The sequence below is a fragment of the Sphingomonas aurea genome, from assembly GCF_030678875.1.
In the GTDB taxonomy this organism is placed as follows: Bacteria; Pseudomonadota; Alphaproteobacteria; order Sphingomonadales; family Sphingomonadaceae; genus Sphingomonas; species Sphingomonas aurea.
In genome coordinates this window covers 1-56,337 of record NZ_JAUUDS010000010.1, presented here as the reverse complement: position 1 = coordinate 56,337, position 56,337 = coordinate 1, and the positions used below count along the sequence as shown (strand labels likewise).

Here is a 56,337-nt window from a genome sequence, read left to right as displayed (position 1 = left end):
TGGCCGCCCAAGGGGCTGGAGGTCATCAATGCCTTCGAGCTGCCGCTGCTCAACACGCTGATCCTGCTGACCTCGGGCACCACGGTGACCTGGGCGCACCACGCGCTGATCCACAACCAGCGCGGCGGCGAGAAGACCGGCCTGTGGGGTCTGCTGGGCGTCGGCAACCGCGACGGCGTGCTGAAGGGCCTGTGGCTGACGGTGGTGCTGGGCGCGGTGTTCAGCGCGATCCAGGCGTACGAGTATGCCCATGCGCCCTTCCCGTTCAAGGGCATCAACTATGGCGCGTCGTTCTTCATGGCGACGGGCTTTCACGGTTTCCACGTTCTGGTCGGGACGATCTTCCTGATCGTCTGCCTGGTCCGCGCCTATCGGGGTGAGTTCACGCCGAAGCAGCATTTCGGCTTCGAGGCGGCGGCCTGGTACTGGCACTTCGTCGACGTGGTGTGGCTGTTCCTGTTCGTCACCGTCTATGTCTGGGGCGGCTGGGGCGCGCCGGTCCACGGTGGCTGATCCGGTCGGCGCGGGCGAGCCCGCGCCAGGCGGCAAGGGAGCGCCCGCGGCGGAGACGCCGTCGGGCGCTCCGTCCGTTTCGACACCTGTCCCCACGATCGCGCAGGTCGCGCTGAAGGGCCTGTGCCCCCGCTGCGGCGCGCGGACGCTGTTCGGATCGCTGCTGGGCTTTGCGGACTGGTGCTCCGTGTGCAGGCTCGATTTCGCCCAGTTCAACGTCGGCGATGGGCCGGCGGCCTTTCTCACCCTGATCCTTGGCGCGATCGTCACCGGGCTGGCGGTGTGGCTGGAGCTGGCGGTCGGGCCGCCGCTCTGGGTGCACATGCTGCTGTGGATACCGTTCACCGCTGCGGGCGTGGTCGGCAGCCTGCGCCTTGCCAAGGCGGCGCTGCTCGCGTCGGAGTATCGCAACGCCGCGCGCGAGGGCAAGATCGCGGGGCCGGAGGCGTGAGGCGCCTGCCGCTGATCCCGACCCTGATCGTCGCGCTGGCGGTGGCGGCGATGATCGCGCTCGGCCTGTGGCAGCTGACCGATCGGCTGCCGAAGAAGGAGGCGTTCCTGGCCCAGCTGGCCGACAATCCGGCGCGGCCACCCGTCCCCTTCCCCACCACCCCGGACGACCGGCTGCTGTTCCGGCGCAGCGCCGCGGACTGCGCGCCACCGGTGGCGGTGAAGCTGGCGGGTGCCGGTGCCGCGGGGTTCCGCTCCATCGCGACCTGCGCGGGCGGCACGATCGTCCAGCTCGGCACGACCCGCGATCCCAAGGCGCAAGTGCGCTGGAGCGGGGGGCCGGTCACCGGCTATATCGGCCACGCGCCCGATGGCCGTTCGCTGATCGGATCGCTGTTAGACCATCGCCCGCCGCTGCCGATGCTGGTGGCGATGCCGCCCGCCGCCGGGCTGTCGGCCAACGCGCCGCCCGATATCGGCGCGGTGCCCAACAACCATCTGGCCTATGCCGGGCAGTGGTTCTTCTTCGCGGCGATCGCGACGATCGTCTATGTGCTGGCGGTGCGGCGGCGAGAGCGCTAGGCGGTTCCGCCATGCGCTATCACAGCACCCGCGGGGCAGCCCCCGTCCTCGATTTCCGTGGCGCGACGCTGGCCGGGCTGGCGAGCGACGGCGGCCTCTATGTGCCGGAAAGCTGGCCGACGCTGACCGCCAACCAGATCGCCGACCTGGCCGGCCTCTCCTATGCCGAGACGGCGGTGCGGATCATGCTGCCCTTCGTCGGCGACACGCTGAGCGAGGAGGAGCTTCGCGACCTGTGCGAGCAGGCCTATGGCCGGTTCAGCCATGCCGCCGTCACGCCGCTCGTCCAGCTCGACCATGACCAGTGGCTGCTGGAGCTGTTTCATGGGCCGACGCTGGCGTTCAAGGACGTCGCGCTCCAGCTCCTCGGCCTGCTGTTCGAGAAGTTCCTGACCGGATCGACCCGCCGGCTGACGATCATCGGCGCGACCAGCGGCGACACCGGGTCGGCGGCGATCGACGCGGTGGCGGGGCGTGAGGGGATCGATATCTTCATGCTCCACCCTGCCGGCCGCGTGTCGGACGTGCAGCGGCGCCAGATGACGACGGTGCTCGCCCCCAACGTCCACAACATCGCGATCGAGGGCGATTTCGACCAGGCGCAGGCGCTGGTGAAGACCATGTTCGCGACGCAAGCGTTGGCCGATCGCTTCAGCCTGTCGGCGGTGAATTCGATCAACTGGGCGCGGCTGATGGCGCAGGTGGTCTATTACTTCTACGCCGCGGTGCGGCTCGGCGCGCCGGGTAAGGCGATCGCCTTCTCGGTCCCGACCGGCAATTTCGGCGACGTGTTCGCCGGCTATGTCGCGGCGCGCATGGGACTGCCAGTCGAGCGGCTGGTGGTGGCGACCAACGTCAACGACATCCTGCACCGTGCGCTGTCGTCGGGCGATTACAGCAAGGGCAAGGTCGAGCAGACCGCGACCCCGTCAATGGACATCCAGGTCTCGTCCAATTTCGAGCGGCTGCTGTTCGACCTGGGCGGGCGGGACGGCGCGGCGATGGCGGCGCAGATGCGCGGCTTCGACGCGTCGGGGGCGATGCGGCTGACCAACGCGCAGCAGCAGGGGGCGGCCGGACTGTTCGCCAGCGCGCGCGTGGACGGCAACGATATGGCGCTGGCGATGCGCTGGGCGTGCGAGCATGCCGGCGAGACGATCGACCCGCACACCGCCATCGCGCTGAGCGCTGCCCGCGCGCTGGACACGACCGCGCCGGTGGTGACGCTGGCGACCGCGCATCCGGCGAAGTTCCGCGATGCGGTCGAGCGGGCGACCGGGCTGCGCCCCGGCCTGCCGGCGCGGGTCGGCGACCTGTTCGACCGCGAGGAGCGCTACGTCACCCTGCCCGCGACGCTGGCGGCGGTGGGCGATTACGTGGCGGCACACGCCACCCCATCGGCATGACGCTGGCGACGCTGATCGGGGAGCCCTGGGCGGATTACGGCCTGGTCGATTCGGGGCATGGCCGCAAGCTGGAGCGCTATGGCCGGTTCCGCTTCGTCCGGCCCGAGCCGCAGGCGATGTGGGCGCCGGCCAGCGACGACTGGCGCGCCGATGCCGAGTTCGTGCCGGGATCGGACGAGGACGGTGGCGGTCAGTGGCGCTACGTCGGACAGGTGCCGCGCGACGGCTGGCCGCTGAAGTGGAACGAGGTCAGCTTCACCGCCCAGAACACGCCCTTCCGCCACCTCGGCTTCTTCCCCGACATGGCCCCGGTGTGGGACTGGATGCGCGGGCAGGTCGCCGGCGTCGAGGCGGCGGAGTGCATGAACCTGTTCGGCTATACCGGCGTTGGCACGCTGGCGCTGGCGAGCAAGGGCGTGCGGATGGTGCATGTCGATGCCTCGAAGAAGTCGGTCGAGGCGGCGCGGGGCAATGCGGCGCTGTCCGGCATGGCCGACGCGCCGGTGCGCTGGATCGTCGACGATGCCGCCAAGTTCGTGGCGCGCGAGGTGCGGCGCGGGCGGCGCTATGACGGGATCCTGCTCGACCCACCCAAATATGGCCGCGGGCCGGAGGGCGAGGTGTGGCGGCTGGAAGAGGATCTGCCCGGCCTGATCGCCGACTGCCGTCGCCTGCTCGACGAGCGGTCGCGCTTCCTGTTCCTGACCGTCTATGCGGTGCGCATGTCCGCGCTGGCGATCGGCGAGCTGCTGCGACAGGCCTTTGCCGACCTGCCCGGGACGGTCGAGATGGGCGAACTGGGCGTGCGCGAGGAAGCGCGCGGGTTGGTGCTGCCGACCGCGATCTGGGCGCGGTGGAGCCGCTAGGATTTAGTCCATCCCTGCCCGGAGCGCCGCACCGGCGACGAACGGCGCGCCGGCGACCAGCAGCAGGCTGACCGCGGCGAGCAGCTTCAGCCCCCCTGCCCCGCCGCCGATCGCACCGGCACCGAAGATCAGGAGTGGGATGGCGAGCGGCAGCATGACCAGCCCCGCCACCGCTCCGGCGCCGCGCAGGCCCGCGGTCAGCGCGGCGGTCGCGACCGCCAGCGCGGCGAGGCCGGGGGTGCCGAGCAGCAGCCCGATCTCGACCGCGACCAGCGTCTCGCCCGACAGGCCGAGCAGCCCGGCGGCGATCACCGTCGCCGCCATCAGCGGGGGCGCGAAGGCGAGCCAGTGGGCGACCGTCTTGGCGCCGGTGACCAGCGCCAGCGGCATGCCGCGCACCGCAAGCTGGTCGATCACCCCCGCTTCCAGATCGGGCGCGATCAGCCGCTCGACCGGCAGCAGCGCGGCGAGCAGCGCGGCGGCCCAGATCACCCCGCCGCCGACCCGCGCCAGCAGCGCCGCATCGGGACCGATCGCGAAGGGGAACAGCGTCGCCACGAGCAGGAAGAAGATGACGACCAGCGTCGCCCCGCCCCCCGCATAGAAGCGGCGGACGTCGCGCCGGATCAGCGCGATCATGCTGTCGCCTCCAGCGCCGGCTCCAGCGCGATCGTCCGCGCGCCGGGCAGGTCGAGCGGCAGGTGGGTGGCGATCAGCGCGGCACCGCCGCCAGCGCGGTGCGCCGCGATCATCGCCGCCAGCCGCACCACCGCCGCCGTATCGAGGCCGTTGGCCGGCTCGTCGAGCAGCCAGAGCGGCGCCGGGCTGGCGGCGATGCGGGCGAGGCCGGCGCGGCGGCGCTGGCCGGTTGACAGCAGCCGGACGGGCACGTCGGCCAGTGCGGTCAGGTCGAGCATGGCGAGTGCGGCGGCGATGCGGTCGTGCGTTCCGTCGACCCGTGCCCAGAAGCCGAGCGCGTCGGCGAGGCGACGGTCGGGGTCGAGCGCACTCCGCTCGTCGAGCAGCGCCGCCGGTGCCGCCCGAACGGTGCCGGCCTCCGCCCTCAACAGGCCGGCGACGAGGCGCAGCAGGCTCGACTTGCCGGCGCCATTGGGGCCGGTCACGACGGCCGCCCCGCCAGCCTCCAGCACCAGGTCCAGCGCCTCGAACAGTCGCCGACCACCGCGCAGGCAGGTGACGGTGTCGAGCGTCAGCAGGTTCAACCCGCCGCCTCTTCCAGCGCGTGCATGTCGTCGTCGGACAGGCCGAAATGATGGCCGATCTCGTGGATGGTGACATGGGCGACGAGGTCGTCGAGGCGAACGCCGGTTTCCACCCACTCGTCGAGGATCGCGCGGCGATAGAGGTGGATGCGGTCGGGAAGCGCGCCCGATTCCATCGACGACTTCTCGCCGACCGGGCGGCCCGAATAGATGCCGGTGAGGTCGAGCGGATGGTCGATGCCGAGCGCGGCCAGCGTCTCCTCGTCCGCGACTTCCTCGACGATCAGTACCACGGCGCCGAGATGCGCGGCGAAGGCGGCCGGCAACCGCGCGATCGTGTCGTGCGCGATTGATTCGATCAGGTCGGCGTCGGGCGCCGTGCCGGTGAAGCCTTGCCGATCCATCCCCACCGCCATAGGCGTTGCCGCTCGGCGACGGCAAGCGTCGCGAACCGGAGGGCGATGATGATCGAGGCGCTGAGCGAGACCGAGCGGGCGGACGCACTCGACGGCCTGCCTGAATGGGATCACGACGAGGCGCGCGACGCGATCACCAGGACGATCGTCTTCGCCGACTTCATCGAGGCATTCGGCTTCATGACCCAGGTCGCGCTGATCGCCGAGCGGATGAACCATCATCCGGAATGGGCTAACGTGTACAACCGGGTCGACGTGCTGCTGACGACGCACGACGCGGGCGGATTGTCGTCGCGGGACATCGAAATGGCGCAGGCGATCGACGCGATCGTGGAGGAGTAGGACAGCCCAGCCGTCATCCCGGCGAACGCCGGGACGACGGGTCAGGCGCGATCTACCGCCGCACGTCGTCGGCGCGGTAGCCCTGATACTCGCCGCAATCGTCGGGATTCCTGCGGCAGCGCTTTTCCCACTCGCGGCGCTCCTTGCCCTCGCGAGCCTCCGCCTTGCGCATCTTGCGGCCGTAGTTGCGGTCGGCCTCTTCCTGGCTGGTGGTGGTCCAGTCGACCGCTTTGCCGGCGACCTGGAACGGCGCCTTCACCACCGACGCTGCGGTGCTGAGGCAACCGCCGGCCAGCAGCGGGAGAACAAGGACGATAGGCAGGGTGCGACGCATTACTCTCTCCGCGGAACCGCGCGATCACGGGTTTGTACGCCGATTAGCGGGAAATCGGTGAAGAAACCGTCGATCCCGAGCTTCAGCGCGGCATGGATTTCGCCCGCCACGTCGCCATGCGCGGCGAGATCGTCGCCACGGCGATATGGGGGCGGCAGGAACTGGTTCTCGGCGCGGAAGGTCCAGGGGTGGACGCGCAGGCCGGCCGCATGCGCGTCGCCGACCAGCGTCGCCGTCACCTGCGCCTTGGCCGGGCCGATGCCCCAGGCATAGGTGGCGACCTGCCTCAGCCCCGCCGCGCTGGTCATTGCGGCATAGCTGGCGACGGCCTTGTCGGCGGGACCGCCGGTCGCGTCGACCAGCTGGATCAGGCGCAGTTTCGTCAGCGTCTTCAGATGCTTCAGGTTCGCGACCTCGAACGACTGGATGAACACCGGTGCGTCCGGGGTGGTCCAGCCGGCGGCGTGCAGCTGCCGCACCAGCGGCGCGTCGGTGGGCAGGCCAATCGACGCGAAATAGGTCGGGTGCTTCGTTTCGGGATAGATGCCGACATGCCGGCGTTTGGCGAGTGCGATCACCTCGGCAAGGGTGGGGATCTCGAACCGTCCATCGAACACCACGTTGGCGGGCCGCAGCTGGGGCAACCGCTCGCGGGCACGCAGCGTCTTCAGCTCGGCGAGGGTGAAATCCTCGGTGAACCAGCCGGTCACCGCCTCGCCGTCGATAGTCTTGGTGGTGCGGCGAGCGGCAAACTCCGGATGGGCGGCCACATCGGTGGTGCCGCCGATCTCGTTCTCGTGCCGGGCAACGAGGACGCCGTCTTTAGTGGGCACCAGGTCGGGCTCGATCACGTCGGCGCCCTCGTCGATCGCCAGCTCATAGGCGGCGAGCGTGTGTTCGGGGCGTTCGCCGCTGGCGCCGCGATGGGCGATCACGATCGGGGAGGAGAGTCGGGTCACAAGGCTATCCTGCGCTGGCGCCGCGGCCGATGCCAGCAGGGTGGCGGTGATAACCACTCGCAACGGGAGCCGAGGGTTGGACATGGCGTTCTCCTGCTTAACAGATCTTGGACGAGGCGGCGGCGCGATGAAGTGGACGATCAACGGCAGGTCATACGAGGCGGAGGTCGATGTACGCACCACGCTGCTCGATCTCGCGCGCGAGCATCTGGGTCTGACCGGATCGAAGAAGGGCTGCGATCATGGGCAGTGCGGGGCATGCACGATGTTGGTCGGCGGACGCCGAATCAACGCCTGCCTGTCGCTTGCCGTGATGCATCAGGATGACGAGATCGTGACGATCGAGGGGCTGGGTCAGCCCGGCAACCTGCATCCGCTGCAGGACGCGTTCGTCCGGCACGATGGGTATCAGTGCGGCTATTGCACGCCGGGGCAGATCTGCTCGGCGGTGGGCATGCTCGACGAGGTCAAGAAGGGCTGGCCCAGCCATGTCTCTGCCGACCTGACCGAGGTGGCACTCGACGATGCCGAGATCGGCGAACGGATGAGCGGCAATCTGTGCCGCTGCGCCGCCTATCCCAATATCGTCGATGCGATCCGCGAGGTGGCAGGGGTCGACGACCGGGAGCCGGTGCTGGAAACCGCGCGGGAGATCGGGGCATGAAGCTGTTCACCTATGAACGCGCCGCCAGCGCCGATGCGGCGGTCGCCGAGGGCGCGGCGCCAGGCACGAAGTTCATCGCGGGCGGCACCAACCTGCTCGACCTGATGAAGCTGCAGATCGAGACGCCCGAACGGCTGGTCGATATCAGCCGTCTGCCCCTGAACACGATCGACGAGCGGGAGGATGGCGGGCTGACGATCGGCGCGCTGGTACCGAACAGCGATCTGGCCGCCGACCCCCGCGTCATCGAACGGTACGAGGTGCTGAGCCGCGCGCTGCTGGCGGGCGCGTCGGGGCAGTTGCGCAACAAGGCGTCGACCGGGGGCAATCTGCTCCAGCGGACGCGCTGCTATTATTTCTACGACACCGCCATGCCCTGCAACAAGCGGGCGCCGGGCAGCGGCTGTTCGGCGATCGACGGCTATAATCGCATCCTCGCGGTGCTCGGCACCTCGGACAAGTGCATCGCGACCCACCCGTCGGACATGGCGGTGGCGATGCGCGCGCTGGATGCGACGGTGGTGACGCAGAAGGCGGACGGCGACCGGCGGCGGATCGCGATCGGCGACCTCTATCGCCTGCCCGGCGACACGCCCGAGGTGGAGACGGTGCTGGAGCCGGGCGAGCTGATTACCGCGATCGAGCTGCCCGTGCCGGTCGAAGGCGCACGCCATCTGTATCGCAAGGTGCGCGACCGGGCCTCCTACGCCTTCGCGCTGGTGTCGGTCGCGGGCGTGGTGACGATGGATGGCGACACGGTCGCCTCCGCCGCGCTGGCGTTCGGCGGGCTCGGGCCGATGCCCTGGCGCGACCCGGCGGTGGAGGCGGCGATCGTCGGCAAGCCGGCAAGCGATGCCAGCTTCGCCGCAGCCGCCGACGCGCTGCTGGCGAATGCCAAGGGCTTCGGCAGCAACGATTTCAAAATTCCGCTCGCCCGGCGCACGCTGATCGCGTCGCTGCGTGAACTGACGGGAGTATAAGGCGATGTTCGGTTTCGGCGACAAGACCAACAGCCTGACGATGAACGAGCCGGTGCCCGAGAGCCTGCTCGATACCGGGGCGCAGGGCGTGATCTCTCGCCCGCTCGACCGGGTCGACGGCCCGCTGAAGGTGTCGGGCACGGCAACCTATGCGGCGGAATATGCGGTGCCGGGGCTGGTGCACGGCGTGCTGGTCGGCGCGAAGATCGGGCACGGCAAGGTGCTGGCGATCGACGTCGAGGCGGCAAAGCGCGTGCCCGGCGTGATCGACGTCGTGGTCGATTTCGACACCTTCATCCGTAACGCACAGCAGGGCGGCGAAGAGGGCGCGCCGACGCAAGGCGTCAAGCAGGTCGATTATTTCGGCCAGATCGTCGCGATCGTGCTGGCCGACACCTACGAAGCCGCGCGCGAGGCGGCGCTGAGCCTGCCGGTCGAGTATGAATACAAGGCCGGCACCTACGACTTCGAGGCGCACAAGGACGAGGCGGAGACACCGCCGCGCGGGCTGATCCCGCCACACTACAGCCAGGGCGATCCCGACACGACATATGACGCGGCGCCGGTGAAGCTGGACGTGACCTATGTCACCCCCAGTCAGAACTCGGCGGCGATGGAGCCGCACGCCTCCATTGCGATGTGGGAGGATGACGCGCTGACGCTCTACGGTGCGTACCAGATGCCGACATCCGATGCATCGCAGCTGGCCAAGTCGCTCGGCGTGTCCGTGTCCAAGGTGCGGATCATCAGCCGCTATATTGGCGGCGGGTTCGGGTCGAAGCTGGGTATCGCCCCCGAGAGCGTGGCGGCCGCGGTCGCGGCCAAGCAGCTCGGCCGCCCGGTCAAGGCGGTGATGATGCGCCAGCAGGTGTTCGAGGCGACGCCCCGTCGCTCGAACACCGAGCAGCGTATCCGGCTGGGCTGCGACGCGGACGGGCGGATCGTCTCGTTCGTTCACGACTCGTTGGTCGCGAACCTGCCGGGCGAAAGCTTCTTCGAGCCGGTCGGCATCGGCAGCCACTCGCTATATTGCGGCGAGAACCGGCGGATCAACCACGACATGGTGCGGCTGAACCTGGGTCTGACCGGGTCGATGCGCGCGCCGGGCGAGGCGGTCGGCATGGTCGGCGTGGAATGCGCCATCGACGAGCTGGCCGAGCAGATGGGGATGGACCCGATCGAGCTGCGCCGGATCAACGATCCGCTCAAGGATCCCGAGAAGGACGTCCCCTTCTCGTCGCGGATGCTGACCCGTGCGCTCGACGAGGGAGCCAGGCGGTTCGGCTGGAATCAGCGCAACGCGACGCCGGGCAGCCGGCGCGAGGGCGAGTGGCTGGTCGGGATCGGCGTCGCCGCCGCGACCCGCAACAACCAGTTGCAGAAATCCTCGGCCAAGATCGAGCTGAAGCCGGACGGGACGGCGGTCGTCTCGTCGGCGATGACCGATATCGGCACCGGCAGCTACACGATCATGGCGCAGATCGCGGCCGAGGTGCTGGGTCTGCCGGTCGAGCGGATCGTGATGAAGCTGGGCGACACCAACGATCCCCCGGCCGCCGGATCGGGCGGATCATGGGGTGCGGCATCGGCCGGGTCGGCGGTCTATCTGGCGGCCGAGGCGCTGCGCGAGCAGTTGGCCAAGGCGATGGAGGTCGATCCCGGCGACCTGACGCTGAAGGACGGCGAGGCGATCGGCGGAAATCGCCGTCGCAGCATCGCCGAGCTGGTCGGCGACGGGATGGAGGCAACGGGCGAGATCGTCCCCGGCAAGCAGGAGAAGCAGTTCACCCAGGCCAGCTACGGCGCGCACTTCGCCGAGGTCGGGGTGAACGTCGTCACCGGCGAGGTACGGGTGCGGCGGATGCTGGGCGTGTTCGCAGCGGGACGCGTGCTCAACGCCAAGACGGCGCGGTCGCAGTGCCTGGGCGGCATGACCTTTGGCATCGGCTGCGCGTTGACCGAGGACCTGATCCACGACCCGCGCAACGGCAAGCTGGTGAACCGCGACCTGGCCGAATATCATGTCCCGGTAAATGCCGACGTGCCGCAGCTGGAGGTGCATTTCCTCGACGAGCGCGACATCCACGCCAATCCGATTCATGCCAAGGGGATCGGCGAGCTGGGCATCTCGGGCGCGGCACCGGCGGTGGTGAACGCGATCTACAATGCCTGCGGAGTGCGGGTGCGCAACCTGCCGGTGACGTGCGACAAGCTGCTGGCGGGACTGCCGGCGCTTTGAAAATTCCTCCCCACTCGTGGGGAGGGGGACCAGCGCAGCTGGTGGAGGGGGCGTGCCACGAGCGTTACGCCGGTGGCGAACCCCCTCCACCCCGCCCTGCGGGCGCGGTCCCCCTCCCCATGCCGGGGAGGATTGAGGAAGAAATGCATGGCCGAGAATGACAGCGTGCTGGCGGCGGCACGAGCGTGGCAGGGGGAGCCGATGGCGCTGGCGACCGTGGTGTCGACCTGGGGCTCGGCGCCGCGTCCGCGGGGTAGCCACATGCTGGTCCATGCCGATGGACGGTTCGAGGGATCGGTATCGGGGGGCTGCGTCGAGAGCGATATCCTGCAAACCGCCGCCGAGGTGATTGCCGGCGCGCCGTTCCAGCTGAAGCGCTACGGCGTCGCCGATGCCTCCGCGTGGGAAGTCGGCCTGCCCTGCGGCGGCGAGATCGCGGTAATGGTGCAACCGGTGTCGGCGGAGGGCTTCGATCCCGAGCTGTTCGACCGGATCGCCGCCGCGCGTGACAACGGCGACGCGCTGACCGTCCATACCGACCTGACGACCGGCCACTCCGACCAGCGGGTGCTCGAAACGGGCGAGGTCTTCGTCAATCGCTACGATCCGCCACGGCGGCTGCTGATCGTCGGCGCGGTGCAGATTGCGCAGGCGCTCGCCGGGCTGGCGCGCGAGCTGAAGATCGACACGGTGGTGATCGACCCGCGCGCCCGCTTCCTGACCGAGGAGCGATTCCCCGGCACCACGCTCGACGATCGCTGGCCCGACGAGGCGATCGCCGCGTGGCGACCGGGACCGGCAACAGCGGTCGTCACGCTCAGCCACGACATCAAGATCGACGACCCTGCCCTGATCGCCGCGCTGGCGACCGATGCCGCCTATGTCGGTGCGCTCGGCAGCCGCAAGAGCCACGCGGCGCGGCGCGAGCGACTCGCCGCGGCCGGCGTCGCGCCTGAACGGATCGACCGGATCGACGGTCCGGTCGGCATCGACATCGGCGCGATCGGCCCATCCGAGATCGCGCTGTCGATCGCCGCGGCGATGGTCGGGGCGTTCCATGATCGCCGCTAGGGACTGTGTCCTGATCCTGCTGGCGGCGGGCAGGTCCGCGCGCTTCGGCCCGCAGAACAAGCTAGGGGCGGACCTGCTGGGCCTGCCGGTCGGGTTGCACGTCGTCACCGCGCTGGAAGACATCCCCTTTCGCGCACGGCTGGCGATAAGCGGCGGCGGCGCGCTGGATTTCTCCACCCGCGGCTACACCGTGATCCAGAACGATCAACAGGATCTGGGCATGTCCGAGTCGGTGAAGCTGGGCGTTGCGCGCGCACGAGAAATGGAGGCGGCGGCGGTCCTGATCGTGCTGGCCGACATGCCGCGGGTAACCGCGGCGCACATCGGCCGCCTGCTCGACGCCGCCGACTCAAGCGACGCGGTGGTCGCATCCAGCGACGGTCGGGAGCCCAAGCCGCCGGTGCTGTTCGGACGCGACCGGTTCGACGCCCTCCTGTCGCTGACCGGCGATCGGGGGGCACGCGACCTGATCCGCGCGGGCCACCACGTCGTGACCAGCCCGGCGGAGCTGATCGACATCGACACGCCCGAGGATCTCGAGCGGCTGCGTCGGGCGGTGCATGCAACCGGACGATTTTGTACTTCAGATCCCACCGATCCGGACGATTGGGAAACCTCTCGCTAACCAGTCCGTGCTATGCCCCGCGCCGTGAAGAACCATCGCAACTCCAGCGCGCCGGTCAGAATCGCCCTCGCCCATCTGCTGGCGTTGCGTGAGGGGCAGGACCGTGTGGAGTGGGGGCGCATCCGCGCGGCGCAGCTGTTTGCCGGTCGCCGACTCGCCCTGTTCATGCTCGGCGCCAACCTGATTGCGGTCGCCGCGCTGATCGTGCTGCTGTCGCGCTGGATCGACCTGGTCCGACTGGGCTTCTGGGGTGCCGCCACCGCGATGATCGCGGGAGTTGCGGCCTATCGCCGGCTCCGCTCGCACCGCGGGCAGGACGGTTTCGCCAGCCTCGGCGATATCCGGGTTACCGCCTATGAGGGGCTGGCACTCGCCGCCGCCTGGTCGGCCGTGCCGCTGTGGCTCTGTCATCTGGCGCCGGTCGCCGCGGCACCGGGAACGGGGATCATCCTCGCCCTGCTGATGACCGCCGCCGCCTTCACCATGGCGCCGCTGATCCTCGCCACCCTGGCCTTCGTCGTCGGGCTGGGCGGGACGATCGCGATCGAGCTGGCGATCGACGGCAAGCTGCCGGCGGCCGGCGGGGTCACCGTCTTCTCGCTACTGCTCGCGGCGATATGCATCGGGCGCGCAGGATCGCTGATCGCGCTCCGCGCCGCCGAGATGGCGCTGGAGGAACGCGACGAAACCGTCAGCCTGCTGCTGCGCGAGTTCGAGGAATCGGGCGCCGACTGGCTGTGGGAAACCGATGCGGCGCGGCGGGTGGTCAAGGCCAATCCGCGCTTTGCCGTCGCCTGCGGGCTCGATCCGGTCAGCATCAACGGCATGCCGTTCCTGCAGGTGCTCGCCGGCCCCAGCTGGCAGACCGGCGATTTCGCGCCCGGCCTGCGCCAGCTGTCCGAGAAGCTGAAGTCGCGGCAGAGTTTTCGCGACCTGCGCCTGCCGGTCCACGTACATGGCGAGGAGCGGTGGTGGGAACTCGCCGCCTCGCCCCGGTTCGACGATCGTGGGGGCTTCTCCGGATTTCGCGGCGTCGGCTCCGACGTTACCGAGCAGCGCAGCGCGGCCGACAAGATCAACCGCATGGCCCGCTGCGACACGCTGACCGGGTTACCCAACCGGCTATCGATCAACGAGACGCTGGTGCGCGCGATGGTTGAGGCGGACAAGTGGCGCGGGCGCTGCGCGTTCATGATGATCGACCTGGATCGGTTCAAGGCGGTCAACGACACGCTGGGCCACCAGGTCGGCGACCGCCTGCTCGGCCGCGTGGCCGAGCGGCTGGCGCAGCTGATGGGTGAAAATGCGATGTGCGGGCGGCTGGGCGGCGACGAGTTCGCCGTCGTCGTGCGCGACGCGCAGGACCTGACCCTGGTCGAGCAGCTGGCCCGCCAGATCATCGAGACGCTGTCGCGCCCGTATGAGATGGACCAGCACACGCTGCACATCGGCGCCTCGGTCGGGCTGGCGGTGGGGCCGCGCGACGGCAACACCGCCGAGACGCTGATCCGCTCGGCCGACCTGGCCCTCTACCAGTCGAAGGATGCGGGCGGTGGCGTATTCCATGCCTATGAGCCCCGCCTCCACGCGCAGGCCGAGGAACGGCGCGTGCTGGAACAGGCGCTGCGCAAGGCGCTGGAGAAGGGCGAGCTGCACCTGGCGTACCAGCCGGTCGTCGACGCCGCCTCCGGATCGCTGAAGGGGTTCGAGGCGCTGCTACGCTGGAACAGCGCGGAATTCGGCAACGTCTCCCCGGCCAAGTTCGTGCCGCTGGCCGAAGAGGCACGGCTGATCGGTCCGATCGGCGACTGGGTGCTGCGCACCGCCTGCGACGAGGCGGCGCGCTGGCCGGGTCATATCCGCGTCGCGGTCAACGTCTCGCCCGAGCAGCTGCACAATCCGCATTTCGTGACCACCGTCGCCTCCGCCCTCGCCAATTCGGGGTTGCCGGCGGAGCGGCTGGAGCTGGAAGTCACCGAGAGCGTGTTCATGCACGAAGGGCTGGGCGCGACCAAGGTGCTGGAGCGGGTGCTGGAGCTGGGCGTACGGCTGTCGCTGGACGATTTCGGCACCGGCTACTCGTCGCTCGGCTATCTCTCGCGTACCAAATTCTCGACGATCAAGATCGACCGCAGCTTCGTGCAGGGCGCCGCCAAGGGCATCAGCGAGGCGGTGGCGATCATCCACGCCGTCGTCGCCCTCGCCCGCAGCCTGGGCATGACCACCACCGCCGAGGGGGTGGAAACCGAGGCCGAGCAGCGCATGGTGCAGGAGTTCGGCTGCTCGAAGATCCAGGGCTTCTTCTTCAGTCGCCCGCTGGTGGTCGAGGAAGCCAGGGCGCTCGCAATGCGCGGCGCGCGCGAGGCGGCCTGAGGTCACGCCGCCGGCGCGCGGCGATCATCGCTTCAGCGGATCGTGCCCCCAGTTCATCAGCGAGTAGCGCCAGGGCGAATGTTCCTTGTCGTCCGCCGGGCCGTGCTGGGCCATGTGGCGGTGAACATAGCCGACGACCTTGTGCATGTGCGCATAGTCTTCATCGGTCAGCTCCGCCTTCTTCTTGTGGCGGATGTCGAGGATATGCTCGCCGAAGTCGTGGCCGACGCCGGTGCCGACTTCGCGGCTCTCGTCGGTCTTCAGCCACTTCTCCAGCTCGGCCGGGGTCATGTTGACCGCCTCGCCGAAATCCTTCCACACCTGCTCGCGGTCATCCGTGTCGGCCATGGGCGATCCCTTTCCTGATCGCCCGAGAACGCGTCCGCCTGGCTCAGGGTTGCGCCAGTGTCCCGAGCGCGGCGTTGTACGCGGCGGCGGCACGGATCGAATCGACGAAGAATCCCAGCCACATGGCCGACAGGACGGCGGTGGAGGCGATGAATGCGCGGAATCGCGGGCGGACGCGGCCATGTATGTGCATCCAGCTATGCACGCAGCGCAGGATCACGAAGATCCAAGCGAGCCCCACCTGCGCGACGCCCGCCTGCCGCGTCCCCATCAGCAGCAGCACCAGCACCAGGAACAGCACCGGCGTCTCGAACAGGTTGCGCAGATTGTCACCCGCCAGCGCAACGGGCGCGAAATAGCGATTGGCGGCGGTGCCGTCGGCGAAATCCTCGCGCCGCGGTGGCGTCTTCTTCATATGGTCGAGCCGCTGCACCAGCAGCGTCATCCAGACAGTGAAGATCAGCGCCACGAAGGCGAAGACGGGCCACAAAATGTGCAGCAGGATCATCGTGTCGCCTCTCCATTCGCCCGCGCGCCCAGCACCTGCCGGACGCGCCGGGCCAGCGCCTCGCGGCTATAGGGTTTGGGCAGCAGCGCCAGCCCCGCGTCCAGTCGCCCGCCATGGACGATCCCGTCCTCGGCATAGCCGGAGGTGAACAGTACCGCGAGCCCCGGTCGCCGCTCCTGCGCCGCCCGCGCCATCGCCGCGCTGTCGAGCGGGCCCGGCATGATGACGTCGGTGAACAGCAGGTCGACCGGCCCGGCCGCGTCCAGTACCGCCAGCGCCTGGACCGCGTCGGGTGCGGTCAGGACGGTGTAGCCCAGGTCGCGGAACATCTCGACGACGGTGACGCGGACCTCGGTATCGTCCTCCACCACCAATACCGTCTCGGTGCCGCCGACCGCTGCCGCGTGGTCGACCGGCAGCTCGGCATCGGCCGCGCCGTGCGCGCGGGGCAGGAACAGGGCGACCGTCGTCCCCTCCCCTTCCGCGGTGCGCAACTCGACATGGCCGCCGGACTGGCGGACGAAACCATAGACCATCGACAGGCCCAGGCCGCTGCCCTTCCCCTCGCGCTTGGTCGAGAAAAAGGGCTCGAACACCCGCTCGGCGATCGCCGGGGGCATGCCGGTGCCGGTATCGCCCACCGCCAGCCGGACATAGTCGCCGGCCGCGACGTCACCCTGCGCGGGCAAGGCGACGTTCCCGATCTCGATCGTCAGCCGCCCCATGCCCTCCATCGCGTCGCGGGCATTGATCGCGAGGTTGAGCAGCGCATTCTCGATCCGGGCGGGATCGATGAAGATGTTCCAGAGGTCCGGCGCCACCGCCCGGTCGATCACCACCCCCTCACCCACCGCACGGCGCAGCAGCTCATCCATGCCGTCGAGCAGCCGCGCGAGGTTGACGATCCGCGGTTCCAGCGCCTGGCGCCGACCGAAGGCGAGCAGCTGCGCGGCGAGCTTCGCCCCGCGTTCGACGCCGGCCATGGCGTTGGCGACGCGGCGGGCGACACGGGGCTGATCGGCGACGTCGCGGTCGACCAGTTGGAGGTTGCCGGAGACGATCTGGAGCAGATTGTTGAAATCATGCGCGACGCCGCCGGTCAGCTGGCCGATCATCTCCATCTTCTGCGCCTGGATCAGGGCCGCCTCGGCCTGGCGCCGCTCGGCGATCTCGGCGGCGATGCGCGCCTCTAGTGTCTCGTTCAGCTGGCGCAGCTGCTCCTCGGCATGGCGGCGCTGGGCGATCTGGCGGGTGAGCGCCGTCGCCTGCTCGCGCAGCGCCTCCTCGGCGGCGCGCTGTTCGGTGATGTCGGTGTGGACGCCGACCCAGCCGTCCAGCGTCCCGTCGCGACTGCGGGTCGGCACCGCACGGATCAGGAAGACGCGCCACTGCCCGTCGAAGCGCCGCACCCGATGCTCGAACATGAACGGTGCCGACGTCTCGACCGACTTGCGCCACGCCGCGACCGTCGGCTCGACATCGGCGGGATGGATCGCACGAGTCCAGCCATAGCCGGAATATTCTGCCGGCCCCTGCCCGGTCAGCGCCGCCCAACCGGGCTGCTCGCCGGTCATCCGTCCCTCGGCATCGTTGGTCCACAGCACGCCGTGCACCGCATCCATCGCGGCGCGGAACCGGTCGTTGCTGGCGTTCAGCGCCTCTTCGCGCCGCACCCGCTTCTCGACCTCGAACGTCAGCGACTGGAAGCCGGCGACGGTGCCGTCCGCCTCGACGCGCGGGACATACTGGACCTCGACGCGGCGCTGGCCGCCGTCGCGGTGGGTGATGACCGCCTCCGCCGACACCCGCTCTCCCGCCAGCGCGCGGCGGACCAGCGGCAGGCGGGCGGCGGCTGCGTCGTCACCGGCGATCTCGCCCCAGCGGCGCCCGATCACCTGATCGGGGCGCAGGCCCAGGAATTCGTGGAAATAGCTGTTGGCGAAGCGACAGATCAGGTCGCGGTCGAAATAGGTGATGAGCACCGGCAGCGCGTCGGTCAGCTCGCGCAGCTCCGCCTCTCGCCGCCCCGCCTCGCGCTCGGCGCCGACGCGCGCGGTATTGTCGATCAGCGTGCACAGCACCCCGCCAACTGTGCCGTCCTCGTGCCGCACCGGGGTGTAGTACAGGTCGAGGAACACGGTCTGCTGGCCGTCTTCGACCCGCAGCGGCTGGTCGCGAAAGGCGACGACCTCCCCCTGCATGCCGCGGCTCAGCACGTCGTGGCTCCAGTGCCAGATCGCCGGATCGGCGGTGACGATCGCGCTGCCCAACGTCGTGGGATGCGCGGCCCCGGCAATGGCGACATAGCCGTCATTGTAGAGGACGACGTGATCCCCGCCCCAGACCAGCACCTGCGGCACCGGTGAACCCAGCAGGTTCGATACGGTCACGCGCAGCGCCGCCGGCCAGTTGCGCACCGGCCCCAGCGCGGTGTCCGACCAGTCGCGCGTGCGGATCAACCGTCCGCACTCGCCACCGCCGGCGGGCCAGGCATCGGCGGGCCCGCTGGGGGCGAAGAGGTGGCGCAGCGGCATCGGAGCCGAGACATGCCACGCGCAGGAACATAGTCAACGGCATCGAACCCGGCGATCGCGGCGGAAGAAAGGCGCCGATAGGTTCGCTTGGCTGCCGCACTGCGGATTTTGCTGGCAAGGACAAGGCGGTCCGGCGCATCGGGGATGGATGAAACGGCCATCTTTCAGCGTGCAGGTGTTCATCGGCATGGCGATCGGCCTGTCGTGCGGCTTCTGGGCGCGGCAGGTCGGCGGCGGTCCGCTGGCGGAGACGCTGCGCATTGTCGGCGAGATCTTCATCCAGCTGCTGCGCGTACTGGTGGTGCCGCTGGTGTTCACCGCCATCGTCGCATCGATCGCGGCGCTGCGCGACTTGGGCAACGCCGCCCGGCTGGTCGCCGGAACGCTGGCGTGGTTCGCGATCACCGCACTGATCGCCGTGACGATCGGCCTGCTGCTCGGCACCATCATCCAGCCCGGCGTCCGCGACGGCGTCGACATGGCCGCGGCGGTGCGGCCGGCGACGACGGGATCGTGGCTCGACTTCCTGCGCGGGCTGGTGCCGTCGAACCTGCTGGGCCTGTCCGCCTCGACTAAGGCGGATGCGGACGGGGCGTTGCAGACCGGGCTGTCATTCAACATCCTGCAGATCATCGTCATCGCCATTGCGATCGGCATCGCCGCGGTGCGCAGCGGCGACGCGGGGGCGCCGTTCCTGGCCTTCAACGCCTCGCTGCTCGCGATCTGCCGCCGCATCCTGCGCTGGGTGGTGCGGCTGACCCCGATCGGTACCGCCGGGCTGCTCGGCCACGCGGTGGTGCAATATGGCTGGCAGTCGCTGGCCGCGCTCGGCAGCTTCGCCAGCGCCGTCTATCTGGGCCTGGGGCTGGTACTGCTGGTCGTCTACCCAACGCTGCTGAAGGCGAACGGGCTTTCTGTCGGCCGCTTCTTCGCCGCCGCGTGGCCGGCGATCCAGCTGGGCTTCGTATCGCGCTCGTCGATCGCGACGCTGCCGGTGACCGAGGCGTCGGTCGAGCGGATCGGCGTGCCGCGCAGCTACGCCGCCTTTGCCGTCCCCTTCGCCGCGACGACCAAGATGGACGGGTGCGCGGCGATCTATCCGGCGATCGCGGCGCTGTTCGTTGCGCAGTACCATGCGATCCCGCTCCACGCGACGGACTATCTGCTGATCGTGCTGGTGTCGGTGGTGGGATCGGCGGCAACCGCCGGGCTGACCGGCGCGCTCGTCATGCTGACGCTGACGCTGTCGACGCTGGGCCTGCCGCTGGAGGGCGCGGGGCTGCTGCTGGCGATCGATCCGATCCTCGACATGGGGCGGACGGCGGTGAATGTCGCCGGGCAGGCGCTGGTGCCGACCCTCGTCGCCAAGCGACAGGGGCTGATCGACCAGATCGCGCCCGTCGACGCCGCCGCCCAGCCCGGTCCCGCCGCGACGTGAGTGCCGTCCAGCAGCTGCGCGCCGCCACATCGGCCTCGCACGACCGGGTCGATGCGGCGTTCGGCGGGTACGACCTGACCGACCCGATCGCCTATGCCGCGTTCCTGACCGCCCATGCCCGCGCGCTGCCGGCGGCGGAGGCGGTATTGGCGCGTCACGACGAACTGCCGGCGTGGCGCGAGCGGACCAGCCTGCTGGCGGCGGACCTTGCCGATCTCGACCTGTCGACGCCGGTGCCGCTCCCGTTCACGCTGCCCGAGCGACCGGGTGCGGCGTGGGGTGCCCTCTATGTGATCGAGGGGTCGCGGCTCGGCGGCACCATGCTGGCGCGCGGCGTTCCCGCCGCACTGCCCTCACGCTACCTCGCGGCGCGCCACCTGTCGGGCGAGTGGCGGGCGCTGCTCGCGGCGATCGATGCACGCGGGGCCGACGCCGTGTGGCGCGACGGCCTGCTGGCCGGGGCGCATGCCACCTTCGACCTGTATTCGCAGGCGGCAGCGTCTTAGCGCCTACGCCGTCAACGGTGCGGTCAGGATCGCGCGCAGCCCCGGCGCATTGTCGGTGAAGAGCATCTCGCCGTCGAGGCTGGACACGACCGCCGTCATCATCCGGCTGCCGAAGCCGCTATGTACGCCGCTCTTGCCGCCACCCTCGTCCGCGACGATCAGGCGCAGCCGGTTGCGATGCTGCTCCAGCGCGATTGAGATCGGTCCGGGCGCGCCGGCATAGGCATATTTGGTCGCGTTGATGACCAGTTCGGTCATCACCAGGCCGATGTTCACCGCCCGGTCGGTTGGGATCAGGACGGGCGCCAGATCGACCTTCATCCGCCTGCCCCATTCGGCACCCAGCGACGCCTTCATGTCGCCGACCAGCTCCTCCAGGTAGCGCGACAGGTCGATCGTCTCGATCTGGTCGTCGCGGTACAGCCGGCGATGGACCAGCGCCACGGCGGACAGCCGCGCCTGCGCCTCGATCAGCTGGTCGGCGACCGTGCCCGGCCCGGCGGCGCGCGCCTGCATCGCCAGGAATGCGCCGACGAGCTGCAGGCTGTTCTGGATGCGATGGTCGACCTCCTTCATCAGCAGGTCCTTCTGGACCAGCAGCGCGTCCTTGTCGGCCAGCGTCCTGTTCAGATGCGCGTTGAGGTCGCGCAGCTCGCGGGAGCGGCAGGCGTCCTGGAAGGTGCGGCGCAGGCGATATGCGCCTTCGATCTCCTCCAGCGTCCAGCGACGCGAGCGACCGCGCACCGCCTCGCTCCACGTCGCGAACGAGGCGCGCGGGCTGAGCGTCGCGCCAGGGGTCAGAGCGACGGCCTTATGCGGGTTGCCCGCCCACTCGATCTCCTCGACCTGCTCGACCCGGAACCACAGCAAGGTCGCGCCCTGTTCGATCAGCGGCACGGCCAGCAGGCCGCTGACCGTCCCGCTATCCACGGCCGCGGCGGGTCGCAGCGTCGCCAGCTCGTGCGTGGCGAACGGCTCCATGCCACCGTGGAGGCGCGCCCATGCCGCAAGCTCGACCACCACGTGATCGGGCGGGCAGACGCCGTCGGCGACCACCGCCTGTCCGTCGACCAGCGCGAACCCATCCGCGCCCAGCATCGTTCGCAGGTCGGCCTTGGTCCGCTCGACCGCGGCACGGAGTTCCGACGCATCGGCCAGCCGCGCGACCAGCCCGTCCTCCGCCGCGCGCAGCCGCAGCCGCTCACGATAGGTTTCCGCCTCTTCCCGGGCACGCACCTGCCGCGCCAGCGAAGAGGCGAGCGTGGCCGCCGCCTGCCGCACGTCGGCGGGCAGCGCGCGCGGGCTGTTATGGTGGCAGGCGATCAGCCCCCAGAGCAGCCCGTCCTTGACGATCGAGATCGAGGCCGAAGCCTCCACGCCCATGTTGCGCAGATACTGGAGGTGTATCGGCGAGACGCTGCGCACGCCGACGTCGCTCAGGTCCGTACCGGCGAAGCTCTCCGGGCGGATCGGCTGGGGCAGGTAATCGACATTGGGGATCGCACGCGCGCGATTGCGCACGTAGAGCGCCCGCGCCTGGCGCGGGATGTCGGACGCGGGAAAGTGATGATGCAGGAAGGTGCCGAGCGCCGGATCGCGATCCTCCGCCACGACGCGACCGGCATCATCGTCGAGGAAGCGATAGACCATCACCCGGTCGAACCCGGTCAGCTGCCGAAACGCGATCGCGGCCCGGTCGCACAGCCCCTGAAGATCGCTCGCCCGCTCGAACCCCTGCGCCAGCAGGTCGAGCCGGCCGAGCATCGTGCCGGCGCCGATCGGCTCGGCCGCGGAGGGTTCCAGTTCCACCAGCAGCAGATCGCCGGCGCGGTGGAAGGCGACGTCGAAACGCTCGCCCGCCAGCGTCACCGGCTGGCCGACCACCGTGCCACCCGGCCCTGCCGTCACCGCCTCCAGCAGCGCGGCGATATCCTGGCCCAGCAGGTCGGGCAGTTTCGTGCCGAGCCAGTCGGCGCCGATCCGCGCCTCCAGATCGCCCGCCCCCGCCACCACCATCAGGGTACGGGCGTCGGCGATCAGCAGGAGGCCATGCGGCTGGATCGATCCCGGGACATGGATGGGTTCGCGGTCGCACCCGGTCAGATCGGCGCGAGGATCGGTAGTAAAGCTCTGCGAAGCCATGCGTGCGTCCGTGTTCTTTTTCAGGGACATGGCATGGACGCTTTGCCCGGCCATTGCAAACCGATGGCCGGGCGAAACGATTCTACTTCTGGCACGCCACGATGGCGGCGATGACGCTCAGCGTTTCTTCCGGATCGCGGACGCGAACCGTGTCGAGGCCGAGTTCCTTGGCCGGATAGTCGTTGCCGCCGGGGAAGATCGCGTCGCCGATGAACATCATCGCGTCCAGCGGAATGCCGCTCTCGTCGCGCAGCCGCTTCAGGCCATACGCCTTGTCGACGCCCTCCTGCGTGATGTCGATCGAGGTGGCGCCGCCCATGTTGATCGACAGGCCCGGCAGACGCTTGCGCAGATCGGCCTGGATCACCTTGCGCTTGGCGAAGTCCGGATCCCAATGCTCCTTCGCCTCGATCGGCGCCTGCTGGCCGAGGGCGGAAAACGTGATCTGGCTACCGCGATCCTCGATCCGCTCGCCCCAGACCTGCTCGGGCACGAAGCCGGTCGCCTCCAGCGAAGCGTTGAAGGCGGCGATGATTTCCTGCCGCTTCTCCTCGGAGAACAGCTCGGCATAGACGGTCTGCCAGCCACCGTCCCTGTGGACGAACAGCTTGGTGCCGGTGGTCGGCATCAGCCACAGGCGCGAGCGGTCGGCATGCTCGGGCAGGCGGCTGGCGACCTGCTTGTCGAACTGCGGCCAGTCCCCGCCCGAGATGACCGCGACATGCGCGACGGTCAGCAGGTCGGCCAGCGCCTGCCCCATATCGTCCTTCAGCGGCTGCTTGCTCTCGGCCAGGGTTCCGTCAAGGTCGAAGGCGACGAGCTGCTTCATGCGGTGTGATCCTGTTTCAAGATAATGGTGTCGATGGCATGGGCGACGCCGTCCGCATCGTTGCCCAGGGTGACGTGATCGGCGCGATCCTGCACCGGTTGGGGCGCGTTGCCCATCGCGATGGACAGGCCGGCACGGTCGAGCATCGGCAGGTCGTTGGCCTGGTCGCCGATCGCGGCGGTTTCGGTGAGGGTCACGTCGAACGCCGCGGCCAGTTCGGCAATGCCTGCGCCCTTGTTGGCCTGGAGCGCCGTGACGTCGAGATAATAGGTCTGGCTCTGCACCACCGTCGCCTCCTCGCCATAGCGGGGCCGCACCCGGTCGTGGAGCGCGCGCAGCAGCGCCTCGTCGTCGCTGACGAAGGTGATCTTGTCGGCCCGGTCGAGCAGCGCGGCGAAATCCTGCGTGACGATCGGCTCTTGGTCGGACGCGATCCGCTCATGCTCGACATGCACGCCCTGATCGGTCGAGGCATACCAGCGATCGTCGGCGAAGACCCAGCGGTCGACCGCGGCATCGCCGACCGCGTCCCAGATGCCGTGCGCGACCGACGGGCCGATGCGGTGGTGCTCGATCACCTCGCCCGAGCGGCGAAAGATGATGCCGCCGTTGAACGCGCCGACCGGCGCATCGAGGTCGAGCGCGTCGATCAGCGGCATGATGCCCGAGCGCGGGCGCGCCGAGATCAGGGTGAAGCCGATGCCCGCGGCCTGCAGGCGGCGTACCGCAGCGGTGGTGCCATCGGTCAGCCGCTTCTGCTTGTCGACCAGCGTGCCGTCGACGTCGGAGACGAGGAGGCGGATGGTCATAGCCCCTCCCTTTCAGGGGAGGGAAACCGCGCGCGAGGCGCGTGGTGAAGGGGGGCCACCGCAAACGCATCCGCCTGTGGAGAGCGCCCTCCACCAGCTTCGCTGGTCCCCCTCTCCGTGCCGGGGAGGATCTGGATCGGCCTCACTGCGGGATCTCGGTGTGGCCACCGAAGCCGAAGCGCATCGCCGACAGCACCTTGTCCCCGAACGTATGCTCGATCCGGCTGCGGTATCGTGCGAAGAGCGAGGCGGTGAGGACGTTGGCGGGCACCTTCTCCTCCATCGCCGCGTCGATCGTCCACTGGCCCTCGCCCGAATCGGCGACGTTGCCGGTGAACTGCTCGAGCATCCCGTCCTTCGCCAGCGCGATCGCGGTCAGGTCGAGCAGCCAGGACGAGATCACGCTGCCGCGGCGCCACACCTCGGCGATGTCGGTCAGGTTCAGGTCGAACCGCTCGTCCTCGGGCAGATGCTCGCTGCTCTTGGACTTCAGGATGTCGAACCCCTCGGCATAGGCCTGCATCAGGCCATACTCGATGCCGTTATGGACCATCTTCACGAAATGCCCGGACCCGGCGGGACCGGCATGGATGAAGCCCTTCTCCGCCCGCCAGTCGTCCGCCTCCGGCCGGTCGTACGGAGTCCGCGGAATGTCACCGCGGCCCGGCGCCAGCGTCTCGAAGATCGGGTCGAGCCGGGTCAGTACCTCCTCGCGCCCGCCGATCATCATGCAGTAACCGCGCTCGCGCCCCCACACCCCGCCGGAGGTGCCGACGTCGACATAGTCGATATCCTTCTCGCGCAATGCCTTGGCGCGGCGGATATCGTCCTTGTAGAAACTGTTGCCGCCGTCGATGACGACGTCCCCTGCCCTGCCACCGTCGGCGATCGCCTGCACCGTCTGTTCGGTGATCTCGCCGGCCGGCAGCATGACCCACCAGATCGCCTGCTCGCCCAGTCTGCTCCGCATGTCGTCTAGCGACGAGGCACCGGTCGCGCCGTCGGCGACCAGCTTGTCCACCGCCGCCTGATCGCGGTCATAGGCGACGATCTCGTGACCGCCGGCCATCAGCCGCCGCGCCATGTTGCCGCCCATCCGGCCGAGGCCGATCATGCCGAGCTTCATCGCTAATCCTTCCACTGTTCGTCATGCCGGGCTCGTCCCGGCATCCACCATTCCGCAAACGCCATCGCTGCCGCACACGAGGATGGGTGGATGCCGGGACGAGCCCGGCATGACGGATTGAGAATCACGCTCCCGGGTGCTTCTGCGCGATGGCGCCGAGCAGGTCGTCGAACGCCTTGGCGAACGAGGCGACGCCCTCCAGGACCAGCGTGCCGGTGACGCCCGACAGGTCCAGGCCCAGCCGCTCCGCCTCCGCCAGTACATGGCGCGCCTCGTCGACGTCGGCGGTCAGCGTCTGTGCCACGGTGCCGTGGTCGCGGAACGCATCCATCGTCTTGGGCGGCATGGTGTTGACCGTTTCCGGCCCGATCAGCGTGTCGATGTAGAGCGTGTCGGGATAGGCCGGATCCTTGACCCCGGTCGACGCCCAGAGCAGCCGCTGCGGCTGCGCGCCCTTGGCGGCCAGCGCCTGCCACCGGTCGGAGGCGATGAAGTCCTGATACCAGGCATAGGCCTGCTTGGCGTTGGCGATCGCGACCTTGCCGCGCAATGCCTTCAGTGCGTCGGCATCGGCGTCACCCGCCTTCACCCGTTCGTCGATCTGCTTGTCGATCATCGTGTCGATGCGGCTGACGAAGAAGCTGGCGACCGAGGCGATATGATCGATCGGCTGGCCCTGGCGGACCCGCTCCTCCAGCCCGGCGGCATAGGCCTCCGCGACGCGGATATAGGCGTCGAGCGCGAAGAGGAGGGTGACGTTGACGTTGATCCCCTCTGCGATCGCCGCCGAAATGGCGGGCGCGCCGGCCAGCGTGCCGGGGATCTTTATCATCAGATTGGGCCGGTCGACCGCCGCCCACAGCTTCTTCGCCTCCGCGATCGTCGCGTCGGTGTCGTCGGCGATGTAGGGCGATACCTCCAGACTGACATAGCCGTCCTTGCCGCCTAGTCGGTCGTACACCGGCTTCAGCGTCTCGGCCGCGGCCTTGATGTCCTGGATCGCGAGATGCTCGTAGCGATCGATCGTCGCCGCGCCCGCATGCTCGCGGTCGAAAGCGGCGATCGTCTCGTCATAGGCGTCGCCGTGCCCCATCGCCTTCTCGAAGATCGACGGGTTGGAGGTCACACCGGTCAGCCCGTCCTCGGCGACCAGCGTCTCCAGCCCGCCCGCCTCCAGGAACTTGCGATCGACGAAGTCGAGCCAGACGGCCGTGCCAGCGGCGGAGAGTTCGGAGAGCTTGCTCATGCGCTTATTCCTTGTCCGTGAACGCCGCGTCGATCAGCCGGCGCGCCTGCTCGACGACGTGATCGACGGTGAAGCCGAACTTGTCCTGCAGCTTGGCGATCGGGGCGGAGGCGCCGAAGGTCTTCATGGTCACGGTGTCGCCGTGGCTGCCGACATAGCGGTCCCAGCCCATCGATCCCGCCATCTCGATCGCCAGCCGCGCCTTGACGGCGGGCGGCAACACGCTGTCGCGGTACGCCTGGTCCTGCAACTCGAAGCGATACCAGCTGGGCATCGACACCACGCGCGCCTTCACTCCGTCGGCGGTCAGCCGCTCGTACGCCTGCACCGCCAGCGACACCTCGCTGCCGGTGGCGATCAGGATCACCTCCGGCGTATCGTCGCCGGCCAGCACATAGGCGCCCTTCATCAGCCCTTCGGCCGAGGCATAGGTGGTGCGGTCTAGCGTCGGCAGCGGCTGGCGCGACAGGATCAGCGCGGTCGGCGTGCCGCTGTTCGCCATCGTCGCGCGCCAGGCCCAGGCGACCTCGTTGGCGTCGCCGGGCCGGATCGTGTCGAGCCCGGGGATGGCCCGCAGCGAGGCGACCTGCTCGATCGGCTGGTGGGTCGGCCCGTCCTCGCCGACGCCGATCGAGTCGTGGGTATAGACCCACACGTCGCCCAGCTCCATGATCGCCGACAGCCGCACCGAGGGGCGCATATAGTCGGTGAAAACCAGGAAGGTGGAGCCGTAGGATTTCAGGTGCGACAGCGCCATGCCGTTCACCACGGCACCCATGCCATGCTCGCGCACGCCGAAGTGGAAGTTCTGGCCGCCGTAATTGGACGCTTCGAACGAGGCCGCGCCCTTGATGTCGGTCTTGGTCGACGGCGCGAGGTCGGCGGAGCCGCCGATCAGCCACGGCACCCGCTTGGCGATGGCGTTCAGCACCTTGCCGCCCGAATCGCGGCTGGCGACGCCCTTGGCGTCCGCCTCGAACACCGGGATGTCGGCGTCCCAACCCTCGGGCAACGCGTCCTTCAGCATCAGGTCGAGTTCGGCGCCGAGTTCGGGATGCTCCTGCCGATAGCGGTCGGTCATCGCGACCCACTCGTCGCGCAGCTTGCCGCCGCGCCCGCCGATGCTCTCGCGGAAATGCTCGGCGACCCCCTCGGGGACGTAGAAGCTCTTGTCCTCGGGCCAGCCATAGGCGCGCTTGGTGGCGCGGACATTGTCCTCGCCCAGCGGCTCGCCATGTGCCTTCTCGGTGCCGGCGCGCGGGGAACCCCAGCCGATCACCGAGTGGACGACGATGAAGGTCGGCTTGTCGTCGGTCTTGCGGAACGTGTCGAACGCCGCCGACAGCGCTGCGATGTCGTTGGCATCGTCGACATGGATGACGTTCCAGCCATACGCCTTGAAGCGCAACCCGACATCCTCGTCGAACGCCAGGTCGGTGCCGCCCTCGATCGAGATGTGGTTGCTGTCATAGATCCAGCAAAGGTTCGACAGCTTGAGATGCCCAGCCAAACTCGCCGCCTCGGCGGCGACACCCTCCATCATGTCGCCATCGCCGCAGAGCGCATAGACGTCATGGTCGAACACGGGGAAGCCGGGCTTGTTGTAGCGTGCCGCCAGCCAGCGCTCGGCGATCGCCATGCCGACCGAGTTGCCGCAGCCCTGGCCCAGCGGGCCGGTCGTAGTCTCGACGCCGGTGGTGTGGCGGTACTCGGGGTGGCCGGGGGTCTTGGACGACAGCTGGCGGAACTGCTCGATGTCCGCCAGGCTGACCGCTTCCTGCCCGGTCTTGTTGCCGTCGGCGTCGATCTCCTCGATCCCGGCGAGGTGGATCAGGCTGTAGAGCAGCATCGAGGCATGGCCGACCGACAGCACGAAGCGGTCGCGATTGGGCCAGTCCGCGTGCCGCGGATCGTAACGCAGATACTTCGCCCACAGCGCATAGCCAACCGGAGCGAGCGCCATCGGCGTGCCGGGATGGCCCGAATTCGCCTTCTGCACCGCGTCCATCGACAGCGTGCGGATCGTATCGATGGCGAGTCGCTCCGGACTGCCGTCCTCGCGGAACGACGCGTCCGCAGGAGCGGCGACGGTCTTGGTATCTGACATGGAGGAGCCTCGTACTGGTCGACAGGGGGAACGCGCATCCGCGGGTCGGGTTGCGCCTTAATGCGAACGGCTGCGCTGTTCCAGCCGCGTAACGACGCCGTCCTGCGCGACATAGGCGGCATCGACCTGATCTAGGAACAGGCCGTGACCCAGCACGCCCGGCATCGCATCCAGCCGCGACGCCACGGCGCGTGGGTCGTCCAGCGTGACGTTCCAGTCGAGTACGGGGTTGCCATTATCGGTGTGATAGGGTGCGCGCCCCACCTGCCGCAGCATCGCCCCCTCCCCCAATCGCGCCGCGACGCTGGCGAGCGCGAAGGGCAGCACCTCGACCGGCACCGATGCATCGCCGATCGCCTGCCGATATTTGCTACCATCGGCGATCACCACCATGCGGTCGCTGGCGGCGGCGACGATCTTCTCGCGCAGCATCGCGCCGCCCGCGCCCTTGATCGCGAAGAGTCGCGGATCGATCCGGTCGGCGCCGTCGATCGTCAGATCGACCCGCGCCACCTGTGCGAAGTCGAGCACGCGGATGCCGGCGGCGCGTGCCTGCTCCGCAGAGGCGTGGCTGGTCGCCACCGCGGTGATCCGCAAGCCATCGGCGACGCGCGCGGCGAGCAGGCGGATGGCGTGGGCGGCGGTCGATCCGGTGCCCAGCCCGACGAGCATGCCATCCTCGACCTCCGCCACTGCCGCTGCGGCGGCGGCCGCCTTGTCGCGGTCCGCACTGTCCTGCTGGTCCATGCCGCTTCCCCATATCCGCCGCCCGCCGATTGGGACGACACATTGATACAAATGGGAGCTTGGCAACCCGCCGCCAATTGGGGCATTTCGGATGTCCGGGCCGTACGCGCCCGAATCCTTCCGCAGGAAAGGTTTACCGCAAGTTGGCGAGTTCGGATGGACGCAGGCGGCGAGCCCTTGCCGGCGCGGCCCTGGTGGCGACGGCGCTGCTCGGCGCATGCAGCGGCGGCGGCGAAGCGGGTGGCAACGGCCAGGCCGGTGGAAAGGGCAAGGGCGGCGGACAGCCGCCGCAGGTCGGCTTCGTTACGCTGAAGCCCACGGACGCTGCGCTGGTCACCGAACTGGCCGGCCGCGTGACCGCGTTCGAGAGCTCCGACGTTCGCCCGCAGGTGACCGGGCTGATCCGCCGCCGCTTCTTCACCGAAGGCGCGATCGTCCGCCAGGGGCAGCCCCTCTACGAGATCGACCCGCGCCTGTACCGCGCCGCCGCCAACGAGGCGCAGGCGAACCTGGCAAGCGCCCGCGCGCAGCAGGAGGCCGCGCGCATCCTGGCCGACCGCTATCGTCCCCTTGCCGAGATCGAGGCGATCTCGAAGCAGGACTATACCAACGCGCTGGCCCAGTCCCGCCAGGCGACCGCCGCGGTCGCCCAGACCCGCGCACAGCTCGACACCGCGCGAATCAACCTGCGCTTCACCACCGTCCCCGCCCCGATCAGCGGGCGGATCGGCCGGTCGCTGTTCACCGTCGGCGCGCTGGTATCGGCAACGCAGACCGACCCGCTGGCGCAGATCCAACGGCTCGATCCGATCTTCGTGGATATCCAGCAGTCGGCCGCCGACCTGCTGTCGCTGCGGCGATCGCTGAGCCGGCAGGGGCTGGTCCCGGCCAGCGCCGCGGTGCGGCTGAAGCTGGAGGACGGCAGCGATTACGGCCGCACCGGTACCGTCGAGTTCTCCGAGGCGCTGGTGAATACCGAAACCGGCACGGTGACGCTGCGCGCCCGCTTTCCCAATCCGCAGGGGCTGCTGCTGCCCGGCATGTTCGTCCGCGCCAGCTTCACCCAGGCGATCGACACGCGCGCCTTCCTCGTCCCGCAGCAGGCGGTATCGCGCGATCCGCGGGGCCAGGCAACGGTGATGATCGTCGGCCCCGACAACAAGGTCGTGCAGAAGACCGTCCGCGCCGACCGGGCGCAGGGCGCCGCCTGGGTGGTGACGCAGGGGCTGAACCCCGGCGACCGCATCATCGTGCAGGGGCTGAACGCGCAGTTGCGCCCGGGCACCGTCGTCCAGCCGGTTCCCGCCAACAGCCCGCAGCGCGTCGCGCCGCCGCAGCAGCAGGACGGCGCGAAGGGTGAGGCGAAGAACGGCGCGACCAAGTCCGGCGGCGGATCGAACTGAGCGCATGATTAGCCGCATCTTCATCGACCGGCCGATCTTCGCCTGGGTGCTGGCGATCATCGTCATGCTCGCCGGCACCGGTGCGATCCTGAGCCTGCCGATCGCGCAATATCCCGACGTGGCGCCACCGCAGGTATCGATCCGCGCCACCTTCCCCGGTGCCAATGCCCAGACCCTGCAGAACTCGGTCACCCAAGTCATCGAGCAGCAGCTGACCGGCATCGACGGGCTGCTCTATTTCAGTTCCTCCTCGTCCAGCCGCGGCTCGGTCTCGATCACCGCCACGTTCGAGAAGGGCACCGATCCCGACATCGCGCAGGTGCAGGTCCAGAACCAGGTGCAGCAGGCGGTCGCACGCCTGCCGCAGCAGGTGCAGCAGCAGGGCCTGGTCGTCCGCAAGTCGAACCCGGACAACCTGCTGATCGTCGGCGTCTATGACGAGACGGACCAGCGCACCAACCAAGATGTCAGCGACTTTCTTGTGTCGAACCTGCAGGAGCCGCTGGGCCGCGTGCAGGGCGTGGGCGACGTCAACGTCTTCGGCTCGCAATATGCGATGCGCATCTGGCTGAATCCCAGCCGGCTGGCGAGCTATGCGTTGATCCCGTCGGATGTCACCACGGCGATCCAGAGCCAGAATACCGAGGTTGCGGCTGGCGAAGTCGGCGGCCTGCCCTCCGGCCCCGAGCAGATGCTGAACGCGACGGTGACCGCACAGTCGCGACTCCAGACGCCCGAGCAGTTCCGCCAGATCATCCTGAAGACGCTGCCCTCGGGCGCGACGGTGCGCCTGTCGGACGTGGCGCGGATCGAGCTTGGCGCCGAGAGCTATGCCGCAGTCAGCCGCGTCAACCGCCATCCCGGCGCGGGCATCGCCGTGCTGCTGGCGCCGGGCGCCGACGCGCTGGAGACGGCCGAGCTGGTCAAGGCAGAGGTGGCGCGCGTCGCCAGGGGGTTCCCGGCCGGGCTAAAGGTCGCCTACGCCAACGACACCACCGCCTTCATCCAGCTGTCGATCGAAGAGGTGGTGAAGACCCTGATCGAGGCGGTGATCCTGGTTGTTATCGTCATGTTCGTGTTCCTGCAGAGCTGGCGCGCGACGCTGATTCCGACGATCGCGGTACCCGTCGTGCTGCTCGGCACCTTCGCCGTCTTCCACCTCGCCGGCTTCTCGATCAACACGCTGACGCTGTTCGGCCTGGTGCTGGCGATCGGCCTGCTGGTCGACGACGCGATCGTCGTGGTCGAGAATGTCGAGCGTTTGATGGAGGAGGATCCCGACCTCTCCCCGCGCGAGGCGACGATCCGGTCGATGGAGGAGATCAGCGTCGCGCTGATCGCGATCGCGCTGGTGCTGTCGGCGGTGTTCCTGCCGATGGCGTTCTTCGGCGGGTCGACCGGCGTCATCTATCGCCAGTTCTCCGTCACGATCGTCGCCGCGATGGTGCTCTCGGTTCTGGTCGCGCTGATCCTGTCGCCGGCGCTCACCACCTCGCTCCTGAAGCAGAAGTCGAAGGAGGCCGGCGAGGGCGACTGGCTGAAGCGCCGCTTCCCGCGTGTCGCCAACTGGGGCACCGCCGCGGCCGACTGGTTCAACCGGACGTTCGAGAAGACGGTCGATCGCTACACGCGCGGCGTCCGCTATACGGTCGATCGCAAATGGCTGTTCCTGCTGATCTATGTCGGCGTCGTCGGCCTGCTGGCAGTGCTGTTCCTGCGCCTGCCGACCGGCTTCCTGCCCACCGAGGACCAGGGCTCGGCCATCGTTCAGTTCCGCCTGCCCGCCGGTGCCACCCAGGCGCGCACGCTGGCGATCCAGCGGCAGGTCGAGCAGTATTTCACGCGATACGAGAACAAGAACCTGTCGGTCATGTTCACCGTCGCCGGCGGTGGCGGTGGCGGCGTCAGCGGGCAGAATACCGGCCAGGGCTTCCTCAACTTCGTCGACTGGGCGAATCGCGAGGGTAAGGAGAACACCGCCGACGCCATCACCCAGCGCGCCTCCGCCGCGTTCCGCGGCCTGCGCGACGCGCAGGTGTTCGCGCTGGTGCCGCCGGCGGTCCGCGGCCTTGGCCAGTCGGACGGCTTCACCATGGAGCTGCAGAACACCGGTGGGCTGACGCAGCAGCAGTTCGACGATGCGCGCGACAAGCTGCTGGCTGCCGCCAATGCCGATCCGCTACTCGCCTCCGTCCGGCTGACCGAGCTGCCCGATATCGCGACGCTGCAGATCGACATGGACCAGCAGAAGCTCGCGACGCTGGGGCTGAGCCAGACCAACGTCAATTCGACGCTGACCACTGCGTGGGGCGGCCAGTACGTCAACGACTTCATCGACCGCGGTCGCGTGAAGCGCGTCTATGTTCAGGGCGACGCGCCCTATCGTTCCTCCCCCGACGACCTGAAGCAATGGTTCGTGCGCGGGTCGAACGGGCAGATGGCGCCCTTCTCGTCCTTTGCAACGATCGGCTGGGGGACGGCGCCGACCACGTTGTCGCGGTTCAACGGCATACCCTCGTTCGAATTCCAGGGATCGGCCGCGCCGGGCAAGAGCTCGGGCGACGCGATGGCGCGCATGACCGAACTGGCCGCGCAGATCCCCGGGACCTCGGTCGCCTGGGCGGGGCTGTCGTACCAGGAGCGGCTGTCGTCGGGACAGGCGCCGCTCCTCTATGGCCTGTCGATCCTGGTCGTGTTCCTGTGTCTGGCCGCCCTGTACGAGAGCTGGTCGATCCCGTTCGCGGTGCTGCTCATCATTCCGCTCGGCCTGATCGGCGCGATCGCCTTCGTGACGCTGCGCGGGTTGACCAACGACGTCTACCTTCAGATCGGGCTGCTGACGACGATGGGGCTGGCGGCGAAGAACGCGATCCTGATGATCGAGTTCGCCGAACAGGCCGAGCGCAAGGGCGCGCGCGTGTTCGATGCGGCACTGGAGGCGGCGAAGATCCGGCTGCGGCCGATCCTGATGACCAGCTTCGCCTTCATCTTCGGCGTGCTGCCGCTGGCGATCTCGACCGGCGCCGGCGCCAACAGCCGGATCGCGATCGGCACGGCGGTGATCGGCGGGATGCTGTCGGCGACCTTCCTGGCGATCTTCTACATCCCGCTGTTCTTCGTGCTGGTGCGGCGCGGGGTGCGCGATGGTCTGGCCAAGCTGCGCGGGCGGCCTACCGGCTTCCAGGGCGACGACGGCCATCACGGCGACCCCTATGGCCCGCCCGAGCCGCAGGGTCCGCACCGGCCGGAGGCGGCATGATGAAGCGACTGGCCCTGCTCGCGGCGACCGCCCTGTCGGCCTGCTCGCTCGCGCCCAAATATGTTCGGCCGGAGGCGCCGGTGCCCCCCTCCTGGCCGGTCGGCGACGCCTATCTGCGCGCGTCGGAGGCGTCGCTGCCGACGATCACCTATCCGACCGTGTTCACCGACCGGCGCTTGCAGGCGCTGATCGGCCAGGCGCTGGTCAACAATCGCGACCTGCGCATCGCCGCCGCCAACATCCAGGCCGCCCGCGCGCAGTACCGCATCCAGCGGGCCGACCTGCTCCCGCAGATCGACGCGACCGGGCGCTACACCCGGTCCGGCGGCGGTTCGGGCACCACGACCACCGCGGGCGGCAGCACGGGAACGGGTACCGGAACAGGAACCGGGACCGGCACGGGGGTCGGAACGGGAACCGGCACCGATACGGGCACCGGGACCGGCACGGTCGTGACGACCTCGAACACCCGCAGCGCCTTCTCGGTCGGACTGGGTACGACGGCGTTCGAGCTCGACCTGTTCGGCCGCATCCGCAGCCTGAGCCGCGCCGCGCTCGACCGCTATTTCGCGACCGAGGCAGGTGCGCGCGCGACCCGGCTCACGCTGGTCGGCGACATCGCCGACGCGTGGCTGAGCTATGCCGCCGACCGGTCGCTGCTCAAGATCGCGCAGGACACCGCCGTTTCGGCCCGCCGCTCGGTGGAGCTGACCCAGGCCCGGCTCCGCGGCGGCATCAGTCCGCGCACAGACGTCGCCCAGGCGTTGCAGGTGCAGGCGACGGCGGAGGCGGACCTCGCGCTCCAGCAGACGCTGGTGGCGCAGGACGTCAACGCGCTCCAGCTGCTGGTCGGCGCGCCGGTCGATGCGGCACTGCTGCCCGCGACGCTGGCGGAGGCGTCGGCGACGATCGTCGCGCTGCCGGCGGGCCTCGACTCGGGTATCCTGCTGCGCCGTCCCGACGTGGTGCAGGCCGAATATGAGCTGCGCGCCACCAATGCAGAGATCGGCGCCGCGCGTGCGGCGCTGTTCCCGCGCATCTCGCTGACCGGGCTGGTCGGGTTCGCCTCGACCGCATTGTCGTCGCTGTTCACCGGCGATGCGTTCAACTATTCGGTGGCGCCGGCGGTGTCCTATCCGATCTTCCAGGCCGGAGCTGGCCGCGCCAATGTCCGCTACACCCAAGCGCAGCGCGATGCGGCGCTCGCCACCTATGAGCGGGCAATCCAGAGCGCGTTCCGCGAAACCGCCGACGCGCTGGCGCGGCAGGGCACGATCGATGCGCAGCTCGCCGCCAACCAGCGGTCGGTGGCTGCGACCAGCGACACGCTGCGACTAACCGACGCCGCCTATCGCGGCGGCATCACGCCGTTCCTGAACACGCTGGATGCGCAACGGTCGCTCTATACCGCACAGCGCCAGTTCGTCGCGACCCAGCTGACCGCCGCATCGAACCGGGTGACGCTGTACCGGGTGGTTGGCGGCGACTCGTCGCTTGAAGCGACGGCGGACGGGCCGAAGCCGGTCACCCCGACCGGCGCACCGCGGGCGGTGGAGCCGGGCGCGCCGCCTTCCGACTAGGCCTGATCGTCATGCCGGGTCTGTCCCGGCATGACGTGAAGAGAGGCCGGCCTTACTCCTGCGCAGCGCCGCCCTTCAGCGGCGCGACCGCGTCGCGGCCGAACTGCATGATGAGCTCGCCCATCTCGCGCGCCTGCGCCATCGAGCGGCTGCCCTGCTCGCGCAGATAGTCGCCCTGGATCTTCATGACCTCGGCCAAATCCTTTGCCTGCGCCGCCGCGCGCATCGCGGCGAACGCCTCCTGCGCATTTGCCTCGGCCTGCTCGATCATCTTGACGCCGACTGCGGAGCCGCCCTCGGCCATCTTCTGGCCCGTCGCCTGCATCGCCTCGCCCGCCTGTCCCATGCGACTGGCACCGGCCTTCGCCATGTCCTCGAACTTGTCCGCCATGTCGTTTCTCCTTGGTTATTGGCTTGCCAGCATCACCTGGATGCGTGGCGCTTTCGCGCCAGAGACTTGCAGCGTGTAGTGACCCGGCTTCAGGTCGAAATCGACCATCTTGCGCACGCCCGAACAGGGCGCTCCGTGCCCATGCGCGACGGAGGTCAGCGCGAGCTTGTCGGCGACCAGATCTATCCAGGCCGCGCCGTCGAGCATGATGCGATAGCGTCCTGCCGCCTCGACCGTCACCTCCGCCGTTCCGCCGAAGCTGCCTGCATCCGCCTTATGTCCCGGCGGTGGGGTGAAACCCTGCCGTGCGGCAGGCACCAGCGCGAGACTCGTCGACCGGCCCGGCGTCAGCGCGCCGCCGCTGGCGACGGGCACCGGCTGAGCCCAGCCCGGCACTTCGGCAGGCGCGGCACCGGACGGACACGGCGCCGCCTGCAACGCCATCGCCAGCACCCATGCCATCGTCATCGACCCGTCTCCTTCACCCGTGCCGCTTGTCCGCCACCCGCGGGCATAGGTCCAGCGCTTTCCGGCTCTGCCGCCCCCCTCAACGAGCGATCGCCGGATTGCGATCCATTCTCACCGCCCTAGCGGTTCCCATGGCGCCGTCCCCCTGCTATCGCGCGCCCATTCGAACCCACCGACGCCCTCGCGCCCGCGCGGCCACGCCGCCCTGTCCGGACGCCGACGGCGTAACAGGTAAAGGACGCACATGACCGCCATCGGCCAGGACACGCTCAAGACCCGCTCAACCCTCACCGCCGGCGGCAAGACCTACGACTATTTCAGCCTGGCAAAGGCGGCGGAGAAGTTCGGCGACATCAGCCGCCTGCCCTTCTCGATGAAGGTGCTGCTGGAGAATATGCTCCGCTTCGAGGACGGCGTGACCGTGACCGAGGCAGACGTGCAGGCGATCGTCGACTGGCAGCAGGACGCGCGCTCGAACCGCGAGATCCAGTATCGCCCGGCGCGGGTGCTGATGCAGGACTTCACCGGCGTGCCCTGCGTCGTCGATCTGGCGGCGATGCGTGACGCGATCACGAAGCTGGGCGGCGACGCGGCCAAGATCAATCCGCAGGTGCCCGTCCACCTCGTGATCGACCACTCCGTCATGGTCGACGAGTTCGGCACGCCCAAGGCGTTCGAGGACAATGTCGACCTGGAATATCAGCGCAACATGGAGCGCTACGAGTTCCTGAAGTGGGGGTCGAAGGCGCTCAACAACTTCCAGGTCGTGCCGCCGGGCACCGGCATCTGCCATCAGGTCAATCTGGAATATGTCAGCCAGGCGATCTGGTCCTCCACCGAGACCGGCGAGCATGCCGGCGGGTCTGCCGCCATCGCCTACCCGGACACGCTGGTCGGCACCGACAGCCACACCACCATGGTCAACGGCCTGGGCGTGCTCGGCTGGGGCGTCGGCGGGATCGAGGCGGAAGCCGCGATGCTCGGCCAGCCGGTATCGATGCTGATCCCCGAGGTCGTCGGCTTCAAGCTGACCGGGCAGCTGGCGGAGGGCATCACCGCCACCGACTTGGTGCTGACCGTGACGCAGATGCTGCGCAAGAAGGGCGTCGTCGGCCGCTTCGTCGAATTCTACGGCCCCGGCCTTGCTTCGATGACCCTCGCCGACCGCGCGACGATCGCCAACATGGCCCCCGAATACGGCGCGACCTGCGGCTTCTTCCCGATCGACGAGCGGACGATGGACTACATGCGCCTGACCGCGCGCAGCGAAGAGAACATTGCGCTGGTCGAGGCGTACGCCAAGGAAAACGGCTTCTGGCGCCACGACGATGCGCCCGACCCGATCTTCACCGATACGCTGGAACTCGACATGGGCACCGTCGTGCCCTCGCTCGCCGGGCCGAAGCGCCCACAGGACAAGGTGTCGCTGAACAAGGTCGACGAGGTGTTCAACGGCGACCTGTTCAAGGTCTATCACAAGGAACAGCCAGAGCGCGCCGCGGTCGAGGGTGCCGCCCATGACATCGGCGACGGCGACGTGGTGATCGCCGCGATCACCAGCTGCACCAACACCTCCAATCCCTCGGTCCTCGTCGCCGCCGGCCTCGTCGCGCGCAAGGCGCGCGCGCTGGGGCTGACCGCCAAACCGTGGGTGAAGACCTCGCTGGCGCCCGGATCGCAGGTGGTCACCGATTATCTCGACAAGGCGGGGCTGACCGAAGATCTGAACGCGCTTGGCTTCAATCTGGTCGGCTATGGCTGCACCACCTGCATCGGCAATTCGGGGCCGCTGGCAGCACCGATCTCGGCCGCGATCAACGAGAATGACCTGGTCGCCGCCTCGGTCCTGTCGGGCAACCGCAACTTCGAGGGGCGCGTGTCGCCCGACGTCCGCGCCAACTTCCTCGCCAGCCCGCCGCTGGTCGTCGCCTACGCCATCAAGGGCACCGTCACGACCGACATGATCGCGACCCCGCTGGGTCAGGGCAAGGACGGGCAGGACGTGTTCCTGAAGGACGTCTGGCCGTCGAACGACGAGGTCCGCTCGGTCATGGACGCCAACATCGACGACGCCATGTTCCGCAGCCGCTATGGCAACGTCTATCAGGGCGATGCGAAGTGGTCGGGCATCGACGTGACCGGCTCGGCGACCTACGCCTGGCCCGCCGCCTCCACCTATGTCGCCAACCCGCCCTATTTCGACGGGCTGGAGATGACCCCGGCACCGGTCGGCGACATCATCAAGGCGAAGCCGCTGGCGATCCTGGGCGACTCGATCACCACCGACCACATCTCGCCCGCCGGCTCGATCAAGGCGGACAGCCCGGCCGGACGCTGGCTGTCGGAGCGGCAGGTCAGCCGTGCCGACTTCAACAGCTATGGCGCGCGGCGCGGCAACGATCAGGTGATGGTGCGCGGCACCTTCGCCAACATCCGCATCCGCAACGAGATGGTGCCGGGCGTCGAGGGCGGGATGACCCGCTACAATGGCGAGACGATGGCGATCTACGACGCCGCGATGCGCCACAAGGCGGACGGCACGCCGCTCGTCATCGTCGCAGGCAAGGAATACGGCACCGGATCGTCGCGCGATTGGGCGGCGAAGGGCACCAACCTGCTCGGCGTCCGCGCGGTCATCACCGAGAGTTTCGAGCGCATCCACCGCTCGAACCTGGTCGGCATGGGCGTGCTGCCGCTCCAGTTCGCCGAGGGGGTGACGCGCGAGACGCTGGGCCTTACCGGCGACGAGACGTTCACGATCACCGGCGTCGCCTCGCTGCGTCCGCGTCAGGACGTCGAGGTGACGATGGTCCGCGCAGACGGTTCGACCGAAACCTTCCAGACCCGCTGCCGGATCGATACCGTCAACGAGCTGGAATATTTCCTCAACGGCGGCATCCTGCAGTACGTGCTGCGCAAGCTGGCCGCGTGAGGGCGATCCTGGCCGCGGTGCTGGTTGCCGCGGCGGCCGGCACCGCGTTCGCGGCGCCGGCGCCGGTGACGGGCCGCTGGCTGACCCTGGAGGGCAAGGCGATCGTCGAGATCGCCCCCTGCGGCCGGGCGCTGTGCGGGCGTGTCGCCAAGGTGTTGAAGCCGCGGCCCGGCGGGCCGGCGGTGGACGCCAACAATCCGGACCCGGCCCTGCGGACGCGCCCGATCGAAGGTATCGCGATCCTCTCTGACTTCACCGCCGATGGCGACAAGTGGAAGGGGCGGATCTACGATCCCGAGTCGGGCCGCACCTATCGCTCCGAACTGCAGGCAGAGGGTGCGACGCTGAAGGTGAAGGGCTGCTGGGGCCCGTTCTGCCGCAACCAGGACTGGACGCGACTGCGCTGACGAGCGGCCGGCGTTACCACCGCCAGCGACGGTGGCGCCGGCGGACGCGATGCTCATAGGACCGCTCCGGATCGCCCGCCTCGCGCAACCGCTGGGCGTAGAGGAAATACACCGCCAGCCCGAGCAGGTTCCAGCACAGGAACCAGATCTGCGTCCGCTGCGGCAGGCTGGCGAACAGGTACAGGCATCCCCCGATCGCGGCCAGCCCGACCACCCAGGGCAAGGGCGTGCGGAACGGCCGCTTCATCTCCGGCGCGCGGCGGCGCATCACCAGCATGCAGACGCTGACCGCGACGAAGGCGGTCAGCGTACCGGCATTGGCAAGGGCGGCGATTGCGTCGATCGGCAGGAAGCCGGCGAACACCATCACCACCGCGGCGGTGAACAGCGTGATCCGCACCGGCGTGCCCCGCCGCGACACGGTGGCAAGGCTCGCGGGCAGCAGCCGGTCGCGCGCCATGACGAAGAAGATGCGGCTCTGCCCATAGAGGAACGCCAGGATCACGGTTGGCAGCGCGACCACCGCCGATGCGGCGAGGAAGGTCGCGACGTGGCGTCGGCCCAGCTCGCGCAGGATCAGCGCCAGCGGCTCCGGACTGTCGGCGAAGCGGGTGAAGGACAGTGCGCCCACCGCCGCGACCGCGACGATCATGTAGATGGCGACGCAGGCGACCATCGACCCGACGATCCCGATCGCCAGGTCGCGACCCGGGTTCTTCGCCTCCTCCGCCGCGGTCGAGATCGCGTCGAAGCCGTAGAAGGCGAAGAAGATGATCGCGGCCGCCGCCATCACGCCCCGCTCCGCTCCGTCCGGCGAGGCCGTCTTGCCGAAGCCGAAGGGCGAGAAGGGATGGAGGTTCGCCGCATCGAAATAGGGCAGCGCCACCACGACGAAGATCGCCAGCGCGACCATCTTCACGACCACCAGCACCGCATTCACCGTCGCACTCTCGCGCGTGCCGAGCGTCAGGACGCCGGCGACCAGCGCGACGATCAGCAGCGCCGGCACGTTCACCCCGCCCTCGACCAGTGCGCCCTGGCTGAAGATCGGCCCATGGGCGAGCGCATCGGGCAGGTGGATGCCGAGCCCCGTCAGGAACCCGACCGCATAGCCCGACCAGCCGACCGCCACCGTCGCCACCACCAGCGTATATTCGGCGAGCAGGCTCCACCCGACGACCCAGGCGATCACCTCTCCCAGTACCGCGTAGCTATAGGTATAGGCGCTGCCCGACACCGGCATCATCGTCGCCATCTCGGCATAGGCGAGCGCGGCGCAGGCGCAGATCGCACCGGCGATGGCGAAGGACAGGATGACCGCAGGCCCGGCCCGGTCGGCGCCGACGCCGATCAGCGTCAGGATGCCGGTGCCGACGATCGCACCGACGCCGAGCGCGACGAGGTGCGGCCAGGACAGGGTCCGCGCCAGCCGGTGCCCGCCGGCATCGGCGTCCGGCAACGTGATGTCCTTGCGCCTGAACAGTCCCTGCAATCCGACCTCCCGTTCGTGTCAGGAGATACTACACGGACCGGGTCAGACGGTGAAGCTCTCCCCGCAACCGCAGGCGCCCTTGGCATTGGGGTTGGCGAACACGAAGCCGGCGGTGAAGTCGTCCTCCACCCAGTTCATCGTCGAGCCGATCAGGTAGAGGATCGACCCGCCATCGACGAACAGCGTGCCACCGGGCGTCTCGATCTTCTCGTCGAAGGGCTTCGCCTCGGTCACATAGTCGACCGAATAGGCGAGGCCGGAGCAGCCGCGGCGCGGGGTCGACAGCTTCACCCCGATCGTCCCGTCCGGCGCGCGGGCCATCAGGTCGGCGATCCGCGCCTCGGCAGTCGGCGTCAGGTTCAGCGCCGCGGGGCGTGGGCGGAGCGTGGTGGCCATCAGAGCATCCCCAGTTCGAGCTTGGCCTCGTCGGACATCTTCTGCGGGTCCCACGGCGGATCCCAGACGAGATTGACGTCGGCGGTGGCGATGCCCGGCACCGCGGCGACGCGCAGCTCGACCTCGGCCGGCATCGACTCGGCGACCGGACAGTGCGGGGTGGTCAGCGTCATCGTCACCGCGGCATGGCCGCCGTCTGCGACCTCGACCCCGTAGATCAGGCCCAGGTCATAGATATTGACCGGGATCTCGGGATCGAAAATATCCTTCAGCGCGTCGATCACCGCCTCGTACAGCGCGCCGCCCGGCTCGCCGGGGGTGTCGCCCTGCGGCTTCTGCGCGAGGAACCCGGACAGGTAATCGCGCTCACGCGGCGCGTCGTCGACCCGTGCCTTGGGCGGCGGGGCGACGCCCTCCACCTCCTCGATCTCGAAACTGCTCATCCGAAGATCCCATTCATCCAAAAATTCGCGTTACTCTCTCGATCCCGCGCGCCAGCGCCTCGACATCGGCAGGGCCGTTATAGACGCCGAAGCTGGCCCGCGCCGTCGCCGGGACGCCAAGCGCGTCCATCAGCGGCTGCGCGCAGTGATGGCCGGCGCGGATCGCGACCTGCTGCTCGTCCAAGATGGTGCCGATGTCGTGGGGATGCACCCCCTCGATCGCGAAACTGACGATGCCGGCCGCGTCCGCCGGCCCGAACAGGCGGACACTGTTGATGCTGCCGAGCGCGTCGCGCGCCTGCGCCACCAGCGCGCCCTCGTGCACGTGGATGCGCTCCAGCCCGATCGCCTCGACATAATCGATCGCGGCGTGCAGCCCCAGCGCGCCGACGATATGCGGCGTCCCTGCCTCGAACCGCCCCGGCGGCGGAGCATAGGTCGTCTTCTGGAAGGTCACGCGGTCGATCATCGACCCGCCGCCCTGCCACGGCGGCATCGCGTCGAGCAGCTCCGCCTTCGCCCACAGCACGCCGATCCCGGTCGGGCCGTAGAGCTTGTGGCCCGAGAAGACGTAGAAGTCGCAGTTGAGCGCGGTCACGTCGACCGGCAGCCTGGGCACGGCCTGGCACCCGTCGATCAGGATCTTCGCCCCCACGCCGTGCGCCAATGCGGTCGCGCGCGCCACGTCGAGCACCGAGCCGAGCACGTTCGACACATGCGCAAGCGCCACCAGCTTGTGTGCCGGGGTCAGCATCGCTTCCACCGCGTCCAGGTCGATGCGGCCGTCGGCGGTCAGCGGCGCGACGTCGATCGCGGCGCCGACCCGCTCGGCGACCATCTGCCACGGCACGATGTTGCTGTGATGCTCCAGCATCGACAGGAGGATGCGGTCGCCGGCCTTCAGCTGGGTGGCCGCCCAGCACTGCGCGACCAGGTTGATCCCCTCGGTCGCGCCGCGCACGAAGACGATCTCGTCCGCCGATCCCGCGCCGATGAAGCCGGCAACGCGCTGGCGCGCGGCCTCATAGGCCAGGGTCATGTCGGCCGAGCGCTGGTACACGCCGCGATGGACGGTGGCGTAGGTCTCGCCGTAGGCGCGGGTGATCGCGTCGACGACGGCCTGCGGCTTCTGCGCGGTCGCGGCGGTGTCGAGATAGGCCCAGCCCGCCGGGATGGCAGGAAAGTCGGCGAGCGCGTCGAGGGGTTGCGAGTCGGTCATGCCGCCTTCCCCCGATTTTCGCGGAACCGGACACTACACCCCCCCTCGCGTGTCCGGTTCCGACGATCCGGGCCGCCGCGGGGGACGGTGGCGGACGCGAGACGGCAGGCGGTCATGCCGCCCGTGTCGCAGATCGAGGAGGTGTAGGACAGCATCACAAGGCCCGCTCCAGCCAGGCATCCGCATCCGCCACGAACGCCTCGCGCACCGTCTCGTCGGCGATCCGGTCGAGCGCGTCCGCCACGAACGCCCGAGTCAGCAGCGCCTGCGCGCGCGGCTTCGCGATGCCGCGGCTCTGCATGTAGAACAGCGCGCGGGCATCCAGCTCGCCGACCGTCGCGCCATGGGCGCATTTCACGTCGTCGGCGAAAATCTCCAGCTCGGGCTTCAGGTTCACGGTCGCGGTGCGTTGCAGGAGGAGGCCGCGTAACGACTGCTCGCCATCGGTCTTCTGCGCGTCGCGCGCCACCTCGACCGCGGCGGCGAGGCTGGCGGTCGAGCGGTCCGCCGCCACTGCGCGCCACAGCTGGTGCGACTGGCCGTTGGGCTCGGCATGGCGAACGCGGACGGCGCATTCCTGCCGCTGCTCGGCCGCGGTCAGCAGCGCCCCGCCATATTCGGCGAACGCCCCCTCGCCCGTCAGCGTCAGCGCCGCGTCGAAGCGGGTGCTCGCCGTGGCGGCGCCCAGCGTCACGCAGACGAAGCTCGCCGCCTCGCCGATCACCACCTCGTCGCGGGCCGAGACGAAGCCCTCGGCATCGACCACACGCACCGCGCGCATCACCCGCGCGCCGCGTGCCAGGTCGAACCGGGTCAGCGCGTTGGACCAGCCGGCACCGGTATAGGTCTCGACGAGCGTCAGCACCGCATCCTCGCCGAGCGCGATCTCGAGCGGGGTGTGGCTGTCCTCGCCCGCATTGACGCGCGCGATCTCGATCGTGGTGACGGAGCGGGGCGCGAGCGCGATGCGGTGCCCCTGCCCGCCCGCGTGGCGGCCGAGCGCGTGGTCGCTGGCGATGGCGGCGCGTTCGATCGTCAGGTCAACCGCGCGGCTCAGATGATCGACAAGGTGTCCATCGACGATCACCAGCCGCTGCGCGTCCGGCAGGATCGGATCGGGCACCGTCGCCGACTCCGCCGGCAGCGCGCGCGCGGCCTGCAACGCGGCAAGGTCCGCCCAGCGGAACGCCTCGTCGCGGTTGGTCGGCAGCTCGGCGGTGGCGATCACGCGGCGACCCCGGCATAGCCCTCGCGCTCCAGCTCATGCGCCAGCTCGGCGCCGCCGGAGCGGACGATGCGGCCGTCGGCCAGCACATGGACGAAGTCCGGCTTCACGTAATCGAGCAGCCGCTGGTAATGGGTGATGAGCAGCACCGCCTTGTCCGGCGCCCGCATGATGCGGTTGATGCCGTCGCCGACGATGCGCAGCGCGTCGATGTCGAGGCCGGAGTCCGTCTCGTCGAGGATCGCGAACTTGGGGTTCACGATGCCCATCTGCACCATCTCGTTGCGCTTCTTCTCGCCGCCCGAGAAACCGACATTGACCGGGCGCTTCAGCATCTCGGCGTCCATGTCGAGCTTCTTGGCTTCTTCGCGCGCCAGCTTCAGGAACTCCGCACCGGACAGCGGCTTCTCGTCGCGGGTTGCGCGCTGCGCGTTCAGCGCCTCGCGGAGGAACTGGACGTTCGACACGCCGGGAATCTCGACCGGATACTGGAAGCCCAGGAACAAGCCGGCGGCGGCGCGCTCGTGCGGCTCCAGGTCGAGCAGGTCCTGCCCGTCGAAGCTGACAGAGCCTTCGGTCACCTCGTAACCCGGCCGGCCACCCAGGACATAGCCGAGCGTCGACTTGCCGGCGCCGTTCGGCCCCATGATCGCGTGGATCTCGCCCGCGTTCACGGTGAGCGACAGGCCCTTGAGGATCGGCTTGCCGTCGATCTCGGCGTGGAGGTTTTCGATTTTCAGCATCGTCATCTTTCGAGCCCCTCCCCTTCAGGGGAGGGGTTGGGGTGGGGCGCCCGACACAAGGGCAATGATTGAAGTTCGGCGAGAAGGCGGACGAGTACGCCTTCGAGGTTCTGCATTACATCCGTGTTGGTGAAGCGGATGGTGCGATAGCCAAGGACGTGCAGCGCGGCATCGCGGCTCTGATCGGCAACGGCGTCACCATGGGTATGGCCGTCGATCTCGACGACTAGCCGAACGGCCGGGCAGAGGAAATCGGCGATGAACGCGCCGATCGTCGCCTGCCGGCGAAACTTGAAACCGCCGAGTTGCGATCGGGAAAGATTGGCCCAAAGGCGCCTCTCCGGCTCCGTCGGGTTACGGCGCATTTCCGATGCGAAGCTCTGCACGCGGGCCATGGCGTTCGCGGAGACGCCCCACCCCCGGCCCCTCCCCTGAAGGGGAGGGGAGTTGAGGCGCTGATTTTCTTCTCGGGGGGTCACCCGACTGACCCCTCCAGCGAAATCCCCAGCAGCTTCTGCGCCTCGACGGCGAATTCCATAGGCAGCTGCTGGAGCACCTCGCGCGCGAAGCCGTTGACGATCAGGGCGACCGCCGCCTCCTGATCCAGCCCGCGGCTCATCGCGTAGAACAGCTGGTCCTCGCTGATCTTCGACGTGGTCGCCTCGTGCTCGATCTGCGCGCTCGGGTTCTTCACCTCGATATACGGGATCGTGTGCGCGCCGCAGCGGTCGCCGAGCAGCAGGCTGTCGCATTGGGTGAAGTTGCGGACATTCTCGGCGGTCGGGCCGACCCTCACCAGCCCGCGATAGGTGTTGTCGCTGCGGCCGGCGGAGATGCCCTTCGACACGATGGTCGACCGGGTGTTCTTGCCGAGATGGATCATCTTGGTGCCGGTGTCCGCCTGCTGGCGGTTGTTGGTGACCGCGACCGAGTAGAACTCGCCGACCGACCCCTCGCCCGCCAGCACGCAGCTGGGGTATTTCCAGGTGATCGCGCTACCGGTCTCGACCTGGGTCCACGACACCTTGCTGTTGCGCCCCTGGCAGAGCGCGCGCTTGGTGACGAAATTGTAGATGCCGCCGACGCCATTCTCGTCGCCGGGATACCAGTTCTGGACGGTCGAATATTTGATCTCGGCATCGTCGAGCGCGACCAGTTCGACGACCGCTGCGTGGAGCTGGTTCTCGTCGCGCATCGGGGCGGTGCAGCCCTCGAGGTACGAGACATAGGCACCCTTGTCGGCGACGATCAGCGTGCGTTCGAACTGGCCGGTATTCTCGGCATTGATGCGGAAATAGGTCGACAACTCCATCGGGCAGCGCACGCCCTCCGGGATGTAGACGAAGGTGCCGTCGGAGAAGACCGCGCTGTTGAGCGTCGCGAAATAATTGTCGCGCTGCGGCACCACCTTGCCCAGCCACTTGCGGACGAGGTCGGGATACTCGCGCACCGCCTCCGAGATCGACAGGAAGATGACGCCGGCGCGCTTCAGCTCCTCGCGAAAGGTGGTCGCGACCGAGACGCTGTCGAACACCGCGTCCACCGCGACGCGGCGCGGCGGCTCGGCGCCTTCCACGTTCGCCAGCAGCTTCTGCTCCTCGATCGGGATGCCCAGCTTCTCGTAGGTGCGCCTGATCTCAGGGTCGAGCTCGTCGAGCGAGGCGATCGTCGCCTTCGCCTTGGGCTCGGCATAGTAATAGGCGTCCTGATAGTCGATCGGCGGGACGTTCAGCTTCGCCCAGTCCGGCGCCGCCATCGTCTGCCACAGGCGGAACGCCTTCAGCCGCCAGTCGAGCATCCATTCGGGCTCGTTCTTCTTGGCGCTGATATAGCGGACGGTGTCTTCGTTCAGCCCCTTGGGCGCGAAGTCCTGCTCGATGTCGGTGGCGAAGCCCCACTCGTACTTCTTGGCCACGGCCGCATAGGCCTCTGCGTTCTTCGTCGCCATCATGCGTTCTCCAAAACCGACAGCTGCGCGAGGCTGACCCCCGCGAGCGCGCCGCGGACCGCGCCGTTGACGGCACCCCAGTGCGGCTTGACCCGGCAACTCCCCTCGATCGCGCAGTCGTTCGCGCCATGCTCGACGCAGGACGTCAGCGCGATCGGCCCCTCCACCGCCTCGACGATGTCCGCCAGGCTGATCGCCGATGGCGGCCGCGCCAGGCGAAAGCCGCCGCCGGTGCCGCGCGCGCTCTCCAGCAGGCCGGCCGCGGCGAGGCGGCTGACCAGCTTCTGCGCGGTCGGCAGCGGCACGCCCGTTTCCTCGGCGAGCTGCGTCGCGTTCAGCCGCGCGACCCCGCCGCAGTGGCGCGCGGCGGCGGACAGCAGCACGATCGCATAATCGGCGAGGGAGGAGAGGCGCATGAGCTAATCGGACCAGTTCGTTCCGATTGCCAAATGGGCGTGCTGCGGTGCAGGATCAACCGCTATCTTTGCTAACGACTCGCAGGGGGATGCGTCAGCCCGCCCGCCGTCGTGCCGGGACGAGTCCGGGGTGACGAAGAAGGCGGGGCGGCCCTTCCGCCCCGCCGCAGACGCTGTAAAGACCGCCGCATGGCTTGGTATCACCCCGCCCTCTTCGCGCTGGATGCGGAAAACGCCCATGCGCTGACCGTCCGGGCGCTGTCGCTCTGGGGCAGGGCCGGCGCGCCGCTTGCGCGGCCGCTCGCCCCCGATCCGAGATTGGCGACACGGGTCGCCGGGCTCGACTTCGCCAATCCGGTCGGGCTGGCGGCGGGGGTGGACAAGAATGGCGAGGCGATCGCCGGCTTCTTCGGACTCGGCTTCGGTGCGGTCGAGATCGGCACGCTGACCCCCCGCCCGCAGCCGGGCAATCCGCGCCCGCGGCTGTTCCGCCTGCGCGAGGACCGGGCGGTGGTGAACCGCTACGGATTCAACAACGAGGGTTTGGCGGCCGGCCTCGCGCGGGTGCCGGCGAAGCGCGCCGGGGTGCTGGGCGTGAACGTCGGCGCCAACAAGGATTCGACCGACCGCATCGCCGACTATGCGACCAGCGTCGCCGCCGCGGCAAAGCTCGGCGACTATGTCACGATCAACATCTCCTCGCCCAACACGCCGGGCCTGCGCGACCTGCAGGGCGGGCAGGCGCTGGCCGACCTGCTCGCCGCCTGCGCCGCCGCACGGGGCACGACGCCGCTGTTCCTGAAGGTCGCGCCCGATCTGGAACCGGCGAACATCGACGAGATCGCCCGCGCCGCGATCGAGCACGGCGTCGCCGCGATCATCATCGGCAACACCACCGTCACCCGCCCCAATCTATCCTCGGCCCGAGCGGCCGAGACGGGCGGCCTGTCGGGCGCACCGCTGGCTCCGCTCGCCCGCCAGCGGCTGGGCGATTTCCGCCGGGCGACGGGCGGCGCGCTGCCGCTGGTCGCCGCCGGCGGGATCGGCTCGGGCGCGGAAGCCTATGCCCGCATTCGGGCCGGGGCGAGCCTGGTGCAGCTCTACACGGCGCTGGTCTATGAGGGACCGGGCCTGCCGGCGCGGATCAACCGCGACCTTGCCGCGCTGCTGGCACGCGACGGCTTCGCGCGCGTGGAAGAGGCGGTCGGTACAGCCTGACGGGTTGCCGCCTCCGCGAATGCCGTTACGGTTCGCGGTCATGACGACGCGCGCGCTTTCCCTTGCCCTGTTGCTCCTGTCCGCCGCCCCGGCGACCGCGAAGCCGGCCGCACAGGGGCCTGGTCAGGGGATGGTCAGCGCCGCCGACCCGCGCGCCGCGGCGGCGGGCGTCGAGATATTGCGCGCCGGCGGCAGCGCCACCGATGCGGCGATCGCGACGATGCTGGCGCTGAACGTGGTCGAGCCGCAGAGTTCGGGCATCGGCGGTGGCAGCTTCTGGGTCAGCCACAAGGCAGGCGGCCGGGGCGTGACGACGATCGACGCGCGTGAGGCCGCGCCCGCCGCCGCCGACCCGCGCTGGTTCTACGCGGCCGACGGCACCCCGATGAGCCATCCCCAGGCGGTGCCGGGCGGGCGCAGCGTCGGCGTGCCGGGCGCGTTGCGCGGCATGGCGCTGGCGCATCGCCAGTCGGGCACGCTGCCCTGGGCGCGGCTGTTCCAGCCGGCGATCCGCCTGGCGCGCGACGGCTTCGTCGCCAGTCCGCGCTTCGTCAACGCGGTGCGATCGTTCGGCGGGCACATGACGCCCGAGACGCGCGCGCTGTATGGCCAGCCCGCGGTCGGTGCGACGGTGCGCAACCCGGCGCAGGCCGAGCTGCTGGGCCGGATCGCGCGGCTCGGCCCGCACAGCTTCTATGTCGGGCCGCAGGCGACCAAGCTGGTCACCACCGTCAACACCGCCCAGCGCAATCCCTCGCGTATGACTGCCGGCGACCTGGCCAGCTACGACGCCAAGCCCCGGCCGCCGGTCTGTACCCGCTATCGCATCTATCGGATCTGCGGCATGGGCCCGCCATCGTCGGGCGGCATCACCGTGCAGATGATCCTGAAGCAGCTGGAGCGGTTCGACATGGCCGCGCTGGGCAAGGACTCCGCCCTGGCCTGGCACCTGTTCGCCGAGAGCAGCCGCCTGGCCTATGCCGATCGCGACCTCTACGTCGGCGATCCCGACTTCGTCTCGGTTCCGGTGAAGGGGCTGACCGATCCGCGCTATCTGGCCAGCCGATCGGCGTTGATCGACCCCGCCCGGACGATGGCGAGCGTGAGCGCCGGCACCCCGCCGGGCGCCCCCGCCCGCGTGCCGGCACCGGTCAGCGAGGTGGCAGGCACCACCGACCTCGCCGTCACCGACCGGCGCGGCAACGTCGTCGAGGTGACGTCCACGGTCGAGGGACCGTTCGGATCGGGGCTGAGCGTCGATGGTACGGTCCTGAACAACGAACTGACCGATTTCGACATCGTGCCGGTCAGGGACGGCGCACTCGTCGCCAACCGGGTCGAGGGCGGCAAGCGGCCGCGCAGCTCGATGGCGCCGACCATCGTCTACAATCCCGACGGCAGCGTCCGGCTGGCGCTGGGCGCGGCGGGCGGTTCGACGATCATCGCGCAGATCGCCAAGGCGCTGGTCGGCGTGCTCGACTGGAAGCTGAGCGCGCAGGACGCGATCGCGCTTGGCCTGGTCTATGCGCCGGGCAAGGCGGCGAACCTGGAACAGGGCACCGCGCTGGAGGCGATGGCGCCGGCACTTCGCAACCTGGGCGAGACGGTGCGGGTCACGCCGATGGGACTGAAGGCGAACGCGATCGAGCGGGTCGGCGGTCGCTGGGTCGGTGCCGCCGATCCGCGCAGCGAGGGCGTCGCGATGGCCGAGGACGGCAGCGTCGCACCGATCACCCGCGCCGTGCGGATCGACGCCGCCCCCCCGGAATAAGGCAGACCGAGCACAGGGCAACGCGCGACAGACGCGAGAACCCGATCAGGAGAGACGATGCGTACCCTCGAACACTTTCCCAACCTTGTCACCATGTTCTTCCAGCGCGCCCGCGAGCGTGGCGACGCGCCGTTCCTGTGGGCCAAGGCGGACGGGCGCTGGCAGTCGACCAGCTGGGCGGAGACGGCGCGACAGGTAGCGGCGCTCGCCACCGGGCTGAAGGCGATCGGGATGAAGCCGGGCGACCGCATCATGCTGGTCAGCGAGAACCGGCCGGAATGGTGCATCGCCGACCTGGCGATCATGGCCGCCGGCTGCGTGACCGTGCCGACCTATGTCACCAATACCGAGCGCGACCACCTGCATATCCTGGAAAATAGCGGCGCCTGCGGCATCATCGTGTCTTCCGCCAAGCTGGCCAAGGTGCTGCTGCCCGCGGTGCTGCGCTCGAACCAGGGGCAGACGGTGATCGGCATCGACGAGATGCGCGCACCGGCCGGCAGCATCGACTTCCACGACTGGCACCGGCTGATCGCCGACCACCCCGCCTCGCCCGACGCGGTGGCGGCAGAGGCGACGTTCGGGCGCAACGACCTGGCGTGCATCATCTACACCAGCGGAACCGGCGGCGCGCCGCGCGGGGTGATGCAGCATCACGGCGCGATCCTGCACAACGTCAACGGCTGCTGCACCGTCATTTCCGAGGATTTCGGCTGGGCGGACGAGGTGTTCCTGTCCTTCCTCCCCCTCTCCCACGCCTATGAGCATACCGGCGGGCAGCATTTTCCGATCGGGCTGGGCGGGCAGATCTATTATGCCGAGGGGCTGGACAAGCTGGCGGCGAATATCGAGGAGGTGCGCCCGACGATCATGGTCGTGGTGCCCCGCCTGTTCGAGGTGCTGCGCACGCGGATCTCGAAGGCGATCGAGAAGCAGGGCGGCCTGTCCCAGCGCCTGCTGGACCAGGCGCTGAAGGTCGGCGGGCGCCATTACGAGGGGCGGCTGCGGCTGGTCGACCGTCCGATGCAGCTGGTGGTCAATGCGCTGTTCAAGCCGAAGATCGGGAAGAAGTTCGGTGGCCGGCTGAAGGCGATGGTGTCGGGCGGGGCGCCGCTCAACCCGGAGATCGGCGTGTTCTTCCAGTCGCTCGGCCTTACCTTCCTGCAAGGCTATGGCCAGACCGAGGCGGCGCCCGTCATCTCCTGCAATCGCCCCTCGGCGGGACTGAAGATGGACACGGTCGGCCCGCCGCTCCCCAATACCGAGGTGCGGATCGCCGAGGATGGCGAGATCCTGGTCCGCGGCGAGCTGGTGATGCACGGATATTGGCGCAACGAGGCGGAGACCGCGCGCGTCCTGAAGGACGGCTGGCTCCATACCGGCGACATCGGCGAGATCGACGGGCGCGGCCGCATCCGCATCACCGACCGCAAGAAGGACCTCATCATCAACGACAAGGGCGACAATGTCGCGCCCCAGAAGGTCGAGGGCATGCTGACCCTGCAGCCAGAGATCGGTCAGGCGATGATCTATGGCGACCGCAAGCCGTATATGGTGGCGTTGATCGTGCCCGATCCGGAATGGACGCAGGAATGGTGCGCCAAGGGTGGCGGTCGCTGCGATTTCCCGAAGCTGGCCGACAATGCGGAATACCGCGCCGCGCTGAACGCCGCGGTGGAACGGGTGAACCGCGACCTCTCGGTCACCGAACGCATCCGCCGCTTCGTGCTCGCCGACGGCCCCTTCACGATCGAGAACGAGCAGCTGACGCCGAGCCTGAAGATCCGGCGCCACGTGATCCGGGGTGCCTATGCCGAGCGGCTGGAGGGGTTGTACCGGGGTTAGGGCCTATCCGGGCCGACTTCGGCGGCGCGCTCTGCGACGATCGTGCTGGCGATGCGGTCCAGCTTCAACGTCGCGCGCTCGTTCCCGGCGCCGGCATACAGCGCCTTCAGATACCCGCGGTCGAACGCGGTCATCTCCGCCGGCGGCGACGCGGATGTCGGATTGAACAGCGACATGATGGTGTCGATGCCCTGCACCGGCTGCGGGCGGATCATCGCCAGCGTGCGCAGCGCGGCGTAATCGGCGATCTGGATCGCCGTGCGCCCCGGCACCGCTACCCGGTCGATCAGCATGATCGACGCCTGGATGTCGCGGCGGACCGGCAGGACGATGTTCGAGGAGATTGACACGTTCAGCTGCGGCACGTCGGTCTGGGGATCGACGCTCATCCGCTCGCCGTCGCGGCTTACGATCTCGCTCGCCGTAAAGACGTGGACGGGACCCGGCTCCTCGACGATGCGGTGGATGTCGGCCAGGTCCATCCGCCAGAACCAGTCGGAATGCTTGGTGCGCAGCCAATCCATGTCGGCACGACCGTCGTTCACGAAGATCAGCAGCAGGTTGGGCCGGCAACCGTCGCCGGCCAGCTGCAATCCCGCAAGCTGCGCATCCGCAATGACGCGATCGGCGATGCTCGCCAGGAGGTCCTGCGGCAATCCGGCGGTGGCGAAGCAGATCGGAGCGGCGAAGCGCCCGACCGGCTCGTTACGATCGCGCTGCTGCGCCATCGCCCGGACGGCGGCGCTCACACGCTCCTTCTCGGCCTTGCTGCGCCCGGTCACGACGATCGTCGCCCTGTCCGTCGGCGTGGTCGCCGCATCCTGCGCGGTTACCGACGACGGCAGCGCCACAGCGCCGACAGCCAGCATCGTCAAAAACGATCGAAACACCACGCCCCTCCCCTGTCAAACCCCACCGCGACATCAGCACGCGCGACGGTATGTGAGCAAGCGATTCAGCGTGCGGCGGCCTTCGCCTTCGGCACCACCGCCATCGTCCAGTCGGTATCCGGCCGCAGATAGCGCGCGGCCAGTGCCTGGATGTCGGCCGGCGTCGTACCCACCAGATCGGTTCCGAGCGAGCGGATCGCGGTCAGGCGGCGAGGGTCATAGCTGCCGCCGCCCATCTGGTTCAGCCAGAACTGGCTGCTGGTCGAGGCGCGTAGCAACTGCTGCTGCATCGGTTTCAGGATACGCTCCAGCTCGTCGGCGCTGACCGGGTTCTTGGCGAGGTCCGCCGCGATCTCGCGCGACAGGCGGAAGAACAGGTCGACATTCTCCGGCGCGACCTGACCGATCGCGACCATCCGGCCGCCGCCGGTCATGCCGACCGGCCAGTCGCTGCTGACCGACGGGCTATAGCTGGCGCCGGTGCCCTGGCGCAGCCGCTCGAACAGCCGGTCCGAGAAAATCTGGGCGAGCACGTCGAGCTGGCGGCTGGTGCGGATCTCGGCGATGCCGCCGCCGGTCGGCCAGGCGATCACCGCCGCCGCCTGATTGTCGGCGCCGTCATGGGTGCGGATCACCGGCGTCGTGTTGTGCGCCGGGAAGGCGGGCGGGCGCGGTTGGTGGCTGTCGTCGCGCCGCGGCTTCATCGCCCCGAAGCTGGCCGCGACCGCCTGCACCGCCTCGTCGGTTTTCACGTCGCCGAACACCATTACCTCGATCGGCCCGGAGGCGAGGAGCGGCTGCCACAGCTTCTTGAAGTTCTTCGGCGTCAGGCCGGCGATCTGCGCGGGTGTCGGCGAGGTCCAGCGCGGGTCGCCGCTGCGCAGCAGCCCGTCAAGATCGCGGCCCAGCACACCAGAGGGCGAGGCGTCGTAGCCGGCCTGCGCCGCCTGCGCCGCCGCCCGCGCCCGTGCGATCGGCGCCGGGTCCCAGCCGGGATGGGCGAGCTTGGCCGCCATCAGCTTCAGCTGGTCCTGGTAATCGGCCGGCGAGGTCATCGCGCCGAGCAGGAACGCGTCGTCATCGATCCCGAAGTCCAGCCCGATCCGCCGCCCGGCGGTCAGCTGCTCCAGATCGTCCTGATCGAGCTTGCCGACGCCGCTCTCCATCAGCGCGCTGTCGCCCGCCCAGGCGGGACTGGCCTTGTCGACCGGCAGCTCGCCATAGCCGCCGCCGAAGCGGACGCGGACATAGACGCGGCCGGTTTCCGCCGGGTTGGAGAACACCAGTAGGCGCACGCCATTGGCGAAGGTCACCCGCTCCAGCCCGATCTCGGGCATCGACTGGCGCACCGTCACCTTGCCGGGCGCGCCGGGCGCCGGCAGGTCGGCGAAGGTCACGTCGGACTGGACCCGGCGTGTGCCGGCCAGGCCCGACACGTCCGCCTTCAGCGCCGCCGCCAGCTTTTCCGCGACCCCCGCCTCAGGCGTCGGCGTGTTGACCAGCGCGCGGGTGGCATCGCCCTGGAAGATCCGCTTCGTCGAGGCGAGCACGGTCGCGGGGGTGAACATCCCCTTGGCACGCGCATCCTTGAAGATCGCATAGGAGGTCGCCGGCGAGGTCACCGTCTCGCGGATATCGAGTGCGCCGGCCATGTCGTCGGCCTGCTTGCCGCCCGCCTCGACGCGCGACGTCTCGACGGTCGTACGCAGGATCGTGTCGTAATCGGCCAGTTCGCGGTCGATCTCGCCTTGCGTCGGCGCGGTCGCGACGGCGTCGGCGACCACAGCGCGCACGTCCTTCAGCGCCGCTTCCCACTGGTCGCCCACGGGGATGATGGTGGTGAAGGTGCCGTTGGCCGAGCGCGACTCGTCGTCGAGCGAGACGGACGCCTGCAGGAAGCTGCCCCCGGCCCGCGCACGCTGTTCCAGCCGGCGGCCGACCAGCCGCGCGGCGACGGTGTCGACCATCCGCTTCTGGTTGAACAGGATGGTGTCGGCGTTGAACTGCCACGGGCGCAGTACCGCGGTCGCGACGATCGAGGGCAGGCCGGGCTCGACCAAAGTCGCGGTCGGCGGCTTGGTCGGATCGGGCTTGCCGAAATCGGGTGCCGGCACGTCGGGTCCGTTCGGCTTCCACCCGGCGAAGTTCTTGACGACCAGCCGCGCGAGCAGCGCCGGGTCCATGTCGCCCGATACGATCACGACGGCGCGGCTGGGGCGATACCAGCGGTCGTGGAACGCCTTCATCGACGCACCCGTCGCCGTCGTCAGCGCCTTCTCGGTCCCGATCGGCGAGCGGTCGGCGAGCAGCTGGCCGGCGAAGAAGGTTTCGCGCAGCGCGTCCTGGAAGCGGACCTGCGGCCCCGGCTGCTCGCGCCGCTCGGCCAGCACGATTGAGCGCTCGGCATCGACCGCCTTGTCGTTCAGGATCGGCGCCGCCATCATCCCCGACAGGATGTGCAGGCTCTCGTCCAGCCCCGCCTCGGTCGCAGATGGCAGGTCGAGCTTGTAGAGCGTCTGGGTCGGGGTGGTCGACGCGTTCGAATCCGAGCCGAAGGTCGCGCCCAGCCGCTGCCACACCCGCTTCGCCTCGCCATCGGCGACATAGGCGGAGGAGCGGAACGACAGATGCTCGATGAAATGCGCGTAGCCGCGCTCCGCCTCGTTCTCGTAGAGCGAGCCGACGTCCATCGCGACGCGGACCGACACCTGCCCCGGCGGCACGCCGTTGCGCCGCACGGCATAGCGCAGGCCGTTGGGCAGGGTGCCGAAGCTCCACGCCGCATCGGGCTCGATATCGCTGCCCTTGTACAGCCAGGCGCTGGTGTCGACCGGCACCGGCGCCGGAGCGACCGGTGCCGGTGCCGGTGCCGGCTTGGCGGGCGCGACCTTCGCCTTGGGCGGCGGTG

50 protein-coding genes (1 of these 50 only partly in view) are annotated in these 56,337 nt (G+C 69.2%); 22 read left to right on the top strand and 28 right to left on the bottom strand.

Annotated features, from left to right (window positions below; translation table 11 throughout):
• The 5 genes from Q5H91_RS15025 to Q5H91_RS15005 all read left to right on the top strand — a co-directional run.
• Positions 1 to 513: the 3' portion of a cytochrome c oxidase subunit 3 gene (locus Q5H91_RS15025; RefSeq protein ID WP_305174260.1), read on the top strand. The gene continues 399 nt to the left of window position 1, outside the view; only the last 513 of its 912 coding nucleotides appear in the window; its start codon lies off the left edge, out of view; the stop codon is at positions 511 to 513.
• Between the two features lie 97 nt (positions 514 to 610).
• Positions 611 to 964, top strand: a complete 354-nt coding sequence (locus tag Q5H91_RS15020; protein ID WP_305174305.1) for a DUF983 domain-containing protein — start codon at positions 611 to 613, stop codon at positions 962 to 964.
• The gene (locus tag Q5H91_RS15015) at positions 961 to 1,545 is read left to right on the top strand and encodes an SURF1 family cytochrome oxidase biogenesis protein (RefSeq protein WP_305174259.1); all 585 of its coding nucleotides are present in this window, start codon (positions 961 to 963) and stop codon (positions 1,543 to 1,545) included. The genes Q5H91_RS15020 and Q5H91_RS15015 overlap by 4 nt, the downstream gene beginning before the upstream one ends.
• Positions 1,546 to 1,556: 11 nt before the next feature.
• Positions 1,557 to 2,951, top strand: a complete 1,395-nt coding sequence (gene thrC / locus Q5H91_RS15010) for a threonine synthase (RefSeq protein WP_305174258.1) — start codon at positions 1,557 to 1,559, stop codon at positions 2,949 to 2,951.
• Positions 2,948 to 3,817, top strand: a complete 870-nt coding sequence (locus tag Q5H91_RS15005) for a class I SAM-dependent methyltransferase (protein ID WP_305174257.1) — start codon at positions 2,948 to 2,950, stop codon at positions 3,815 to 3,817. Before thrC ends, Q5H91_RS15005 begins: the two co-directional genes overlap by 4 nt.
• A gap of 3 nt (positions 3,818 to 3,820) precedes the next feature.
• Here the strand turns inward: Q5H91_RS15005 and Q5H91_RS15000 are convergent, their stop codons facing one another.
• The 3 genes from Q5H91_RS15000 to Q5H91_RS14990 are packed head-to-tail and all read right to left on the bottom strand — an operon-like array spanning position 3,821 to position 5,444.
• Positions 3,821 to 4,456, bottom strand: coding sequence for a heme exporter protein CcmB (locus tag Q5H91_RS15000; protein ID WP_305174256.1), 636 nt, complete (start codon positions 4,454 to 4,456; stop codon positions 3,821 to 3,823).
• Positions 4,453 to 5,040 (bottom strand): heme ABC exporter ATP-binding protein CcmA, encoded by a 588-nt coding sequence (ccmA, locus tag Q5H91_RS14995; RefSeq protein ID WP_305174255.1) that lies wholly within the window; start codon positions 5,038 to 5,040, stop codon positions 4,453 to 4,455. Before ccmA ends, Q5H91_RS15000 begins: the two co-directional genes overlap by 4 nt.
• The gene (locus tag Q5H91_RS14990; protein ID WP_305174254.1) at positions 5,037 to 5,444 is read right to left on the bottom strand and encodes a metallopeptidase family protein; all 408 of its coding nucleotides are present in this window, start codon (positions 5,442 to 5,444) and stop codon (positions 5,037 to 5,039) included. The genes ccmA and Q5H91_RS14990 overlap by 4 nt, the downstream gene beginning before the upstream one ends.
• Here Q5H91_RS14990 and Q5H91_RS14985 point away from each other — a divergent pair.
• A complete protein-coding gene (locus Q5H91_RS14985; protein ID WP_305174253.1) occupies positions 5,433 to 5,798 on the top strand; it encodes a 4a-hydroxytetrahydrobiopterin dehydratase in 366 nt (121 codons plus the stop codon). The two genes, Q5H91_RS14990 and Q5H91_RS14985, sit on opposite strands and share 12 nt — an antisense overlap.
• Before the next feature lie 52 nt (positions 5,799 to 5,850).
• On the opposite strand, the gene Q5H91_RS14980 is transcribed toward Q5H91_RS14985, so the two are convergent.
• Together Q5H91_RS14980 and Q5H91_RS14975 are read right to left on the bottom strand one after the other, a co-directional pair.
• Positions 5,851 to 6,132: a hypothetical protein gene (locus Q5H91_RS14980; RefSeq protein ID WP_305174252.1), complete on the bottom strand. Its 282-nt coding sequence runs from the start codon at positions 6,130 to 6,132 to the stop codon at positions 5,851 to 5,853.
• Positions 6,132 to 7,175: a glycerophosphodiester phosphodiesterase gene (locus tag Q5H91_RS14975; protein ID WP_305174251.1), complete on the bottom strand. Its 1,044-nt coding sequence runs from the start codon at positions 7,173 to 7,175 to the stop codon at positions 6,132 to 6,134. Before Q5H91_RS14975 ends, Q5H91_RS14980 begins: the two co-directional genes overlap by 1 nt.
• Before the next feature lie 43 nt (positions 7,176 to 7,218).
• Between Q5H91_RS14975 and Q5H91_RS14970 the strand changes: the two genes are divergently transcribed.
• From Q5H91_RS14970 to Q5H91_RS14945, 6 genes are all read left to right on the top strand, one after another.
• Positions 7,219 to 7,755, top strand: coding sequence for a 2Fe-2S iron-sulfur cluster-binding protein (locus Q5H91_RS14970; protein ID WP_305174250.1), 537 nt, complete (start codon positions 7,219 to 7,221; stop codon positions 7,753 to 7,755).
• Complete coding sequence (locus Q5H91_RS14965) at positions 7,752 to 8,735, top strand: FAD binding domain-containing protein (protein ID WP_305174249.1); 984 nt, start codon at positions 7,752 to 7,754, stop codon at positions 8,733 to 8,735. Before Q5H91_RS14970 ends, Q5H91_RS14965 begins: the two co-directional genes overlap by 4 nt.
• A 4-nt stretch (positions 8,736 to 8,739) precedes the next feature.
• Positions 8,740 to 10,974: a xanthine dehydrogenase family protein molybdopterin-binding subunit gene (locus Q5H91_RS14960; protein WP_305174248.1), complete on the top strand. Its 2,235-nt coding sequence runs from the start codon at positions 8,740 to 8,742 to the stop codon at positions 10,972 to 10,974.
• A 147-nt stretch (positions 10,975 to 11,121) separates the two neighbouring features.
• A complete protein-coding gene (locus tag Q5H91_RS14955) occupies positions 11,122 to 12,045 on the top strand; it encodes an XdhC family protein (protein WP_305174247.1) in 924 nt (307 codons plus the stop codon).
• Positions 12,032 to 12,670 (top strand): nucleotidyltransferase family protein, encoded by a 639-nt coding sequence (locus Q5H91_RS14950; RefSeq protein WP_305174246.1) that lies wholly within the window; start codon positions 12,032 to 12,034, stop codon positions 12,668 to 12,670. The genes Q5H91_RS14955 and Q5H91_RS14950 overlap by 14 nt, the downstream gene beginning before the upstream one ends.
• 12 nt (positions 12,671 to 12,682) lie before the next feature.
• The gene (locus tag Q5H91_RS14945) at positions 12,683 to 15,043 is read left to right on the top strand and encodes a putative bifunctional diguanylate cyclase/phosphodiesterase (RefSeq protein WP_370655278.1); all 2,361 of its coding nucleotides are present in this window, start codon (positions 12,683 to 12,685) and stop codon (positions 15,041 to 15,043) included.
• Positions 15,044 to 15,067: 24 nt separating this feature from the next.
• Here the strand turns inward: Q5H91_RS14945 and Q5H91_RS14940 are convergent, their stop codons facing one another.
• From Q5H91_RS14940 to Q5H91_RS14930, 3 genes are read right to left on the bottom strand one after another with little or no spacing between them, the layout of a single operon-like run.
• Positions 15,068 to 15,391, bottom strand: coding sequence for a DUF3140 domain-containing protein (locus Q5H91_RS14940; RefSeq protein ID WP_305174244.1), 324 nt, complete (start codon positions 15,389 to 15,391; stop codon positions 15,068 to 15,070).
• A 43-nt stretch (positions 15,392 to 15,434) separates the two neighbouring features.
• Positions 15,435 to 15,899, bottom strand: a complete 465-nt coding sequence (locus Q5H91_RS14935) for an MAPEG family protein (protein WP_305174243.1) — start codon at positions 15,897 to 15,899, stop codon at positions 15,435 to 15,437.
• A complete protein-coding gene (locus Q5H91_RS14930; RefSeq protein WP_305174242.1) occupies positions 15,896 to 18,433 on the bottom strand; it encodes a PAS domain-containing protein in 2,538 nt (845 codons plus the stop codon). Before Q5H91_RS14930 ends, Q5H91_RS14935 begins: the two co-directional genes overlap by 4 nt.
• A gap of 148 nt (positions 18,434 to 18,581) precedes the next feature.
• Between Q5H91_RS14930 and Q5H91_RS14925 the strand changes: the two genes are divergently transcribed.
• Together Q5H91_RS14925 and Q5H91_RS14920 are read left to right on the top strand one after the other, a co-directional pair.
• Complete coding sequence (locus Q5H91_RS14925; protein WP_305174241.1) at positions 18,582 to 19,871, top strand: dicarboxylate/amino acid:cation symporter; 1,290 nt, start codon at positions 18,582 to 18,584, stop codon at positions 19,869 to 19,871.
• Positions 19,868 to 20,377, top strand: coding sequence for a biliverdin-producing heme oxygenase (locus tag Q5H91_RS14920; protein WP_305174240.1), 510 nt, complete (start codon positions 19,868 to 19,870; stop codon positions 20,375 to 20,377). Before Q5H91_RS14925 ends, Q5H91_RS14920 begins: the two co-directional genes overlap by 4 nt.
• Before the next feature lie 3 nt (positions 20,378 to 20,380).
• Here the strand turns inward: Q5H91_RS14920 and Q5H91_RS14915 are convergent, their stop codons facing one another.
• The 7 genes from Q5H91_RS14915 to rpiA all read right to left on the bottom strand — a co-directional run bounded on the left by Q5H91_RS14915 (position 20,381) and on the right by rpiA (position 29,383).
• Positions 20,381 to 22,519, bottom strand: coding sequence for a histidine kinase dimerization/phosphoacceptor domain -containing protein (locus Q5H91_RS14915; RefSeq protein ID WP_305174239.1), 2,139 nt, complete (start codon positions 22,517 to 22,519; stop codon positions 20,381 to 20,383).
• A gap of 82 nt (positions 22,520 to 22,601) precedes the next feature.
• Positions 22,602 to 23,348, bottom strand: a complete 747-nt coding sequence (locus Q5H91_RS14910) for an HAD-IIB family hydrolase (protein WP_305174238.1) — start codon at positions 23,346 to 23,348, stop codon at positions 22,602 to 22,604.
• Positions 23,345 to 24,157 carry a Cof-type HAD-IIB family hydrolase gene (locus Q5H91_RS14905; protein WP_305174237.1) on the bottom strand — a complete coding sequence of 271 codons (813 nt, stop codon included), beginning with the start codon at positions 24,155 to 24,157 and terminating at the stop codon, positions 23,345 to 23,347. The genes Q5H91_RS14910 and Q5H91_RS14905 overlap by 4 nt, the downstream gene beginning before the upstream one ends.
• Positions 24,158 to 24,299: 142 nt before the next feature.
• Positions 24,300 to 25,283: a phosphogluconate dehydrogenase (NAD(+)-dependent, decarboxylating) gene (gnd, locus tag Q5H91_RS14900; protein WP_305174235.1), complete on the bottom strand. Its 984-nt coding sequence runs from the start codon at positions 25,281 to 25,283 to the stop codon at positions 24,300 to 24,302.
• 124 nt (positions 25,284 to 25,407) lie between these two features.
• Positions 25,408 to 26,529, bottom strand: a complete 1,122-nt coding sequence (gene tal, locus Q5H91_RS14895; RefSeq protein WP_305174234.1) for a transaldolase — start codon at positions 26,527 to 26,529, stop codon at positions 25,408 to 25,410.
• A gap of 4 nt (positions 26,530 to 26,533) precedes the next feature.
• A complete protein-coding gene (gene tkt / locus Q5H91_RS14890; protein ID WP_305174233.1) occupies positions 26,534 to 28,636 on the bottom strand; it encodes a transketolase in 2,103 nt (700 codons plus the stop codon).
• Between the two features lie 57 nt (positions 28,637 to 28,693).
• Entirely contained in the window at positions 28,694 to 29,383 is a 690-nt protein-coding gene (gene rpiA / locus Q5H91_RS14885; protein WP_305174232.1) for a ribose-5-phosphate isomerase RpiA, read from the bottom strand.
• A 194-nt stretch (positions 29,384 to 29,577) separates the two neighbouring features.
• Here rpiA and Q5H91_RS14880 point away from each other — a divergent pair, with 194 nt between their 5' ends.
• From Q5H91_RS14880 to Q5H91_RS14870, 3 genes are read left to right on the top strand one after another with little or no spacing between them, the layout of a single operon-like run.
• The gene (locus Q5H91_RS14880) at positions 29,578 to 30,786 is read left to right on the top strand and encodes an efflux RND transporter periplasmic adaptor subunit (protein WP_370655277.1); all 1,209 of its coding nucleotides are present in this window, start codon (positions 29,578 to 29,580) and stop codon (positions 30,784 to 30,786) included.
• 4 nt (positions 30,787 to 30,790) lie between these two features.
• Positions 30,791 to 34,045 carry an efflux RND transporter permease subunit gene (locus tag Q5H91_RS14875; protein ID WP_305174230.1) on the top strand — a complete coding sequence of 1,085 codons (3,255 nt, stop codon included), beginning with the start codon at positions 30,791 to 30,793 and terminating at the stop codon, positions 34,043 to 34,045.
• Positions 34,042 to 35,625 (top strand): efflux transporter outer membrane subunit, encoded by a 1,584-nt coding sequence (locus tag Q5H91_RS14870; RefSeq protein WP_370655276.1) that lies wholly within the window; start codon positions 34,042 to 34,044, stop codon positions 35,623 to 35,625. Before Q5H91_RS14875 ends, Q5H91_RS14870 begins: the two co-directional genes overlap by 4 nt.
• Before the next feature lie 52 nt (positions 35,626 to 35,677).
• Here the strand turns inward: Q5H91_RS14870 and Q5H91_RS14865 are convergent, their stop codons facing one another.
• Together Q5H91_RS14865 and Q5H91_RS14860 are read right to left on the bottom strand one after the other, a co-directional pair.
• A complete protein-coding gene (locus tag Q5H91_RS14865; RefSeq protein ID WP_305174229.1) occupies positions 35,678 to 36,016 on the bottom strand; it encodes a phasin family protein in 339 nt (112 codons plus the stop codon).
• Positions 36,017 to 36,031: 15 nt separating this feature from the next.
• Positions 36,032 to 36,484 (bottom strand): homogentisate 1,2-dioxygenase, encoded by a 453-nt coding sequence (locus tag Q5H91_RS14860; RefSeq protein ID WP_305174228.1) that lies wholly within the window; start codon positions 36,482 to 36,484, stop codon positions 36,032 to 36,034.
• A 244-nt stretch (positions 36,485 to 36,728) separates the two neighbouring features.
• Here Q5H91_RS14860 and acnA point away from each other — a divergent pair, with 244 nt between their 5' ends.
• Both acnA and Q5H91_RS14850 read left to right on the top strand, forming a co-directional pair.
• Positions 36,729 to 39,416, top strand: a complete 2,688-nt coding sequence (acnA, locus tag Q5H91_RS14855) for an aconitate hydratase AcnA (protein ID WP_305174227.1) — start codon at positions 36,729 to 36,731, stop codon at positions 39,414 to 39,416.
• Positions 39,413 to 39,823: a DUF2147 domain-containing protein gene (locus Q5H91_RS14850; RefSeq protein WP_305174226.1), complete on the top strand. Its 411-nt coding sequence runs from the start codon at positions 39,413 to 39,415 to the stop codon at positions 39,821 to 39,823. Before acnA ends, Q5H91_RS14850 begins: the two co-directional genes overlap by 4 nt.
• 13 nt (positions 39,824 to 39,836) lie before the next feature.
• Here the strand turns inward: Q5H91_RS14850 and Q5H91_RS14845 are convergent, their stop codons facing one another.
• The 9 genes from Q5H91_RS14845 to Q5H91_RS14805 all read right to left on the bottom strand — a co-directional run bounded on the left by Q5H91_RS14845 (position 39,837) and on the right by Q5H91_RS14805 (position 47,705).
• Complete coding sequence (locus Q5H91_RS14845) at positions 39,837 to 41,315, bottom strand: amino acid permease (RefSeq protein WP_370655275.1); 1,479 nt, start codon at positions 41,313 to 41,315, stop codon at positions 39,837 to 39,839.
• Between the two features lie 42 nt (positions 41,316 to 41,357).
• Positions 41,358 to 41,711, bottom strand: coding sequence for a HesB/IscA family protein (locus Q5H91_RS14840; RefSeq protein WP_305174224.1), 354 nt, complete (start codon positions 41,709 to 41,711; stop codon positions 41,358 to 41,360).
• Positions 41,711 to 42,154 carry an SUF system Fe-S cluster assembly protein gene (locus Q5H91_RS14835; RefSeq protein ID WP_305174223.1) on the bottom strand — a complete coding sequence of 148 codons (444 nt, stop codon included), beginning with the start codon at positions 42,152 to 42,154 and terminating at the stop codon, positions 41,711 to 41,713. Before Q5H91_RS14835 ends, Q5H91_RS14840 begins: the two co-directional genes overlap by 1 nt.
• Before the next feature lie 13 nt (positions 42,155 to 42,167).
• Positions 42,168 to 43,373 carry a cysteine desulfurase gene (locus Q5H91_RS14830; RefSeq protein WP_305174222.1) on the bottom strand — a complete coding sequence of 402 codons (1,206 nt, stop codon included), beginning with the start codon at positions 43,371 to 43,373 and terminating at the stop codon, positions 42,168 to 42,170.
• A gap of 154 nt (positions 43,374 to 43,527) precedes the next feature.
• Positions 43,528 to 44,598: a SufD family Fe-S cluster assembly protein gene (locus Q5H91_RS14825; RefSeq protein ID WP_305174303.1), complete on the bottom strand. Its 1,071-nt coding sequence runs from the start codon at positions 44,596 to 44,598 to the stop codon at positions 43,528 to 43,530.
• Complete coding sequence (gene sufC / locus Q5H91_RS14820) at positions 44,598 to 45,341, bottom strand: Fe-S cluster assembly ATPase SufC (RefSeq protein WP_305174302.1); 744 nt, start codon at positions 45,339 to 45,341, stop codon at positions 44,598 to 44,600. The genes Q5H91_RS14825 and sufC overlap by 1 nt, the downstream gene beginning before the upstream one ends.
• A gap of 2 nt (positions 45,342 to 45,343) precedes the next feature.
• Positions 45,344 to 45,736, bottom strand: a complete 393-nt coding sequence (locus tag Q5H91_RS14815; RefSeq protein ID WP_305174221.1) for an endonuclease domain-containing protein — start codon at positions 45,734 to 45,736, stop codon at positions 45,344 to 45,346.
• Positions 45,737 to 45,816: 80 nt separating this feature from the next.
• Positions 45,817 to 47,289: a Fe-S cluster assembly protein SufB gene (sufB, locus tag Q5H91_RS14810; protein ID WP_305174301.1), complete on the bottom strand. Its 1,473-nt coding sequence runs from the start codon at positions 47,287 to 47,289 to the stop codon at positions 45,817 to 45,819.
• Positions 47,289 to 47,705: an SUF system Fe-S cluster assembly regulator gene (locus tag Q5H91_RS14805; RefSeq protein ID WP_305174220.1), complete on the bottom strand. Its 417-nt coding sequence runs from the start codon at positions 47,703 to 47,705 to the stop codon at positions 47,289 to 47,291. The genes sufB and Q5H91_RS14805 overlap by 1 nt, the downstream gene beginning before the upstream one ends.
• Before the next feature lie 189 nt (positions 47,706 to 47,894).
• Between Q5H91_RS14805 and Q5H91_RS14800 the strand changes: the two genes are divergently transcribed.
• From Q5H91_RS14800 to Q5H91_RS14790, 3 genes are read left to right on the top strand one after another with little or no spacing between them, the layout of a single operon-like run.
• Positions 47,895 to 48,923, top strand: a complete 1,029-nt coding sequence (locus tag Q5H91_RS14800; RefSeq protein WP_305174219.1) for a quinone-dependent dihydroorotate dehydrogenase — start codon at positions 47,895 to 47,897, stop codon at positions 48,921 to 48,923.
• 40 nt (positions 48,924 to 48,963) lie between these two features.
• Positions 48,964 to 50,694: a gamma-glutamyltransferase family protein gene (locus tag Q5H91_RS14795; protein ID WP_305174218.1), complete on the top strand. Its 1,731-nt coding sequence runs from the start codon at positions 48,964 to 48,966 to the stop codon at positions 50,692 to 50,694.
• A gap of 57 nt (positions 50,695 to 50,751) precedes the next feature.
• Positions 50,752 to 52,539, top strand: coding sequence for an AMP-dependent synthetase/ligase (locus tag Q5H91_RS14790; RefSeq protein WP_305174217.1), 1,788 nt, complete (start codon positions 50,752 to 50,754; stop codon positions 52,537 to 52,539).
• Here the strand turns inward: Q5H91_RS14790 and Q5H91_RS14785 are convergent.
• Positions 52,536 to 53,408 carry a hypothetical protein gene (locus Q5H91_RS14785; protein WP_305174216.1) on the bottom strand — a complete coding sequence of 291 codons (873 nt, stop codon included), beginning with the start codon at positions 53,406 to 53,408 and terminating at the stop codon, positions 52,536 to 52,538. The two genes, Q5H91_RS14790 and Q5H91_RS14785, sit on opposite strands and share 4 nt — an antisense overlap.
• Before the next feature lie 86 nt (positions 53,409 to 53,494).
• On the bottom strand, positions 53,495 to 56,337 hold a 2,843-nt coding region (locus tag Q5H91_RS14780; protein WP_370655273.1), incomplete at its 5' end, for a M16 family metallopeptidase.

Excerpts from the sequence above, each read along its gene's own strand:
- thrC (WP_305174258.1), top strand. The coding sequence starts at position 1,557 with ATGCGCTATCACAGCACCCGCGGGGCAGCCCCCGTCCTCGATTTCCGT.
- Q5H91_RS15005 (WP_305174257.1), top strand. The coding sequence starts at position 2,948 with ATGACGCTGGCGACGCTGATCGGGGAGCCCTGGGCGGATTACGGCCTG.
- Q5H91_RS15000 (WP_305174256.1), bottom strand. The coding sequence starts at position 4,456 with ATGATCGCGCTGATCCGGCGCGACGTCCGCCGCTTCTATGCGGGGGGC.
- Q5H91_RS14990 (WP_305174254.1), bottom strand. The coding sequence starts at position 5,444 with ATGGATCGGCAAGGCTTCACCGGCACGGCGCCCGACGCCGACCTGATC.
- Q5H91_RS14980 (WP_305174252.1), bottom strand. The coding sequence starts at position 6,132 with ATGCGTCGCACCCTGCCTATCGTCCTTGTTCTCCCGCTGCTGGCCGGC.
- Q5H91_RS14975 (WP_305174251.1), bottom strand. The coding sequence starts at position 7,175 with ATGTCCAACCCTCGGCTCCCGTTGCGAGTGGTTATCACCGCCACCCTG.
- Q5H91_RS14970 (WP_305174250.1), top strand. The coding sequence starts at position 7,219 with ATGAAGTGGACGATCAACGGCAGGTCATACGAGGCGGAGGTCGATGTA.
- Q5H91_RS14965 (WP_305174249.1), top strand. The coding sequence starts at position 7,752 with ATGAAGCTGTTCACCTATGAACGCGCCGCCAGCGCCGATGCGGCGGTC.
- Q5H91_RS14960 (WP_305174248.1), top strand. The coding sequence starts at position 8,740 with ATGTTCGGTTTCGGCGACAAGACCAACAGCCTGACGATGAACGAGCCG.
- Q5H91_RS14955 (WP_305174247.1), top strand. The coding sequence starts at position 11,122 with ATGGCCGAGAATGACAGCGTGCTGGCGGCGGCACGAGCGTGGCAGGGG.
- Q5H91_RS14950 (WP_305174246.1), top strand. The coding sequence starts at position 12,032 with ATGATCGCCGCTAGGGACTGTGTCCTGATCCTGCTGGCGGCGGGCAGG.
- Q5H91_RS14945 (WP_370655278.1), top strand. The coding sequence starts at position 12,683 with ATGCCCCGCGCCGTGAAGAACCATCGCAACTCCAGCGCGCCGGTCAGA.
- Q5H91_RS14940 (WP_305174244.1), bottom strand. The coding sequence starts at position 15,391 with ATGGCCGACACGGATGACCGCGAGCAGGTGTGGAAGGATTTCGGCGAG.
- Q5H91_RS14935 (WP_305174243.1), bottom strand. The coding sequence starts at position 15,899 with ATGATCCTGCTGCACATTTTGTGGCCCGTCTTCGCCTTCGTGGCGCTG.
- Q5H91_RS14930 (WP_305174242.1), bottom strand. The coding sequence starts at position 18,433 with ATGCCGCTGCGCCACCTCTTCGCCCCCAGCGGGCCCGCCGATGCCTGG.
- Q5H91_RS14925 (WP_305174241.1), top strand. The coding sequence starts at position 18,582 with ATGAAACGGCCATCTTTCAGCGTGCAGGTGTTCATCGGCATGGCGATC.
- Q5H91_RS14915 (WP_305174239.1), bottom strand. The coding sequence starts at position 22,519 with ATGGCTTCGCAGAGCTTTACTACCGATCCTCGCGCCGATCTGACCGGG.
- Q5H91_RS14910 (WP_305174238.1), bottom strand. The coding sequence starts at position 23,348 with ATGAAGCAGCTCGTCGCCTTCGACCTTGACGGAACCCTGGCCGAGAGC.
- Q5H91_RS14905 (WP_305174237.1), bottom strand. The coding sequence starts at position 24,157 with ATGACCATCCGCCTCCTCGTCTCCGACGTCGACGGCACGCTGGTCGAC.
- gnd (WP_305174235.1), bottom strand. The coding sequence starts at position 25,283 with ATGAAGCTCGGCATGATCGGCCTCGGCCGGATGGGCGGCAACATGGCG.
- tal (WP_305174234.1), bottom strand. The coding sequence starts at position 26,529 with ATGAGCAAGCTCTCCGAACTCTCCGCCGCTGGCACGGCCGTCTGGCTC.
- tkt (WP_305174233.1), bottom strand. The coding sequence starts at position 28,636 with ATGTCAGATACCAAGACCGTCGCCGCTCCTGCGGACGCGTCGTTCCGC.
- rpiA (WP_305174232.1), bottom strand. The coding sequence starts at position 29,383 with ATGGACCAGCAGGACAGTGCGGACCGCGACAAGGCGGCCGCCGCCGCA.
- Q5H91_RS14875 (WP_305174230.1), top strand. The coding sequence starts at position 30,791 with ATGATTAGCCGCATCTTCATCGACCGGCCGATCTTCGCCTGGGTGCTG.
- Q5H91_RS14870 (WP_370655276.1), top strand. The coding sequence starts at position 34,042 with ATGATGAAGCGACTGGCCCTGCTCGCGGCGACCGCCCTGTCGGCCTGC.
- Q5H91_RS14865 (WP_305174229.1), bottom strand. The coding sequence starts at position 36,016 with ATGGCGGACAAGTTCGAGGACATGGCGAAGGCCGGTGCCAGTCGCATG.
- Q5H91_RS14860 (WP_305174228.1), bottom strand. The coding sequence starts at position 36,484 with ATGACGATGGCATGGGTGCTGGCGATGGCGTTGCAGGCGGCGCCGTGT.
- acnA (WP_305174227.1), top strand. The coding sequence starts at position 36,729 with ATGACCGCCATCGGCCAGGACACGCTCAAGACCCGCTCAACCCTCACC.
- Q5H91_RS14840 (WP_305174224.1), bottom strand. The coding sequence starts at position 41,711 with ATGGCCACCACGCTCCGCCCACGCCCCGCGGCGCTGAACCTGACGCCG.
- Q5H91_RS14835 (WP_305174223.1), bottom strand. The coding sequence starts at position 42,154 with ATGAGCAGTTTCGAGATCGAGGAGGTGGAGGGCGTCGCCCCGCCGCCC.
- Q5H91_RS14830 (WP_305174222.1), bottom strand. The coding sequence starts at position 43,373 with ATGACCGACTCGCAACCCCTCGACGCGCTCGCCGACTTTCCTGCCATC.
- sufC (WP_305174302.1), bottom strand. The coding sequence starts at position 45,341 with ATGCTGAAAATCGAAAACCTCCACGCCGAGATCGACGGCAAGCCGATC.
- Q5H91_RS14815 (WP_305174221.1), bottom strand. The coding sequence starts at position 45,736 with ATGGCCCGCGTGCAGAGCTTCGCATCGGAAATGCGCCGTAACCCGACG.
- sufB (WP_305174301.1), bottom strand. The coding sequence starts at position 47,289 with ATGGCGACGAAGAACGCAGAGGCCTATGCGGCCGTGGCCAAGAAGTAC.
- Q5H91_RS14805 (WP_305174220.1), bottom strand. The coding sequence starts at position 47,705 with ATGCGCCTCTCCTCCCTCGCCGATTATGCGATCGTGCTGCTGTCCGCC.
- Q5H91_RS14800 (WP_305174219.1), top strand. The coding sequence starts at position 47,895 with ATGGCTTGGTATCACCCCGCCCTCTTCGCGCTGGATGCGGAAAACGCC.
- Q5H91_RS14795 (WP_305174218.1), top strand. The coding sequence starts at position 48,964 with ATGACGACGCGCGCGCTTTCCCTTGCCCTGTTGCTCCTGTCCGCCGCC.
- Q5H91_RS14790 (WP_305174217.1), top strand. The coding sequence starts at position 50,752 with ATGCGTACCCTCGAACACTTTCCCAACCTTGTCACCATGTTCTTCCAG.
- Q5H91_RS14785 (WP_305174216.1), bottom strand. The coding sequence starts at position 53,408 with ATGCTGGCTGTCGGCGCTGTGGCGCTGCCGTCGTCGGTAACCGCGCAG.